We start from the raw sequence: 55974 nt of genomic DNA on the forward strand, positions 1-55974 counted from the left end.
GCTCGGCACCGAGCGGATCCGACCGTACGTGACCAGCGCCGGCGACACCTCGGCGGACACGGTGACGGTGGACATCGCCGGCACGACCGACCTGTTCGACGCCGGCGTCGCGCACTCGATCTCGCTGACCTTCGCCGACGCCGACTACCAGCGGATGCTGGAGACCTACTGGAAGGAGGGGGAGAAGGAGTACGTCGAGGCGGACCTGACCGTCGACGGCACCACCCTGCCCAGCGTCGGCATCCGGCTCAAGGGCAACTCGACCCTGCAGAGCCTCACCTGGAAGGGCGAGTCCAGGCCGCGCGGCACCGGCGCCGGCCCGGCCGGCGGGATGCCCAACGGCGGCGGGCGCCCCACCGACGCCGGCCAGCGGCAGGGCGGTCAGCAAACCGGCCAGACGGGTCAGCAGGGCGACCAACAGACGGGCCAGCAGGGCGACCAGACCGGCCAGCAGACAGGCCAGCGGCAGGCCGGTGGCGGGTTCCCCGGCGGCGGGATGACCCGCACCAGCCTGAAGGCCGAGGAGCCCGAGACGCTGCCCTGGCTGATCAGCTTCGACGAGTTCGTCGACGGCCGCCGCTACCAGGGGCACCGCGAGGTGGCCGTCCGGGTGGCCGGCATGGGCGGTGGCTCCACGGTGCTCAACGAGGCGCTGTCGCTGTCCCTGCTCGACAGCACCGGCGAGGCCGCCCAGCGGTACGCGTACTCGTCGTTCACGGTCAACGACCGGCCCACCACGGCCCGGCTCCTGGTCGAGCACCCGGACGAGAACTTCGCCGACCAGATGGGCGGCACCGGCGTGCTCTACAAGTCCCTGGCCAGCAGCAGCTTCACCGACCAGGGCGACGACCAGACCGACTACACCGACGACTTCAAGCAGATCACGATGAAGGGCAGCCAGGACCTCCAGCCCGTGATCAACCTGATCAGGTGGGTGAACTCGGCCAGCGACGAGGAGTTCGACGCGCAGCTCGCCGACCGGGTCGACGTGGACTCGTTCGCCCGCTACGTCGCGCTGCAGAACCTGCTGCTCAACTTCGACGACATGTCCGGGCCGGGGAAGAACTACTACCTCTGGTACGACCTGGAGACGAAGAAGTTCAGCGTGATCAGTTGGGACCACAACCTGACCTTCAGCGGCAACGCCTCCCAGGGCCCGCACGACAGCGGCGGCTTCGGCATGCGGGGCGGCGGGCAGGCCCCGGGCGGGACGCAGCCCCAGGACGGCGCACAGCTCCCCGAGGGCATGCAGCTCCCCGAGGGCGCGCAACTGCCGGAGGGCAGGCAGCCGCCGGGCGGCGGGGCCACGGAACAGGAGGGCGGCGAGGCCGGTCCGGTGCGCATGGGCGGCATGATGACCGGCCACAAGCTCAAGGAGCGGTTCCTGGCCAGCGACGCGTTCAAGGAGGTCTACGAGGACGCGTACCGCGAGCTGTACCAGCAGGTCTACGCCAGCGGCCGGGCGACCGGGGCGCTCGACGCGATCACCGGCGTGCTGAAGACCGTCGACGGGGTCGACGCGGCGGCGGTGGACTCCGACGCCGAGCGGCTGCGCACCCTCGTCCAGCAGCGCACCGAGAGCCTCAAGAACAACGAGGTGATCACCCGGAGCTGAGCCCGGGGGAGCCGGGAGAGCGGGGAGCCGGAGGATCGGGGGAGCCGGCACGGCGGGCCCGTCGCACCGGCTCCCCACCCGGCCGCCGGAACGGAGAAGGTAGGGCCTGCCGGATGGCTCCCGCCCGCGCCGCCCGGCAGGCTGGGAGCATGGTGGCCGACACGGGCCGGGCAGCGCCCCGGCGGACGTACCCGAAGCACGCCCGGCACTGGGTGACCAGCCTGGCGGCCGCCGGCGTGGCCGTGGCGGCGACCACCTCGGTCGCCCAGACGGCCGGCCGGTTCCACTGGTGGGCGGGCTTCGTGCTGATCCCCGGCGCGCTGATCGGCGCGGCCGGCGGGGCGCTGCTGGCGCGCGGCGGCGGCCGGGCCTTCGCCGGGTACGTCGTCGGCTGCGTCGGCCTGCTGGTCTTCACGGTCGGGGCGCTGCTGATGACCGGCACGATGGGCGGGGGCTGGCCCGTCCTGATCATGCTGCCCTGCCTCGTGGTCGCCGGCACCTACCTGTGGCGGCCCACCGACCCGCTGGCGCGCGGGCTGCACCGCACGGTCGCCCTGCTCGCCGTGGCCGGCGCGGGGGTCGGCGTCGCCCTCATGCTGATCCGGCACCGCCTGGTCGACCCGGGGGAGACCCACTGGTGGGGCGGCTTCGTGCTGGCCGCCGGCCTGCTCGTCGGCGGGAACGCCGTCGAGGTGGCCCGGCACCGGATGCCGTACCGGCTCCAGGCGGTCACCCTGCTGCTCGGGCCGGCCGTGGTCGCCGCCCTGCTCGGCGTGCGCATGCTGCGCGGCTGGTGACCCGCCCGTCGCCCCGCCGCCGGTGTTAAGAGGGGGCCCCTGCTATGCAGAATGCGTTAACAAGGGGCCCCTCCTTACTAGCCCCTCCTCACACGGCGCAGGCGATCACCAGTTCCGGGGTGCGGCCCGGCAGCAGGTCCAGCCGGCCGATCCGCCCCGCCGCCCGCACGTCGTCGGCGACCAGCGTCAGCCGGTCGAGCAGGTCGGCCGGGCCGAGCGCCTCGGCCAGCGGCACCTCCGCCTTCATCGACAGCTTCCGCTCCGACTTGGCGCGACGCACCTGGCCCAGCGCGTCGGACGCCAGCCGCAGCAGCCCCGCGTCGGCCGTGCCCCCGATCGCCCGGTCCACCTCGTAGGTGGTGGGCCACGGCGCGCGGTGCACCGAACCGTAGCGCCACCACGACCACACCTCCTCGGTGACGAACGGCAGCACCGGGGCGAACAGCCGCAGCTGCACCGACAGGGCGGTGGCCAGCGCCGCCCGCGCCGAGTCGGCCCCCGGCCCGGTGCCGTAGGCGCGTTCCTTCACCAGCTCGATGTAGTCGTCGCAGAACCGCCAGAAGAACGACTCGGTCGCCTGCAGGGCGGCCGTGTGGTCGTACGCGTCGAAGGCCGACGTGGCGGCGGCGACCACGCCGGACAGCTCGGCGAGCATCGCGGTGTCCAGCGGCTGTGTCGCCGGGGCGCGCAGGGCGTCCGCCGCGCCCAGCCCCAGGGCGAACCGCGACGCGTTGAGCAGCTTGGTGGCCAGCCGCCGGCCCACCCGGATCTGCGCCGGGTCGAACGCCAGGTCCATCCCCGGCCGGCCGCTGGCCGCCCAGTAGCGGACCGCGTCGGAGCCGTACTGCTCCAGCAGCGCCATCGGGGTGACCACGTTCCCCTTGGACTTGGCCATCTTCTTGCGGTCCGGGTCGAGGATCCAGCCGGACAGCACCGCGTCCCGCCAGGGCAGCACCCCGTGTTCGAGATGGGCGCGGGCCACCGTGGCGAACAGCCAGGTGCGGATGATCTCCTGCCCCTGTGGGCGCAGGTCCATCGGGAAGACCCGCCCGAACAGGTCCGGGTCGGTCTCCCAGCCGCCCACGATCTGCGGGGTCAGCGACGACGTGGCCCAGGTGTCCAGCACGTCCGGGTCGCCGACGAAGCCGCCCGGCAGTCCGCGCAGCGACTCGTCGTGGCCGGGCGGCGGCTCGCCGGACGGGTCGACCGGCAGCGCCGACTCGTCCGGTGTGAGAGGGTGGGCGAAGTCCGGCTCGCCAGTGTCGTCGAGCCGGTACCAGACCGGCACCGGCACCCCGAAGAAGCGCTGCCGGCTGACCAGCCAGTCACCGGTCAGCCCGCCCACCCAGTGCTCGTAGCGGCTGCGCATGTGCCCCGGCACCCAGCGCAGCTCCCCGCCCCGGGCCAGCAGCTCCGCGCGCAGGCCGGCGTCGCGGCCCCCGTTGCGCAGATACCACTGCCGGGTCGAGACGATCTCCAGCGGCCGGTCGCCCTTCTCGTAGAACTTCACCGGGTGCACCACCGGGCGCGGCTCGCCCACCAGGTCCCCCGCGTCGGCGAGCAGCCCCACCACGGCCCGCCGGGCCCCGGCCACGGTCTGCCCGGCCAGCGCCGCGTACCGCCCCGCCGGCACCCCGGCCGGCGGCTCCGGCAGCAGCCGGCCGTCGCGGCCGATCACCACCCGCGTGTCGAGCTGAAGCTCCCGCCACCAGGTCACGTCGGTCAGATCGCCGAACGTGCACACCATCGCGACGCCCGTGCCCTTGGCGGGGTCCGCCAGCGGGTGCGCGCGCACCGGCACCGCCACCCCGAACATGGGGGTACGCACGACCGCGCCCACCAGGTCGGCGTAGCGCTCGTCGTCGGGGTGGCAGACCAGCGCCACGCACGCCGGCAGCAGCTCCGGCCGGGTGGTGTCGATCAGCACCTCCCGCCCGCCGGGCCCGGCGAACCGCAGCCGGTGGTACGCCCCCGGCCGTTCCCGGTCCTCCAGCTCCGCCTGCGCCACGGCGGTGGCGAAGCCGACGTCCCACAGCGTCGGGGCCTCCGCCTGGTACGCCTCGCCCCGGGCCAGGTTGCGCAGGAACGCCCGCTGCGACGCGACCCGGGCCGCCCGCCCGATCGTCGTGTACGTCAGCGACCAGTCCACGCTCAGCCCGAGCCGCCGCCACAGCGCCTCGAACGCCTGCTCGTCGACGACGGTCAGCGTCCCGCACAGCTCCACGAAGTTGCGCCGGGAGATCGGGGTCGGGTTCTTCCGGGCGGCGTCGTCCACGGGCGCGGCGGGCGGCTGCCACTGCGGGTCGTACGGCAGCGTCGGGTCGCAGCGCACCCCGTAGACGTTCTGCACCCGGCGCTCGGTGGGCAGGCCGTTGTCGTCCCAGCCCATCGGGTAGAAGACCGTCCGGCCGCGCATCCGCTGGAACCGGGCCACCGTGTCGGTGTGCGTGTAGGAGAAGACGTGCCCCATGTGCAGCTCGCCCGATACGGTCGGCGGCGGGGTGTCGATGGAGTACACGTCGGCCCGCGTCTTCGTGCGGTCGAACGCGTACGTGCCGTCGTCCTGCCAGCGGCGCGCCCAGGTGTCCTCGATCCCGTCGAGCGTGGGACGCTCGGGGACACCGGCGCGGGCCGACCTGCCCGGTTCAGTCATCGGTCGATGGTAGGCACCGTGGACCGCACCGACCACGGCTTATCGCCGGCCCTGGGTCAGACCAGGGAGTCGCGCCACTGGCGGCGCAGCGCCGCGTACCGGCCGCCGGTGGCGGTGAGCCGCTCGGGCGGGCCGTCCTCCACGACCCGGCCCCCGTCGAGGACGAGCACCCGGTCGGCCGTCTCGACGGTGGAGAGCCGGTGCGCGATCACCAGCGCCGTGCGGTCCCGCAGCACGGTGGCGAGCGCCCGCTGCACCAGCCGTTCCGTGGGCACGTCGAGCGACGACGTCGCCTCGTCGAGGATCAGCACGCGGGGGTCGGCGAGGAACGCGCGGGCGAACGCCACGAGCTGCCGCTGCCCGGCGGAGAGCCGGCCGCCCCGGCGGCGCACCTCGGTGGCGTACCCGTCGGGGAGGGCGGCGATGAAGTCGTGCGCGCCGATGGCGCGGGCCGCCGCCTGCACCGCCGCGTCGTCCGCGCCCGGCCGGCCGAACCGGATGTTCTCCGCCACCGAGCCGCTGAACAGGTGGTTTTCCTGGGTCACCAGCACCACCGCCCGGCGCAGCTCGGCGTCGGCCAGGTCCCGCAGGTCGACCCCGTCCAGGGCGACCGTGCCGGCGTCCGGGTCGTGGAACCGGGCCAGCAGCTTGGCGATGGTGGACTTGCCCGCCCCGGTGGCCCCGACCAGCGCGACGGTCTGCCCGGCCGGCACGGTCAGGTCCAGGCCCGACAGGATGGGGGCGCCGGCCCGGTAGCCGAAGGAGACCGACCGGAACTCCACCGCGCCGCGCGCGTCGCCGCCGGGCAGCGGTGCCGGGCGCGCCGGCTCGGCGACCCCCGGCCGTTCGTCGAGCACCCCGGCGAGCTTCTCCAGCGCCGCCGTCGCCGACTGGAGCGAGTTGTAGAACTGGCTCAGCTCCTGCATCGGCTCGAAGAAGCGGCGCAGGTAGAGCAGGAAGGCGGCGAGCACCCCCACCTCCATCGCGCCGCCGAGCACCCGGGCCCCGCCGTAGCCGAGCACCACCGCCACGGTCACGTTCCCGATCACCTTGATCCCCGGGGAGTACGTGGCGATCAGCCGGAACGCGCGCAGGCTGGCCTGCCGGTAGTCGTCGTTGACGGTCGCGAAGATCCGCTGGTTGCGCGGCTCCCGCCGGTACGCCTGCACCGCCCGGATGCCGCGCAGCGACTCGACGAAGTGGACGATGACCAGCGACACGGCCTCCCTGGTCCGCCGGTACGCGCCGGCCGAGGCGCGGGCGAACCAGCGGGACAGCAGGAACAGGAACGGGAACGCCAGCAGCGTCACCGCCGCCAGCGGCAGGTCCAGCCAGAGCAGGATGCCGGCCACCGACAGGATCGACAGCCCGGCGAGGACCAGGCTGTCGACGCCCCCGTCGAGCAGCTCGGCGATGGAGTCCAGGTCGCTGGTGAGCCGGGAGATCATCCGGCCGGACGTGTAGCGCTCGTGGAAGCCGACGGACAACCGCAGGAAGTGGCCGTACACCCGCTGGCGCAGCTCCAGCAGCACGGCCTGGCCGATCCGGGCGGAGAGGGTGAGGAAGCCGCGCCGGGCCGCGTACTCGACGACCGTGGCGGCGGCGAACGCGCCGGCGATCGCGACCAGGGGCCCGCTGTCCCCGGCCCGCAGCGGCCCGATGGCCCGGTCGATGCCGAGCATCACCAGGTACGGCCCGGACATGGCGGCGGCGTTCTGGGCCAGCAGCAGCCCCACGGCCAGCCCCAGCCGTCCCCGGTGCGGGCGCAGCAGGTCGCGCAGCAGCGCCCGGCTGCGCACCCGCAGCCGCGCGATGGCCTCGGGGGTGGCCTCCTCGGCCCGGCTCCGGTCGGCCTCCGGGTCGGTGGCCCGCCCCCGCCACCGCTGGAGGTCCAGGTGCGCCGCCGCCTCGTGCCGCTCGGCGTCGTCGGCCGTGCCCCCGGCGGCATTGGCGTCGGCGTCGGCGGTCGTGGTCACGAGCGCACCAGCCCGCGGCCGTCCGGCCCGGCCAGCGCCGCTCCCGCCCGCGGCCCCGCGTCTGCCGGTGGGGCCGGGTCGGCGGAGAGGACCGCCCGGTACGCCGGCACCGTGGCCAGCAGCCGCGAGTGGGTGCCGACCGCCGTGATCCGCCCCCGTTCCAGCAGCGCCACCCGGTCGGCCAGCGCGACCGTCGACGGCCGGTGCACCACGAGCAGGGCGGTGGTGTCCCGCAGCACCCGCCGCAGCGCCGCCTCGACCAGCGCCTCGGTGTGCACGTCGAGGGCGGACAGCGGGTCGTCCAGCACCAGCAGCGCCGGCCGGCCGAGGACGGCCCGGGCCAGCGCCAGCCGCTGCCGCTGCCCGCCGGAGAGGGTGAGCCCCTGCTCGCCGACCCGGGTGGCCAACCCCCACGGCAGCTCGTACGCGAAGTCCGCCTGGGCCAGCGCCAGCGCCGCGCGGACCTCGTCGGCGTCGGCGTCGGGGCGGCCCAGGGTGAGGTTCTCCCAGACCGACATGGAGAACAGCGTCGGCTCCTCGAAGGCCACCCCGACCAGCCGGCGCAGCGAGGCCAGCCGCAGGTCCCGCACGTCGTGGCCGTCGAGGGTGATCCGGCCGGCGGACACGTCGTGCAGCCGGGGCACCAGCGAGAGCAGGGTGCTCTTGCCGACCCCGGTGGCGCCCACCAGGGCCAGCGTCTCGCCCGGCTCCACGGTCAGGTCGATGCCGCGCAGCACCGGCGCGGGCGTGCCGGGGTAGCGGAACGACACGCCCTCGAACGCCAGCCGGCCCCGGACGCCCGCCCGGGCCAGGCCGACGGCGTGCGGGGCGTCCACGATCGCCGGCTCGGTGTCCAGCACCTCCTGGATGCGGTCGGCGGCCGTCGCGGCCTCCTGACCGTTGGCGATGATCCAGCCCAGCGACTGCACCGGCCAGATCAGCATCAGCTGCAGGCTGACGAACGCGACCAGCTCGCCGATGGTCAGCGCGCCCCGGGCGGCGGCGACCGCCCCGGCGACCAGCACCACGCCGAGGGTCAGGTTGGGCACCAGGTCGAACAGCGCGGAGGTGCGGGCCAGCAGCCGGCTCTTGGCCACGCCGGTGTCGTGCAGCGCCCGCGCGCCGTCGGCGAACCGGGCGGCCAGCTCCGGCCCCCGGCCGTACGCCTTCATCGTGCGCAGGCCCTGCGCGGTCTCCTCGACGAGGGTGGCCACGTCGCCCTGCTGGTCCTGCATCCGCCGCGAGGCCGCGTGGTAATACCGGCCGAACCGGCGGCTGATCAGGAACAGCGGCACGGCGCTGGCCGCCACCAGCAGCCCCAGCGTCGGGTGCAGCCGGACCAGCAGCACCACCACGGCGACGTACGTGACCAGGTTGAGCACCAGGAACAGCAGCCCGAAGGAGAGGAACCGGCGGATCACCGACAGGTCGCTGGTGACCCGCGACAGCAGTTGCCCGGTCTGCCACCGGTCGTGGAAGCCGGCCGGCAGCCGTTGCAGGTGGGCGTAGATGTCGGCCCGGATCGTCGCCTCCATGCCCACCGAGGACGAGGTCTGGGCCCACCGGCGGATGAAGATCAGCAGGGCCTCGGCCAGGCCGAGGAGCAGGGCCAGCGCGCCGAGCCGGACCAGGCCGCCCGGGTCGTGCCGGGCGACCGGGCCGTCGACCACCCGCTGCACCACCAGCGGCACGGCCAGGCTCGCCCCGGTGGCCGCCAGCGCCGCCACGAGCAGCCAGCAGAACGCGACGGCGTGCGGGCGGAGGTAGTGGCGCAGCCGCCACAGGTTGCGCAGCGGGCGAGCGGCGTCGCCACGGTGGGTCGGTACGCCGTCGCTCTCCGCAGGCACTAACCGACGGTAACGCCTCAGTGGATGATTGATGCTGTCAACTTTCGGCAGTTCTCTTTGTCCGCAACGGTTTCCGCCGCCGGCCGGGCCTCGTGGGCGAGCAGCCAGCGCTTCACGTCCAGCCCCCAGCGGTAGCCGCCGAGGCTCCCGTCGGTGCGCAGCACCCGGTGGCACGGGACGAACAGGGCGGCGGCGTTGCGGGCGCAGGCCGCCGCCGCGGCGCGCACCGCCGCCGGCCGCCCGGCCAGCCCGGCGTACGCCGTGTAGGTGACGGGGCGGCCGGGCCCGACCTCGCGCAGCACCCGCCACGCGTGCGCCTGGAACGCCCCGCCGGTGTGCTGCTGCACGGGCACCGCGTCGATGGCGGTCAGCTCGCCGTCGAGATACGCGGCGACGGCGGCGGTCACCGGCCCGAGGTCGGCGCGCCGCCGCACCGGGCCGCGCAACCCGGGGTGCACGAGCGGCAGCAGCGACTCCGGCTCGGCGGTGAACCCGGCCGCCCGGACCGCCCCGTCGGGGCCCGTCACGATGCTCAGCGGGCCGGCGGGGGTGCCGACGACCGCGCCGTCGAGGGTGGTGGTCATGCTGCTCTCCAGAGTCGGATCACCGCGTACGAGCGCCAGGGGCGCCAGCGCCCGGCGTACGCGTCGAGGGTCGATGGGTCGTGGGGCAGGCCGAGCGCGGCGGCACCGCGCCGGACGGCCAGGTCGGTGGTGAGGCCGACGTCCGGGTCGCCGAGGGCGCGCATGGCCACGTAACCGGCCGTCCAGGCGCCGATCCCGGGGAGCGCCAGGAGCCGCCGTGCGGCCTCCTCCCGGTCCCCGCCCGGGTCGAGGTCGAGCGAGCCGTCGGCGACGGCCCGCGCGGCGGCCCGGATCGTCTCCCGCCGCGCCGCCGGCATCCGGAACGCCTCGTCCGGCAGCGCCAGCAGCTCCTCCGCGCCGGGAAAGCCCCGCAGCCCGCCGTCGGTGGCGGCGGCGGGCAGCAGCCGGGTGAGGGTGGTGCGGGCCGAGGCCAGGGAGACCTGCTGGGTGGCGACGGCGCGGACGAGCATCTCCAGGCCGTCGACGGCCCGGGGCAGGCGTACGCCCGGTTCCGCCGCCACCGCCGCGGCCAGCGCGGGATCGGCGGCGAGGGTGCCGTCGACGGCCGCCGGGTCGGCGTCGAGGTCGAACAGCCGGCGGCAGCGGGCCACCGCCGGGGCCAGGTCGCGCAGGTCGGCCAGCCGCAGCGTCGCCGAGACGTGCCCGTCCGCCGGGGTCAGCGCCACCTCCGCCGCGCCGTGCGGCAGCCGCAACCCCCGGTGGTACGTCCCGTCGCGCACCTCCTCCACGCCGGGCAGCGCCCGCAGCGCCAGGAAGTCCAGCAGCGCCGCCGCGTGCAGCGGCGGCCGGTACGCCAGCCGCAGCGTGATCGTGCCCGCCCCGCCCGGCGCCGGCCGGCCGCCCCGGGCGACCCGCAGCTGCGACGGCGCGGCGGCGTAGACCTCCCGCACCGTGTCGTTGAACTGCCGGACGCTGCCGAACCCGGCCGCGAACGCGATCTCGGCCATGCCCAGCCCGGTCGTCTCGATCAGGATGCGGGCGGTCTGGGCGCGCTGGGCCCGGGCGAGCGCCAGGGGCCCGGCCCCCAGCTCGGCGCGGAGCATCCGGTGCAGGTGCCGCTCGGTGTAACCGAGCCGGGTGGCCAGCCCGGGCACCCCGTCCCGGTCGACCACCCCGTCGGCGATGAGCCGCATGGCCCGGCCCACCACGTCCGCCCGGACGTCCCACTCGGGGGAGCCCGGGGCGGCGTCGGGGCGGCACCGGCGGCAGGCCCGCAGCCCGGCCGACTGGGCGGCGGCGGCTGACGGGAAGAACCGGACGTTGCGCCGCTTCGGCGTCGTCGCCGGGCAGGACGGCCGGCAGTAGATCCCGGTCGACGTCACGCCCGTGTAGAACCAGCCGTCGAACCGCTGGTCGCGGCTGTCGACGGCCCGGTAGCAGCGCTCGAACTCCAACTCCACGCCACCGATACTGCCCCGCCCTCCCCGCGCCCGGCTCGCGGAAATCGGACCTGGTTGCAAGGAGGGGCCCCTTGTTAACGCCTTCTGTAGAGGAAGGGCCCCCTGTTAACAACGGTGCTCCAGGTCAGCCCGGCCGCGTGCGCCCGGGCGGGCGGATCCGGGCGGGAAAGTGTCGGTCGTGGCCGGTACCGTCCCGCCACCAACTCAAGAAGGGGTGCGGCGATGGCGAGCGTGGCCGGGCGAGGGGTGCGCTGATGCGGTCGGGGCGGGCGCGGCTCGACCGCACGGTGGTCCAGGGCTTCTACGACCGGATGCGGGCGGTCGCCCCGGCGGCGTACGGGGCGATCGAGCGGGACCGGGCGGGTGACCCGGGGCGGGCGTTCCCGGACACGGCCTGCGGTCGGCTCGTCGCCTCGCTCGACGCCGCCGGCCTGCGTGCGCTCGGCATGTGGGCGCACCACTGGTGCATGCGCTTCTACGACGACGACACCCGGGTGGGGCTGCGCCTGGTGCGGGAGATCGCCGGTCGCACCGGGCTGGGCTGGACGGTCGACGAGGTGCGCTGGATGCTCGGGGAGTCGGAGGCGGCCGGCCCGTCCGCCGCGCACCGGTTCACGCTGCCGGGCGCGGCGGCCGGGGAGCTGCCGCCGACGGTCCGCCGGGAGTTCGCCACCGACGTGTTCTCCGGTGCCGGCAGCCGCGAGTTCGGATAGCCGGCGGCCGGCGGCGCGCCGGCGGACGGAGTCGTCCCGGGGCCCGGGTGGCCGGCGGGCGGCGACGTGTCTGCGGAGAGCGTCGTCGGGGGACGCCGGCGGCCGGCGGCGCGTCCTCCGGGCCGGGCGCCCGGCAGCGCCGGGAGCTGACCGACGACGGTCGCGGCGATCGCCAGGGCGAAGCCCGCGAGCTGCGTCGCGCTCAACGCCTGGCCCAGCACCAGCCAGCCGAGCGCGGCGGCGGTCAGCGGGCTCAGCGCGCCGAGCACGGAGACCTGGGTCAGGGGCAGCCGCGCCGCGCCGCGGAACCACAGGGCGTACGCGGCGGCGGTGCCGACCAGCCCGAGCCAGGCGTACCCGAGCAGGGCCGGGCCGTCGACGGACGGCGGCGGTCCCTCGACCGCGACCGCGAGCGGCGCGATCAGCAGGCCCCCGGCGGTGAGCTGCCAGCTCGTCGCCGCGAGGGTGCCGACGCCGGGCGGGCGGCCCCAGCGGCGGGTCAGCACCAGCCCGGCCGCCATCGCGGCGGTGCCGATGAGCCCCGCGGCCACGCCCAGCGGGTCGGTGCCGGCGTCGGGGCGGAGCACGACCAGCGTCACGCCCAGCGGCGCGGCGAGCGCGGCGAGCAGGGCCGGCGGCCGGGGGCGCTCGCCGAGGGCGCCCACGGCCAGCGCGGCGACCAGCAGCGGCTGCGCCGCGCCGAGCACGGCGGCGGTGCCGCCGGGCAGCCGGTACGCGGCGTAGAAGAGCAGCGGAAAGAACGCGCCGATGTTGAGCGCGCCGAGCGCGGCGGCCCGCCACCACCACGCGCCGTGGGGGCGGCGTCGGGTCACGGCGAGCAGCAGCAGGCCGGCCGGGAGGGCCCGCACCACCGCCGACCAGAGCGGCCGGTCGGGCGGCAGCAGCTCGGAGGTGACCAGGTAGGTGGTGCCCCAGGCGGCGGGCGCGGCGGCGGTGGCCAGCAGGTCGGCGGTGCGGCGGGGCATGGGAGACCAATCATTAGTAGCTAAGTAGCTTGGATGTAAGCTAATCACCTCCGAGTCAACAGCGCCAGTGCGAGGTGGGGCACAATGCCGGGGTGACCGAGCGGGACGACGTCGACGCCATCGTCGAGCAGTGGCGGCGCGAGCGCGCCGGGATGCGGCCCGAGCCGATGGCCGTCTTCGGCCGGATCTTCCGCCTGGCCCGGCTGGTCGGCGACGAGCAGGAGCGGGCGTACGCGGCCTGGGGCATCAGCCGGGGCGAGTTCGACGTGCTGGCCGCCCTGCGCCGGGCCGGCGCCCCGTACACGCTCGCCCCCAAGGCCCTGGCCGCCGGGCTGATGCTCACCTCGGGCGGGATGACCGGCCGCCTCGACCGCCTGGAGCGCGCCGGCCTCGTCCGCCGCGCCCCCGACCCGGCCGACCGGCGGGGTCTCCAGGTGACCCTCACCGACACCGGCCGGCAGGTGGCCGAGGAGGCCGCCGACGCCGGGCTGGCCACCCAGCGGCGGCTGCTCGACGCCCTGCCGCAGCGGGACCAGGAGCGGCTCGCGGAGCTGCTGCGCGACCTGCTCGCCGCTGCCGCCCCCACAGCCGCCCCGGACGTCACCAACCGTCGCCCCCGCACCCGCCCCTGACCCCACCCGCCCTGACCCCACCCGCCCTGAGGCCGCGCCGCGCGCCCGACGCGCGTCGCGACGGCCCGCCGAGGAGAGGACCGACCGCCGTGCCCGCCAGCGAACCCACCATCGTCGCCACCAGCATGGGCTTCCTCAGCCGCCGGCGCGGGCCCTACGACCTGCGCCCCGGGCCGGTCTTCGAGCTGGCCGCCGAGCTGGCCGAGGCCGGTCCCGCACCCCGGCTGTGCTACCTCGGCCAGGCCGTCGGCGACCGGGACTCCTCGATCGCCGCCGTCCACGCGGCGTTCGCCGGCACCCGGTTCCGCGCGTCGCACCTGGCGCTGTTCCCGATGCCGAACGTCGACGACGTCCGGGCGCACCTGCTCGCCCAGGACGTGCTCTGGGTCGGCGGCGGCAGCGTCGCCAACCTGTGCGCGGTGTGGCGCGTGCACGGCCTCGACGAGATCCTGCACGAGTGCTGGCAGGCCGGGGTGGTGCTGGCCGGGGTCTCCGCCGGCTCGATCTGCTGGCACCTCGGCGGTGCCACCGACAGCTTCGGCCCCCGGCTGCGCGGCTTCACCGACGGCCTGGGCTGGCTGCCGTACGGCAACGGGGTGCACTACGACAGCGAGGAGCAGCGGCGACCCCTGATGCACGCGCTGGTCGCCGACGGCACGCTGCCGACGAGCCACTGCACCGACGACGGCGTCGGGCTCGTCTACCGGGGCACCCGCCTGGTCGAGGCGGTCGCCGACCGGCCGGGCGTCGCCGCGTACGAGGTCGCGCGCGCCGCCGACGGGGAGGTCCGGGAGACCCGGATCGAGCCGCGGCTGCTGCCCGACCGAGGTGAGCCGACCGGAGGCGGCCGGTGACCCGGTGAGGCGAGCTGACGGGAGGCGGCGGGGGTCGGCCGCGTAGACTGGCCGGCCGTGAGCCTCACCATCGGGATCGTCGGCCTGCCCAACGTCGGCAAGAGCACCCTGTTCAACGCGCTGACCAAGAACGACGTGCTCGCGGCGAACTACCCGTTCGCCACGATCGAGCCCAACGTCGGCGTCGTCGGGCTGCCGGACGAGCGGCTGACCAAGCTGGCCGAGATCTTCTCCTCGCAGAAGGTCCTGCCCGCGCCGGTGTCGTTCGTCGACATCGCTGGCCTGGTCCGGGGCGCGTCGAAGGGGCAGGGCCGGGGCAACGCGTTCCTCGCGAACATCCGGGACGCGTCGGCGATCTGCCAGGTGGTGCGGGCCTTCTCCGACCCCAACGTGGTGCACGTCGACGGCAAGGTCTCCCCGGCCGACGACATCGAGACGATCAACACCGAGCTGATCCTGGCCGACCTCCAGACCCTGGAGAAGGCGCTGCCCCGGCTGGAGAAGGAGGCCAAGCTCCGCAAGGACCGGGCCGCCGCCGTGACCGCCGCGAAGCAGGCCGTCGAGGTCCTCGACGGCGGCACCACCCTGTACGCCGGTGCCGCCGCCGCGAAGATCGACCTGGAGCACCTGCGCGAGCTGCACCTGCTCACCACCAAGCCGTTCCTCTACGTCTTCAACGTCGACGAGGCCGAGCTGGCCAACGCCGAGTTCCTCGACGAGCTGCGCGCCCTGGTCGCGCCGGCCGAGGCGGTCTTCATGGACGCCAAGATCGAGTCCGAGCTGGTGGACCTGCCCGAGGAGGAGGCCCGCGAGCTGCTGGAGTCCATCGGGCAGTCCGAGCCGGGGCTCGACCAGCTCGTCCGGGTCGGCTTCCGCACGCTCGGGCTCCAGACGTACCTCACGGCCGGGCCCAAGGAGGCGCGGGCCTGGACGGTCCCGGTCGGCGCGACCGCCCCGGAGGCCGCGGGGGTCATCCACTCCGACTTCCAGCGCGGCTTCATCAAGGCCGAGGTGGTCTCCTACGACGACCTGGTCGCGGCCGGCTCGATGGCGGCGGCGAAGGCGGCGGGCAAGGTCCGCATCGAGGGCAAGGAGTACGTCATGCAGGACGGCGACGTCGTGGAGTTCCGCTTCAACGTCTGAGGCCGGTCAGGTCATGCGAGCGGCTCGGATCGGTTCCGCTCAGCGGTGGTAACACCGTGGTATGGTCGGTGAATGGCGAGGACGAAGAAGGTCACCATCACGCTGCCGGCAGAGCTGCTGGAGAGCATGAAGACCCACACCGACAACGTCTCCGGCTACCTCACCGAGCTGGCCGAGCGGGCCGAGCGGCGCCGACTTCTCCGGGAGGAGTTGGACCGTTACCAAGGCGAGCTCGGGGCGTTCACTGACGAGGAGATGGCCGAGGCTCGGGCGCTGTTGCACGGGACCGAGGAGATCGGGCGTGCGGCGTGAGCCTTGAGTCGCTGGTGCTCGACTCGCAGGGCTTCTCAAGGTGGATCGACCAGGATCGAAAGGTAATGCGCCTGTTCGAGCAGGCGGAGCGTGATGGGGTCGACCTCGCCATGTCGGCGGCCACGATCATCGAGGTCTCCCACTCCGGTCTGGACATCGCGCGGCTGAACTGGTTGCTGTCCCGAATCCGAGTGGAGGCGGTGACGAAGGAGAGTGCCCGTCGCAGTGCCGGGCTGCTGAAGGCGGCAGGGCTACATGGGCACAAGTACGCCATCGACGCCATGGTCGCCGAGGTGGCGCTACGGCTACCCGCACCGGTGGCGGTCCTGACCTCCGATGTCGACGACATGGTCAAGCTGTGCGGGCGGCGGGTGCGGACCATAGCGCTGTAGGTGGGGTTCTCCGACGGTCGCGACGGTGCGTCAAGCTGTTGATCGGCGACGCAACCCGGTGAAGTGCCGCTTCAACGTCTGAGGCCGCCCGCTGACGGGTTCGCCGGCCGGCGACGGTCCACCCGGCCGACCACCGACGAACGGAGCACCATGGCCAAGCTGCTGTACTCGGCGACGGCGTCGCTCGACGGCTACATCGCCGGCCCCGGCGGCGACATGTCCTGGCTGACCGAGCACCTGACCGGCGAGAACCCGACGGCGGAGCGCCTGCTGGCCGGGGTCGGCGCGATCCTCGCGGGAAACGGCACCTTCGGCGGCGGCGACCCCAACCGGGGCACCGACAAGGAGGGCGCGTTCGGCGGGCAGTACCACGGCCCGGTGTTCGTTCTCACCCACCGGCCGCCGGCCGAGCCGCACCCGGGGATCACGTTCGTCGGCGACCTGCCCGGCGCCGTCGCGCAGGCCAGGGAGGCCGCCGGCGACAAGTACGTCAACGTCCTCGGCGCGGACGTCGCCCGGCAGTGCGTCCGGGCCGGGTTGCTCGACGAGGTCCTGATCTTCTTCGCTCCGGTGCTGCTCGGCGCCGGGGTGCGCATCTTCGACGACCCGGGCGGGCCTGCCGTTCGACTGACGCCGATTCCCGGCGAGACGGCCCACTGGTACCGCGTCACGTACTGAACGTTGCCGCTGCTTGATCGACAGGGTGCCCCGGGGCAGGACATGATGTCCTGATGCGAACTCGGCTCCTCTTCGTCCGGCACGGCGAGTCGGTGCACAAGGTCGAGGATGTCGTGGGCGGCCCCGGTGGCTGCCGGGGACTGACCGACTCTGGCCATCAGCAGGCGCGCCGGCTGGCCGACCGACTGCGCGACGAACTCGCCGTCGCCGGTCCGGTGGCGGTCTACTCGTCGGTGCTGCGCCGGACGGTGGAGACCGCGTGGCCCATCGCCGAGGCGCTGGGCGTCAGCCCGGTGCCCGACTGCGGGCTCTGCGCCTGGCACACCCCGCCGTACGCCGACGGGCTGCCCACCGCCCAGTTCCAGACCGAACACGCCGTGGAGGGCGGCGGGGTGTTCCGGCCGTTCGAGGAGGGCAACGAGAGCTGGGCCGAGCTGGTCGTCCGCGTCAGCCGCGCGATCATGGACATCGCGCACCGGCACTGGGGTGGCACGGCCGTGCTGGTCGGGCACACCGAGACGGTCGAGGCGTCCTTCCACGCGCTCGCCGCCCAGCCGCTGTTCCGGGCGTTCGACATGGAGGTGGCGCCGGCCTCGATCACCGAGTGGACCACCGACGGCGATCCCACCGGCTGGCCGCCGCCCCGCTGGACCCTGCGGCGCTTCAGCGACGTCTCCTGAGCCCTCGGGGTGTCGGTCCTGACGTGCACACTGTGCGGATGACGGAACGACTGGCACCCGTGCTGCGGGTCGCGGACGCGGAGGCCACCGCCGGCTGGTATGCCCGGCTCGGCTTCCGCAAGCAGTGGGAGCACCGGTTCGCGCCGGAGCTGCCGAGATACGTGAGCATCGCGCGGGGCGGCATCGAGGTGCACCTGTCGGAGCACGCGGGGGACGCCCGGCCGGGCACCTCGCTCTACCTGTACGTCGACGACGTCGACGCGGTCGCGGCGGCCTGCGGCGGCGTCGAGGTCGCGGAGCGGGACTGGGGCCGCGAGTTCCAGCTCACCGACCCCGACGGCAACCGCATCCGGGTCGGCACCGTCCCCGCCTGATCCGGCCCGCATTCCTGGACGGTTGTCGTCACCAGCCGACTGTCATCAGCCGACGCCAACCGTTCAAGGTCGGGAAACGCCGGGGTGCCGGGGGCGGGGCAGCGCGGGCCGGACCGGCGTGATGGGGTGTCGCGTGTGGAGTTGAGCGTCGACGCCGCCGGCACTCGGTTGCCGGCCACGCTGAGCCTGCCGACCGGCCCGGTGCGGGGCGGGCTGGTCGTGCTGCACGCCGCCGAGGCGGGGCAGCGGTCGCACTTCTGCTACGAACACCTGGCCCGGCTGCTGCCCGGCGCGGGGGTCGCGGTGCTGCGCTTCGACCGCCGGCCCCGCGTCGACGGCCACGACGTGCCCCTGGCCGACCAGGCCGCCGACGCGATCGCGGCGGTCGACGTGCTGCGCCGCCACGTCGGCGACGTGCCGGTCGGGCTGTGGGGGCTGAGCCAGGGCGCCTGGGCCGCCCCGCTGGCCGCCGGGCTCCGGCCCGACCTGGTCGCCTTCCTCGTGCTCGTCTCCGGCAGCGGGGTCAGCCCCGCCGTCCAGATGCGCTACGGCACCGCCGAGCAGCTGCGCCGCAACGGGTACGGCGACGACGACCTGGCCGAGCTGGGCCGGGTGCGGGCCGCGACGGAGGCGTACCTGCGGGGCGACCTCGACCGCGCGAGGGCGCAGGCGGCCGTGGACGCTGTCGCCGCCCGCCCCTGGTTTCCGCTGGTCTACCTGCCGCGCGCGCTGCCCGACCAGCCGGGCACCTGGCGCGACATGGACTTCGACCCGGTCCCGGTGTTCTCCCGGGTGGGCTGCCCCGTGCTGCTGTTCTACGGTACGACCGACGCGTGGATCCCCATCGACGACAGCGTCGCCGCCTGGCGGCGCGCCACCGCCGGGGCGGCCGATCCGCCCACCGTCTGCCGGCTGGACGGCTGCGACCACTACCCGACCCTCGGCGAGGGCACGAGCCTCGACAGCATCAGCCCGCAGTACACGGCCGCCCTGCTGAGCTGGCTGGACGCCCGGCTGCCCGCCGGCTAGCGAGTCCGGCTCAGGCGCTGCGCAGGGCGTCGTCGACGCCGGTCTCGCGGCGGCCGAGGTGCGCGGGGTCGCGGCCGGAGAGCAGGTCGACGGCGGCCTTCACGCAGGCCCCGTACTCCCGGGTGGAGCTGATCTGCCACGTCCTGGCGTACGCGCGGGCGGTCTCGTCGCCCACCCCGCTGGCGTCGACGCCGAGCCGCCGGCACACCGCCACGGCGCGGGGCAGGTGGAAGGACTGCGTCACCACCGTGGCCCGCTCCACCCCGAAGATCCGCTTCGCGCGGGCGCACGAGTCGTACGTGTCGAAGCCCGCGTGGTCCAGCACGATCTTCTCGGCCGGCACCCCGTTGTCGAGCAGCCAGCGCCGCATCGCGGTCGGCTCGTCGTAGTCGGCGTTCATGTTGTCGCCGGAGACCAGGACGGCGCGGACCTTCCCGGCGACGAACAGCCGCCGGGCGATCTCCAGTCGGGCGGTGAGGAACGGCGACGGCGTCCCGTCCGGGTGCACCTTCGTGCCGAGCACCAGCGCGACGGGGGCCTCCGGGACGTCCGCCTCGGCGAAGACGTGCCCCTGCGCGCCGTCGCGGATCCACGTCACGCTGGCCACGGTGCCGCCCGTCAGCAGCGCCACCCCGACGACGCCCGCGACGGCGGCGCGGCGCAGCCAACGCCAGCGCCGGCGCGTGCCGCCGGCCGTTCGCAGCCTGCCGATCATGGTGGACAGTCGACGCCGCATACCGCCGAGTATTCCTGATCAACTCAACTTTGATCGACCTCATGTCGCCGACATGGCGGCATCAACCGGCCCCCGACCGGACCATGTCCCCGACATGGTGTGGATCAAGGGCAGTCAGGCCGGGCGGGTCAGCTCGACCTCGTCGCCGGGCGGGACCTGCACGCCGCCGTCCGGGCCGCGCCCCTCGACGTACGTGTCGATGCAGCCCTGGCAGGTGCGCACGCAGCGGTTCCGGGCGGCCCGGTTCGGGCGACGCGGCCTGGACCCGGGGGAGGTGCGGGCGTTCCTGGACCGGCTGGCCACCGAGCTGACCGCCCAGCACGAGGCGCTGCGGGCGGCCCGGCTGGAGGCGGCGCGGCTCGGCGGCGAGGTGCGCCGCCTGCGGGCCGAGCGCGCCCGCCGACCCAACGCGGGCCGACGCTGATGGCGGCCCGGGGGCGGTACGTCATCCACCTGCCTGTGCTCGCCGTCGACCTGGCCGGAGCGGTGCGTCTCGCCCGGGTGGTGGCCCGCTGGGCTGGCGTGCTCTCCTGCGCCGACCCGGGGGAGACCACGGTGTCGGCGGAGGACGAGCAGGGCGTACGGCATCGGGTCTTCTGCGACCTGCGGCTGCCCGGCGGCCGGCGCTGCCTGCTCCGCGCCGACCACGACGGCCCCTGCGCCCGCCGTCCCACCCGCTGATGTCGCCACCCCCGCAGATCATGGAAGATTTCGGCCCCTCCAGGGACCCTTTCCTTCCAAGATCCGCGCCTGGCGGCCCGCGGGCGCCGGAGGCGGGCGGGGGACGGTGCGGGGGCGGAGGGGCAGGCGGGGTGCGGGGGTCAGGGGGAGCCCTGCGACTGGCCGTTGCGCCACACGTCGCCCTGGCGGCCGTGCCGCTCGGCGGCGTAGCGCTGCTGGGTGCCGGCCGCCTCGCGGGCCGCCGCCGAGTCCTCCGGCGACGACTGCCGCCGCCGGTCGCGCCAGGCGACCACCAGGAACGCGCCCACGATCAGCGCCAGGGTCGAGCCGAGGACAATCACCAGCGTCGTCATGTCCTCACGGTAGGCCACCGGGTCGAGCCCGGGGCAGGGGTCGGAGTCGGGCAGATCCTGGTGAGTTCCGGCCCCTCCGGGGGGCGGTTCCGCACCAAGATCGCCGCGCCCCGCTCCGCCTCAGGCCCGGTCAGGAGATGTAGTGCAGGATCACGTTGTGCACGTGGTGGCTCTTCTGCGCGCCCCGGAACTCGACCTCGTACGTGTGCGTGCCGACGTGGATGGCGATCGAGCCGGTGGAGAAGAACTCCCCGCCCCACGACTTGTTGCTCACCACGCTCACGCTGGTGATCTTCGAGTACGGGATGCTGGTGATCGCGTACCGCTTGCCGACGAAGGAGCGGTCCTGGATGATCACCCGCCGGTCGGTGAGGCCGATGAACCCGGTGCCGGTGCCGACGGCGTCGTAGACGGCGATGATCTGCTCACCCGTGAGCAGGCCGCTCTGGATCTGCTGGAACTGCTCCTTGCGGTCGTATGTCGCATTCGCCATGACCCCACGGTAAGCGGACGTGCCAAGTCAGCCCGGGGCCGAGAGCCTGCGGGCCACCACGACCAGCTCCCCGTCACCCGCGCCGACCGGTTGCCGGGCCCAGCCGCCGTACACCCGCTCGACGGCGAAGCCGGCGGCCTCCACGGACGCGCGCAGCTCCGCCTCGCCCCGGAAGCGCAGCCTCGACGAGCTGCGCCGCGCGTCGCCACCGGGGAACGCGTAGTGGTGGGTGAAGTCGACGACCCCGGCGTGCACGGCGGTGACCTCCGTCCAGGCCCGCACCTCGCGGCCGTCGGGCAGGCGGACGACCCGCCGCGAGTCGACCGGGTTCCAGCGTTTCCAGGCCCGGGCCGCCGGGTCGCGGGAGTCGAAGGCCAGCCGGCCGCCGGGCCCGAGCGCCCGCGCCAGGTCGGCGAGGGTACGCGCCCACTCGTCGTCGGTCACGAAGACCTGCGCCACGTGGCTGGTCAGGACGGCCACGTCGAACGCCGCGCGGGGCAGCGAGGCGGAGGTGCCCTCGACCCAGGTGACCCGGTCCGCGCCGGGTCGGCGGCGGGCCGCCGCGAGGGCCGGGCCGGCCGGGTCGACGCCGGTGACGGGGTGCCCGGCGGCGGCCAGGGCGACGGTGAGGCGGCCGGTGCCGCAGCCGAGGTCGCGCACGCGCGCGGGAGGCGTGCCGGCCGACGCCGGATCGGTCACCGGGGAACCGGTCATCAGGGACGCGGTCACCAGGGAGAGGAAGAAGTCGTCGTCGGGCCCCCACGGGCACTCGGCGTCGTAGACGGGCACGAGCTGCGGGTCGCGGAACTCCCCGTCGCGCACGGCAGCCGGACCAGGAGTCGGCGGGGAAGGTGGATCAGGAGCCGGTGACGGTGCGGTACGCGTCCTCGATGCGGGCGGCCAGCAGGACCTCGCCCTCGCTCAGCGGCGCGCCGTCGCCGTGCCCGACCCGGATCTGCGTCCGGTCGTCGCGGCGGCTGATCTCGGGGCGCAGGTGCAGGGCGTCGGCGACCACCTTGACCCGTTCGGTCAGCGCGGCGTGCTGGGTGTCGTCGATCACCAGCGTGCGCCGGATCTGCTCGCCCTCGCGGGTCCACCCGGTCAGCAGGGTGAGTGCGTCGCTCAGGTAGTCGTGCTTCGCCCGGCTCCTGAACAGCACCCGCATCACCGCACCTCCCAGGCGTCGTTGCCGGCTTGTGGCCAAATCGTCGCCGTCCCGTGTCTAAGTCGGTAACCCCAGTCTGTCGTCCGACCGAGGGTGTGTCCACGCCCACACTTCCCACTTCTACTGGCCTAGCGGACGGCCACGGTACCCAAACCGCCGATTGATCTGGCACGCTGGGAGCCCGTGCGGACCGAACGGGCTAACGAAAGCGGACAGACCGAGCGACGGGATCCGAAGGTGGTCGTCGGCGCGGCGATCATCGCGGACGGGCGGGTGCTCGCCTGCGCCCGGTCGGCCCCGCCCGAGGTGGCCGGCATGTGGGAGTTCCCCGGCGGCAAGGTCGAGCCGGGCGAGAGCGAGACCGCCGCGCTGGTCCGCGAGTGCGCCGAGGAGCTGGCCGTACGCGTGGAGGTCGGCGACCGGGTCGGCCGCAACGTGCGGATGGCCCACGGCCGTTCGGTGCTGAAGGTGTACGCGGCCCGCCTGCTGCACGGCGACCGGCCGAAGGCCCTGGAGCACTCGGCGCTGCGTTGGCTCTCCGCGGCCGAGCTGGACACCGTGACCTGGCTGCCCGCCGACGCCCCCATCGTCGCCGCCCTGCGCCCCCTGCTCGCCGCCGACTGAGCCGCCGCCCGAGTCGCCGACTGGACCGCAGGCGCAGCAGCCCGCGGAAACGCCGACGGGGGCCGGCGGCCTGTGCCGCCAACCCCCGCCGTCGCTGTCGTCGTCAGTGCTTGTCCTGCTCCGGGTGGGCGAAGTTGAGGTGCTCCGGAGGCAGCGGGAACTGCACGTCGTCGCCGAACGGCGACGGCGCGGCGGCCCGGTCGAAGGTGAGCTCCGTCAGCGGCAGCTTGCCGTTGTCGTCCACGGCCGGGGCCGTCGGCTTCGGCACCTCGCGGTGCCAGTTGACGCCGGCCTGGGCCTGAGCCTCGGCGGCCGGGTCGTGGGAGCCACCCGCGTGCGAGTGGACCCCGCCGGCGGCGGCGTGGGAGTGCACGGCGCCGCTGTGCGAGGCGCTGGTCACGCTGGTCTGAGGCACCTGACCCCTCCGGAAGATCTTGCTACCGAGCCATACCAGGGGATCGTACCTGCGGTCGACCACGCGCTCCTTCATGGGGATGATCGCGTTGTCAGTGATCTTGATGTGCTCGGGGCAGACCTCGGTGCAGCACTTGGTGATGTTGCAGAAGCCGAGGCCCTGCTCCGCCTGCGCGTACTCCTTGCGGTCGGTCTTCGCGTCGAGCGGGTGCATGTCCAGCTCGGCGGCCCGGATGAAGAACCGGGGACCCGAGAACGCCTGCTTGTTCTCCTCGTGGTCGCGGACCACGTGGCAGACGTTCTGGCACAGGAAGCACTCGATGCACTTGCGGAACTCCTGCGAGCGCTCGACGTCGACCTGCTGCATCCGGTACTCGCCCGGGGCCACCCCGGCCGGCGGCGCGAACGCCGGGGTCTCCCGCGCCTTCTCGTAGTTGAACGAGACGTCGGTGACCAGGTCCCGGATGATCGGGAACGTGCGCAGCGGCGTGACCGTGACGGTCTCCGCCTCCTCGAAGGTCGACATCCGGGTCATGCAGCCCAGCTTGGGCATCCCGTTGATCTCCATCGAGCAGGAGCCGCACTTGCCGGCCTTGCAGTTCCACCGGCAGGCCAGGTCCGGCGCGTCGGTGGCCTGCAGCCGGTGGATGACGTCGAGGACCACCTCGCCCTCGTTGACCTCGACCTGGTAGTCCTGCAGGTCGCCGCCGCTCTCGTCGCCCCGCCAGATCCTGAAGTGACGCTTGGTTCCCATTACTTGCCCGCCTCCTCAGCGAGGGCGTCGAAGTCCGCGAGCTCCTCGTCGGTCAGGTACTTGGCCAGTTCGGCCCGGTCGAACAGGCCGACCAGCTCGGCGCGCATCTTCGGCAGCGGCTTGTGGGTCAGCCGCACCGTGTCGCCGTCCAGGGCGCAGACCAGGTTGACCCGGCGCCACTTCGGGTCCATCGCCGGGAAGTCCTCCCGGGTGTGGCCGCCGCGCGACTCCTGCCGCTCCAGCGCCGCCTTCGCGGTGCACTCCGACACCACCAGCATGTTGCGCAGGTCCAGCGCGAGGTGCCAGCCCGGGTTGTAGCGCCGCCCACCGGCCGCGCTGACCTTCGCCACCCGCTCGCGCAGCTCGGCCAGCCTGACCAGCGCGTCGGCCAGCTCGCCCTCCCGGCGGATGATCCCGACCAGATCCCCCATGACCGCCTGGAGGTCCTGCTGGAGGTGGTACGGGTTCTCCCCGGTGTCGCGCTGCAACGGCGCGAGCGCCGTCTCCACGGCGGCCTCGACCGCGCCGATCGACACCTTCGGGCGCGAGGTCAACTGATCGGCGTACGACGCCGCGTGACCGCCCGCCCGCTTGCCGAAGACCAGCAGGTCCGACAGCGAGTTGCCGCCGAGTCGGTTGGAGCCGTGCATGCCGCCCGACACCTCACCGGCGGCGAACAGCCCGCGCACCGTGCCGTACGCCGCGCCCGAGTCCGGGTCCACCTCGACGCCGCCCATCACGTAGTGACAGGTCGGCCCGACCTCCATCGGCTCCTTGGTGATGTCGACGTCGGCCAGCTCCTTGAACTGGTGGTACATCGACGGCAGGCGCCGGCGGATCTCCTCGGCCGGCAGCCGGGACGCGATGTCGAGGTAGACGCCGCCGGCCGGCGTGCCCCGGCCGGCCTTGACCTCGCTGTTGATCGCGCGGGCCACCTCGTCGCGGGGCAGCAGCTCCGGCGGACGCCGGTTGTTGTCCGGGTCCTTGTACCAGCGGTCCGCCTCGGCCTCGTTGTCCGCGTACTGCTTGCGGAACACGTCCGGGACGTAGTCGAACATGAACCGCTTGCCGTCGGAGTTCTTCAGGATGCCGCCGTCGCCGCGCACCGACTCGGTGACCAGGATGCCCTTCACCGAGGGCGGCCACACCATGCCGGTCGGGTGGAACTGGAGGAACTCCATGTTGATCAGCGTCGCCCCGGCGCGCAGGGCCAGCGCGTGCCCGTCGCCCGTGTACTCCCAGGAGTTCGACGTGACCTTGTACGACCGGCCGACGCCGCCGGTGGCCAGCACCACGGCCGGGGCCTCGAACAGGATGAACTCGCCGGACTCCCGGTAGTAGCCGAACGCCCCGGCGACCTTCTCGCCGTCGAGCAGCAGCTCGGTGATCGTCGTCTCGGCGAACACCTTGATCCGGGCGTCGTACGAGCCGAACTCGGCCTTGTCCTCCTGCTGCAGGGAGACGATCTTCTGCTGGAGGGTGCGGATCAGCTCCAGGCCCGTCCGGTCGCCGACGTGCGCCAGCCGGGGGTACTCGTGGCCACCGAAGTTGCGCTGCGAGATCTTCCCGTCCTTGGTGCGGTCGAACAGCGCACCGTACGTCTCCAGCTCCCAGATGCGCTGCGGCGACTCCTTCGCGTGCAGCTCGGCCATCCGGAAGTTGTTGAGGAACTTGCCGCCGCGCATGGTGTCGCGGAAGTGCACCTGCCAGTTGTCCCGGCTGTTCACGTTGCCCATGGCGGCGGCCGCGCCGCCCTCGGCCATCACGGTGTGCGCCTTGCCGAACAGCGACTTCGAGATGATCGCCGTCTTCTTGCCCGCGAGCCGGGCCTCGATCGCCGCGCGCAGGCCGGCGCCGCCGGCCCCGATCACGACGACGTCGTAGTGGTGTCGTTCGATGCGATTCGTGGTCGTCATGTCAGGCCCTCTAGTTGATGAACCGCAGGTCGTTGAACCAGTTGGCCGAGACCGCCATGACGTAGAAGTCGGTCAGCGCCAGGGTGCCGAGGGTGATCCAGGCGAGCTGCATGTGCCGGACGTTCAGCCAGGACACGCCGGTCCAGGCCTTGTATCGCACCGGGTGCTTGGAGAAGTGCTTGAGCCGCCCGCCGATGATGTGCCGGCAGGAGTGGCAGGAGATCGTGTACGCCCACAGCATGACCACGTTGACCAGCAGGACGATGTTGCCCAGCCCGAAGCCGAAGCCCTCCGGCGAGTGGAAGGCCAGCACCGCGTCCCAGGTGTTGATCAGCGAGATGATCGCGGCGGCGTAGAAGAAGTAGCGGTGCAGGTTCTGGCCCAGCAGCGGGAACCGGGTCTCGCCCGAGTAGCTGTCGTGCTTGTCCGGCACGGCGCAGGCCGGCGGCGACAGCCAGAACGACCGGTAGTACGCCTTGCGGTAGTAGTAGCAGGTGAGCCGGAACAGCAGCAGGAACGGCAGCGTCAGCGCCGCGTCCGGGATGATCCACCAACCGGGCAGGAAACGGCCGAAGTGGGCGGCCCCCTCGACGCACCGCTCGGTGACGCAGGGGGAGTAGAACGGGGTCAGGTAGTGGTATTCGTCGACCCAGTAGAAGTCGTGCATGAAGACCCGGACCGTCGCGTACGCCACCCAGGCGCTGAGCCCGATGACGGTGATCAGCGGAGCGAACCACCACCGGTCCGTCCGCAACGTCTTCGCCGCTATGGCGGCGCGCGCTCGCGCTCCCCGCGGCCTCGTTGCCGTTGAAGTCATTCGGTCGTCTCCCTGACGGGGCCCTCACGGGCGGCAGTTGTTCCGGTCGGCACGCGGACCGGCGACCCCGTACCCGCTGCCACCTCACCGCGCACACCAACGACCACACCGGCCGTACCGGCGCAGCTAGTTGACACACGTTACGCCGATCTCCGTGGGCCGTCCGCGCAAGGGAGTGTCCCGTGTGTCCGGCCTGCGGAAAAGTCTCCGCAACACGATCGATGTCGGATGTTAAGAACCTCACTCTCCGGCCGCCGCCAGAACCGGCGAGGATCATCCGCCCGGGTCAGCCGGATGCGCCCCCGGTGAAGTTCCAGGCCGCCAGGCGCAGCGCCGGCGCGTCCCACCAGACGCCGTCGACGCGGTCCGGCTGCCGGACCGCCCGGCGGCCGATCCCGAGCACGGCCCCCGGCCCCAGCGCCCGGGGGTAGGACTCGGTGAACCGGAAGTTCTGCACCGCCCGCACCGGCACCCCGCCCTCCACGAGCCAGACCCCGTTGCGGGTCAACCCCGTGATCACCAGGCTCTTCGTGTCCAGCACCCGGGTGTACCACAGGTCGCTGACCAGCAGGCCGCGTTCCATCCCGGCGACCAGGTCGGCCGTGGAGTCGTCGACCAGCGGCCCCGCCGGTGCGGGCGACCCGTGCTGAGCCCCGTCGCCGTGCCCTGCCCCGGCGGCGTGCTGAGCCCGGTAGCCGCCGGCCGGCGCGTGCGCCGGAGCACCGGCGTCGCCCGCCGGGGCGGGGCCCGACAGCCGCAGGTTGACCGGCATCGGGCCGAAGGTGGCCGCGTCCGGCGATGCGTGCCCGGTGGAACCCACCCCGGCCGCCGCGCCGCTGCGCCGGTCGTGCGCCACCGCGACGGTGGTGCCGGCGTCGACAAGCGTCAGGGCCCGCCGGCCCGTGCCCTCCACGTCGAACGGCAGCCCCGACCCGGCGAGCGGGTCGTCGACCAGCGTGACCGCCGGGTCGAACTGGGCCACGCCCGGCTCGGCGAAGGACTGCCGCTCGGCGTGCCGCTTGCCGTTGAAGCCCCACAGGGCGAAGTTGTGCAGCAGATCGGCGACGGCGGCCGGCTCCAGCACCACCTCGTAGCGGCCCGGAGGCAGCTCGACCGGGTCCACGGCCGCCCGTGCCTTCGCGGCGGCCCGGGCCCCCAGCGCCGCCCCGTCGAGGTCGGCCAGCCGGTCGACGTGCAGCCGGGCCACCCCGTCCGCGCCGCCGGTGCGGGCGATGCCGTCCATCGCGGCCTCGGCGGCGACGCCCTGCGCCGAGTGCCCGGTGGAGTTGGCGAACGCCGCCGCCCGGTAGCCGGTGCGGCAGTAGCCGGCGGCCTCCAGCCCACCCACGGCGTCGACGAACGCGCGCACCCGCTCGGCCCGCTCGCCCGGCTCGGCGAAGGCCGTGGCCTCGTCCCAGGCCGGGGCGGCGGGCACCGGCGAGCGCGGGGTCAGCCCCGGCCAGGCCGGATCCGGCGGGCAGAGGCGGGCCGCCGCGAGGGCCCGCTCGACCAGGGCGGCCAGCCCGTCCGGGGTGACCACGCTGCCGCCGCCGGCCGCCGTGCGCCCCTCGGCGTGCACGCGCAGCCGCACGGAGACGCCCGACTCGGCGACGTTCTGGTGCACGAAGGAGTTGGCGAACCGGGTCAGCGCCAGGTCGGCGCGGGTGACCACCACCTCCGCCTCGGCCCGCGGCCCGGCCAGCCGGCGGACCAGGTCGACCACCTGGTCGGCGAGCCCCAGCACCTCACCCGAAGCGTCCAGCCTCATGCGACCACCTCGCTGCGCTCGGCGGCCGCATGAGACCTCACCGCACTGAGCCTGATGATTCGCTCGCTCATGCGCGCACCCCCACTCGGACGTTGCGGAACCGGGCCGGCGCGGCCGGGTGACCCGTGTGGCCGACCTGGCCGGGCTGGCCCTTGCCGCAGTTGGGCGTGCCCCAGGCCACGGTCTCGGCGGAGAGCATGTCCATCGAGCGCCAGAACAGCGGGCCGATGCCCGTGTAGGTCGGGTTGCGCAGCATCCGCCCTCGCCGGCCCCGCTTCACCTCCCAGCCGATCTCGCAGCCGAACTGGAAGTTGAGCCGCTTGTCGTCGATCGACCAGGAGCGGTTGATGTCCATCAGCACCCCGTCGTCGGTGGCGGCGACGATTTCGTCGAGGGTGTGCGGGCCGGGCTCCAGCCCGACGTTCGTCATCCGCACCATCGGCAGCCGGGCCCAGCCGTCGGCGCGTACGCTGCCGCCGTAGTCCAGGCCGGCGACGGCGGCCGAGTCGCGGCCGGCGAGCACCCCCACCCACCGGCCCTCGCGCACCGCGTCCCGCCGCACCGCCGGGGAGCCCTCGTCGTCGAAGCCGAAGCTGCCCAGCGCGCCGGGGATGGTCGGGTCGATGGTGACGTTCATCAGCTCGGAGCCGTAGCGCAGCGAGCCGAGCTGCGCCAGGTCCAGCCAGGAGGTGCCGGCGAACGCGGCCTCCCAGCCGAGGATGCGGTCCAGCTCGATGGCGTGCCCGACGGACTCGTGGATCTGCAGCGCGAGCTGCTCGCCGCCGAGGATCAGGTCGGTCTCGCCCGCCGGGCACTCGGGCGCGGTGAGCAGCGCGCGGCTCTCCTCGGCGACCCGGGCGGCGTGCGCGGCCAGGTCGAGCCGGGTGACCAGCTCCCAGCCGGTCGTGCCGTACTGGCCGCGGTAGCTCGGATAGGACCGGCGCTGGGTCTCGCCGTCGCCGATCGAGGTGGCCGAGATGCCGCCGCCGCACTCGCGGATGCGCTGGTCGATGCGGTGCCCCTCGCTGGAGACGAACCACTTCGTGGTGTCCCACACCTGGTAGAGGCCCTCGGCCAGGTCGGCGCCGTGCTCCCGCATGGTCGCGGTCGCGCCGACCAGCAGGTCGCCCTTGTCGGACAGGGCCACCCCGAGCGGGTCCACCTCGCACGCCGAGGACCAGCTCGCGACGACCGGCTCGGCCGGCACCAGGTCGACCGGTGGGCCGGGGACCCGGGCGCTCGCGGCGGCGATCAGCGCGGCCCGCCGACCGGCGTCGCGGGCGGCGGCGTCCGACAGCTCCGGTACGGCGTGGAAGCCCCAGCCCGACCCGACCAGCGCCCGGACGCCCAGCCCGAGGCTCTCGTCCTGGGTCAGCTCCTCGACGTCGCCGTTGCGGGCCGACATCGACTCGTAGCGGCGGTGCATCACCCGGGCGTCGGCGTACCGCGCGCCCGCGTCCAGGGCGGCCTGCACGGCGGCGGACGCCGCATCGAATCCGGTCACGACGACGCCCCGCTGCGCTGCGCGCCGCCCGGGGACACCGGGCCAGATGGATGGTTCGCTCGCTGGCGCTCGCTCATGCGCCCGACCCTAGGGGACGGGGCCGACATCCGTCAGGGGACGAGATCCTCGGGTCGGATCTTCGCCCGGACGGGCTCGACCAACTCCAGCACCTCGCCCACGGTGGCGACCGACTGCTCGATGTAGTGCCCGCCCTGCCGGCGGTAGAGGTGCAGCGTCCCGCTCTGCTGCTCGATCAGCAGGTACCACGGGATGCCGGCGGCGGCGTAGTAGTGCATTTTGAGCACCTTGTCGGTGGCCGCGTTGCTCGGCGAGATGATCTCGCAGACCAGCCGCACGTCGCTCGCCTCGATGTTGGGCTCGTCGAAGTCGATCTCACCGGTGATCACGAGGTCGGGGATGGGGATGCGACCGGGCTTCAACCGGACGTTCACGGCTTCCAGGACGCGTAGCCCGGCGTCGCGGGCCGGCGTCCGTAAGGCGGCGCGTAGCTCGCCGGAGATGTTCTGGTGCCGTGGGGTGGGGGCTGGGGTCGCGTGGAGGCTCCCGTCGAAGAGTTCGACCCGTTGCGACGTCTCGCCGAGGGCGAGGTACTCCTCCTCGGTCCACGGTCCGTCGTGGTCGAACACCGCCGCGGTCATGGTCACCCCACCTCGATCGATCGGGCACGGATCCTCTCCCGGCCACCCCCATCATGGTCGCACCCGACGTGCGACCTGTGCGGCTTCGCCGGTCTCGCGATCAGGGGTGTCGGAGGCAGTTGCCGAGTCGTTACGCTCAGCACCGCTGACAGCCCTCGATCTGTAGCTTATTTTCAGCCTCAGTGATCTGTTGTAGTTTCTCTTCGTCACTGGGGGAGGTGGTCGTGGGCGAGCCAGCACCGGCGTCCGACCCGTACCTGCGGGTCGACGACCTGCGGGTGCGCTTCGACACCGCCGACGGCACCGTCCGCGCGGTCGACGGGGTCTCCTTCGCCGTCGAGCGGGGCCGCACCCTCGCCGTCGTCGGCGAGTCCGGCTCCGGCAAGAGCGTCACCTCGCTGGCGATCCTCGGCCTGCACGACCCGAGACGCACCACCGTCACCGGCGGGATCTCCGTCGGCGGCCGGCAGCTCGTCGGCCTGCCCGAGGAGGACGTCCGCCGGCTGCGCGGCCGGGACGTCGCGATGATCTTCCAGGACCCGCTGTCGGCGCTGCACCCCTACTACACGGTGGGCCGGCAGATCGCCGAGGCGTACCGGGTGCACCACCCGCGGGCCGGGCGGCGGGAGGCCCGGCGGCGGGCCGTCGACATGCTCGGCCGGGTCGGCATCCCCCAGCCGGCGAGGCGCTACGACCAGTACCCGCACGAGTTCTCCGGCGGCATGCGGCAGCGGGCGATGATCGCCATGGCCCTGGTCAACGATCCGGCCCTGCTGATCGCCGACGAGCCGACCACCGCCCTCGACGTCACCGTGCAGGCGCAGATCCTCGACCTGCTCGCCGACCTCCAGGCCGAGTTCCGCTCGGCGATCATCCTGATCACCCACGACCTCGGCGTGGTCGGCCAGGTCGCCGACGAGGTGCTGGTCATGTACGCCGGCCGGGCCGTCGAGCACGGCAGCGCCGAGCAGGTGCTGCGCCGGCCCCGGCACCCGTACACCTGGGGTCTGCTCTCCAGCGTGCCGTCGCTGCACGGCGACGCCGACGCGGACCTGGTGCCCATCCCCGGCAACCCACCCAGCCTGATCGACCTGCCGCCCGGCTGCGCCTTCCACCCCCGCTGCCGGTACGCCGACCGCACCGGCGGCCGCTCGCACGCCGAGGTCCCGGCGCTGGCCCCGGCCGGCGAGCCCGGCCACCTGGCGGCCTGCCACCTGCCGGCCGACGAGCGCGCCCGGCTGCACGCCGAGGGCGTCGTGCGGACGGGGGCGGCCCGATGAGCGAGCCACTGCTGCGGGTCAGCGGGCTGACCAAGCACTTCCCGGTGCGCACCGGGTTCCGCGCCACCGGCCTGGTGCGGGCCGTCGACGGCCTCGACTTCGCGGTGCGCCCCGCCGAGACGCTGGGCCTGGTCGGGGAGTCCGGCTGCGGCAAGAGCACCACCGGCCGGATGCTGGTGCGGCTGCTGGAGCCGACCGCCGGGCGCATCGAGTTCGCCGGCCGCGACATCACCCACGCCGGGCGGCGGGAGCTGCGCCCGCTGCGCCAGGACCTCCAGATCATCTTCCAGGACCCGTACGCGTCGCTGAACCCCCGACACACCGTGGGCCGGATCGTGGCCATGCCGCTGCAGGTCAACGGGATCGACCCGCCCGGCGGGGTGCGCCGCCGGGTGCAGGAGCTGCTGGAGCTGGTCGGGCTCAACCCCGAGCACTACAACCGCTACCCGCACGAGTTCTCCGGCGGGCAGCGCCAGCGCGTCGGCATCGCCCGGGCCCTCGCGCTGCGGCCGAAGCTGATCATCGCCGACGAGCCCGTCTCCGCCCTCGACGTGTCGATCCAGGCGCAGGTCGTCAACCTGCTGCGCGACCTGCAACGCGACCTCGGCCTGGCGTTCGTGTTCATCGCCCACGACCTCGCGGTGGTGCGGCACTTCTGCCAGCGGGTCGCCGTCATGTACCTGGGGCGGATCGTGGAGATCGGCGACCGGGCGGACATCTACGAGCGGCCCCGGCACCCGTACACCCGGGCCCTGCTGTCGGCGATCCCGGACGCGACGCGGCTCGGCCCCGGCGGGCGGATCCGGCTCACCGGCGACGTGCCGACACCGCTGAACCCGCCGTCGGGCTGCCGGTTCCGCACCCGCTGCCCCAAGGCCCGCGACATCTGCGCCACCGAGGAGCCCGCCCTGGTTCCCCGCGACGGCAGCGGGCAGTCGGTCGCCTGCCACTTCCCGGAGCCGGACGGGGCCGGCGACTTCCCTGGGCACGACGGGGCCGGCGACTTCCCGGAGCCGGACGGGCGCGACGCGGCCGGCGCGAGCGGTGCGGAGGTGACGGCGTGAGCCTGTCCCCGGTCGAGGGCGTGGCCCTCGCGGAGATCGAATCCACCGGCGACGGCCCCGGGGGCTCCCGCGTCGTCGGCCGCTCGCCCGGCCAGCTCGCCTGGGCCCGGCTGCGCCGGGACCGCACGGCGCTGGTCAGCGCCGCCATGCTGGTCTTCTTCCTGCTCGTCGCGCTGGCCGTGCCGCTGATCGAGGCGTTGTACGGCATCGGCCCCCGCGAGCAGTTCCAGAGCCGGCTCGACGGCTTCGGCATGCCGCTGGGCTATGCCGGCGGCGTCACCGGGGAACACTGGTTCGGGCTGGAGCCGGGCCTGGGGCGGGACATCTTCATCCGGATGGTGCACGGGCTGCGCACGTCGCTGTTCATCGCGATCGCCGCCGCCGTGATCACCGCCGCGATCGGCGTCGTGCTCGGCACCCTCGCCGGCTACCTCGGCGGCTGGCTCGACGCGGTGGTCAACTGGATCACCGACCTGACCCTGGCCATGCCGTTCCTGATCATCGCGCTGGCGCTGACCCCGACGATCGCGCTGCGCTTCTACGGCCAGCGCGAGGAGGTGCCGCCCGCGTTCCAGATCGGCGTGCTGATCGCCATCTTCGCCCTGTTCGGCTGGACCAGCACCGCCCGGCTGGTGCGCGGGCAGGTCATCGCGCTGCGCGAGCGGGAGTTCGTGGAGGCCGCCCGGGCCAGCGGCGCCGGGCTGGGGCACATGCTGTTCCGCCAGCTCCTGCCGAACCTCTGGGCACCGATCCTGGTGTCGTTCTCGCTGGCCGTGCCGTCGTACATCACCAGCGAGGCGGCGCTGTCGTTCATCGGGGTCGGGCTCACCGACGCCACGCCGAGCTTCGGCCGGATGATCTACCGCAGCCTCGACTACCTCCAGACCGACCCCGCGTACGTCTTCTTCCCCGGCGTCACGATCTTCGCGCTGGTCTTCGCCTTCAACCTCTTCGGGGACGCGCTGCGCGACGCGCTCGACCCGAAGTCGTCCCGGTAGGAGGGCTGCACGATGGCGCGGTTCCTGGTCAAGCGGCTGCTCTCGGCGACGCTCACCCTGTTCGCGGTGAGCGTGCTCAGCTTCCTGATGTTCTTCGCCCTGCCCCGCGACCCGGTCAGCGGCATGTGCCCCAAGAACTGCAACCCGGAGCGCCTGGAGCGGGTCCGCCAGGAGTTGGGCCTGCGCGACCCGCTGGTCAGCCAGTACGCCGGCTACATGAAGGGCATCGTCACCGGGCGGGACCTCGGCAGCGCCCAGGGCGGCCGGTGCGACGCGCCCTGCCTGGGCTGGTCGTACGTCACCAACGAGGCCGTCAGCGACACCATCGCCCGGGTGCTGCCGGTGACCCTGAGCATCGTGATCCCGGCGGCGGTGCTGTGGCTGCTGCTCGGCGTCGGCCTCGGCATGGTCTCGGCGCTGCGCCGGGGCACCTGGCTGGACCGGCTGGCCATCGGCTTCTCGCTGACCGGCGCGTCGTTGCAGCTCTACTTCGTCGGGGCGGTGCTGCTGCTGGTCTTCGTCTACCACCTGCGGCTGCTGCCGGTGCCGAGCTACACGCCGCTGCTCGACAACCCGCTCAAGTGGGCCAGCGGCCTCGTGCTGGCGTGGGTCTCGCTGGCGTTCCTCTTCTCCGCCATCTACGCGCGGCTGTCGCGGGCGCAGATGCTGGAGACGCTGTCGGAGGACTTCGTCCGCACGGCCCGCGCCAAGGGCCTGACCAAACCAAGGGTGTACGGGCGGCACGCGCTGCGCGCGGCCATCACCCCGGTGGTGACCATCGCGGGGCTGGACGTGGGCGGGGCGCTGGGCGGCACCGTCATCACGGAGACCACGTTCGGCATCCAGGGGCTGGGGCGTACGGCCGTCGACGCCGTCCGCGCCGGTGACCTGCCCACCATCATGGCGACCGTGCTCATCGCCGCGGTGTTCGTGGTGCTGGCCAACGTCGTGGTGGACCTGCTCTACGCGGCGATCGACCCTCGGGTGCGGCTGCGCTGATCGTTTCGACCGGATTTATCGACAGAGGAGGTAGGAGATGCGACCACGCGCAGCGGCCGGCGTCGGCGGCGCCATCGCACTGGTGGTGGCGCTGGGGGCGTGCTCGGAGAACACGGGCGAGGGCACCAGGGTCGACACCGGCCGGCAGCAGACCGGCGTCATCGCCACCGACCCGAAGGACTCGCAGGGCCCGGCGGCCGAGGTGAGCGGGGCGCGCAAGGGCGGCACGTTCACCATCATCCGGGAGACCCCGATCTCCCACCTGGACCCGCAGCGGACGTACTCGTTCGCGGGCCTGATGGCCAACCCGCTCTTCGCCCGCTACCTGACGACCTGGAAGGACGACGGCAAGGGCGGGCTCGTGCTCGTCGGCGACCTGGCCGAGACCCCGGGCACCAACGTCAACAACGACTGCAAGGTCTGGCAGTTCACGATCAAGCAGGGCGTGAAGTTCGAGGACGGTAGCCCGATCACGTCGAAGGAGATCGCGTACGGCATCGCCCGCTCCTTCGACCCGGACCTCGCCGGCGGCCCCACCTACCTGCAGGAGTGGCTGGCCGACACCCCGCAGTTCGACACGAGGTGGGACTTCAAGAAGAACAAGGGCGCGCTCCCGCCCGGCCTGACCACCCCGGACGAGCGGACCCTGCGCTTCGAGTTCGCCAAGCCCCGCTGCGACCTGCCGTTCGCCGTGTCGCTGCCGACCACCGCGCCGCTGCGGCCCGACAAGGACACCGGGGTCAACCTGGACCAGCGGCCGTTCTCGTCCGGGCCGTACAAGATCGCCAACAACCAGGTCGGCGTGCAGCTCACCCTCGACCGCAACCCGAACTGGGACCCGGCCACCGACCCGGTGCGCCACCAGTACCCGGACCAGTTCGTGTGGAGCTTCGGCCCGACCGCCGACGCCGCCAACAACCGGGTGATCGCCGACAACGGCCCCGACCAGAGCGCGCTCGCCTTCAACTCGGTGCCGCCCTCGCTGGTCGCCCGGGTGGCCCAGGACGCGGCGCTGAAGTCGCGCACCATCCTCTCGCCGACGCCGAGCGCCAACCAGCTCGTCATCAACAACCAGCGGGTGACCGACCTGAAGGTCCGCCAGGCGCTGAACTACGCCATCGACCGGGAGGGCCTGGTCAAGGCGCTCGGCGGGCAGACCGTCGCCCAGCCGCTGACCACCCTGATGCCGCCGGCCACGATCGGCTTCCAGGCGTACGAGGCGTACCCGGCCGGGGCGAACGGCGACGTCGACAAGGCCAAGGAGCTGCTCGGCGGGCAGACGCCGGAGCTGGTCCTCGGCGTGGCCGACAACACCGACGAGCAGGTGCAGGCGACCCAGCTCAAGGGCAACCTGGAGCGGGCCGGCTTCAAGATCACCGTGCGGAACATCCCGGACGACGCCAAGCTCGACGAGGTCAAGAAGAAGAACAACCCCTGGGACCTGTACATCGGCAACTGGGCGGCGGACTGGCCCAGCGGCGCGTCGATCCTGCCGGTGCTCTACGACGGTCGCACCATCAAGGCCGAGGGCAACAGCAACCAGTCGTACTTCAACGACCCGGCGATCAACGCCGAGTTCGACCGGATCCTCGCCCTGGAGCCCGCCAAGCAGGGCCCGGAGTGGGCCAAGCTCGACCAGCGGATCATGAAGGAGCACGCGCCGGTGGTGCCGCTCTACGTCGACGTGGCGTACAACGTGCACGGCTCCAAGGCCGGCGGGGTCTTCATCTCCAGCGTCTTCGGCTACCCGTCCTTCGTCAACGCGTACGTGAAGGGCTAACCCCCACCCCCCGCTGCCCCACCCGCCCCGCCCCGCCTTGGTGATCAAGAGGTTTGCGTCATCGTCGAGATCAAACTTGACGCTTTCCTCTTGATCGCTGAGGGCGGGGCGGGGCGCGGCTGGTGGGTGGGGTAGGGGATCATGTCGCCTTCGACTCAGAGAAGTCCTGGTGTTCAGCATGATGGTGCGTGGCTCAGTCGCGGTGGTGGCCGTCTGCTTGGCGACCGCGTGCGGTCCTTCGACGGCTCACCCAACGGATCGGTCAGCGGGCGAGACGATCCCCGCCACGGCGCGGGCAACAGGCTCCGCCCCAGCCACGAAGCCCGCCTCCCCGGCCGTGCCGGCGACCGGCGGACCCGGCTACTCCGCGACCCTGTCCGCGCGCCTGCTGACCACGGACTCGCTGCCGCCCGGGTTCACCGTGCAGATCGCGACGGTCATGGCGCGGGATGCAGGGAATGCGGGGGATCGGCGCGCAGACAGCGGCTGCTCGGACCACATGATCCCGCTGCTGTCGGCATCGCGGCTGACGGGGACTCCGTCTGCGATGGCAGCAGCCACCCTGAGCCGTGACGGAAATCCCGACAACTCCTGGCTCTGGGTGGGAACCGAGATCATCCGGACGTACGCCGACGACGGGGCACGACGGGCGATGACCGACCTGCGTACCTTCGTCGGCCGTTGCCCCACCGTCGCGTCTGGTCCGGGCGGCGGCAGCTACCGCTTCGCACTGGCACCAGGGCCAGGGCTGGGCGATGACAGCCTGCGGGTCAGCAGCTCGACATCCGGTGCCGACACGCTGACCTTCGACAGCATTCTCGTCCGGACCGGCACCGCTCTGATCGTCGTGAAAGAGCAGGGCAACAACCCTGGCGACGACAAGCTCCTGGCCCAGGTCGCCGAGGCCGCGCTCCGCAGATACCAGGCGACCGGGTCCTGACCACGGCGTCGTTAACAAGGGGCCCCTGCTATACAGAAAGCGTTAACAAGGTGCCCTTCCTTACCCCAGGTGGGTGCGGAGGAAGTCGAGTTCCAGGCGGAGCAGGCGTTCCGACAGGCCGCCGGCCGCCAGGTGGGTGGCCCCGGGTAGCGGCAGCACCGAGTGCGGGCGGCCCGCCGCCAGCAGCGCCGCCGACAGCCGCAGCGTGTGCGCGGCCACCACGTTGTCGTCGACCAGGCCGTGCACCAGCAGCAGCGGCCGGGCCGGCTCACCCGACACCGGCGGCTCGGCCGCCAGCTCCAGCAGCGAGTGGTGCGCGTACACGTCCATGCCGTCCTCCGGCAGGCCCAGGTAGCGCTCGCTGTACGCCGTGTCGTACAGCGTCCAGTCGGTGACCGGGGCGCCGGCGATCCCGCAGCGGAACAGCTCCGGGTGGCGCAGCACCGCCAGCCCGGCCAGCCAACCCCCGAACGACCAGCCCCGGATGCCGACCCGCTCCAGGTCCAGGTCGGGATGCTTGTCGGCGAGCGCGGTCAGCGCGTCGACCTGGTCGGTCAGCACCACGTCGGCGAGCCGGCGGTGCACCGCCTTCTCGAACGACGGGGCCACCCCCGGGGTGCCCCGGTTGTCGACCGTCACCACCGCGAAGCCCGAGTCGGCCCACCACTGCCGCTCCAGCCAGGCCGCCCGCGCGGCCACCACCTCCTGGTGCCCCGGCCCGCCGTAGACGTCCAGCAGCACCGGCAGCCGGGTGCCCTTGACGTGCTGGGTGGGGTAGACCACCGCGCTGGGCAGCCGCCGGTCGGTCACCCGCACCATCGTCGGCCGGGGCGCGTACGGCGGGGCGGCGGCCAGCGAGCGGAGCTGGGCGACCTCCCGGTCGCCGCGCCACACCGCCCAGGTGGTGCCCGGCTGGTCCAGCGACGCGGTGCCGACCACCAGCGTGTCCCCGCCCACGGCGGCCGTGTGCCAGCCGGGGGTGCCGCTCATCCGGCGGGCGTCCACCCCGCCGCCGATCAGGGTGCGCACCCGGTAGAGGTGCCGCTGGCTGGGCTCGCCCTCGCTCGCCTCCACCAGCAGGTCGGCCGGGCCGTTGCCGGCGGGCAGCCGGCCCACCACCTGGCGCACGTACAGCGACGGCGGGGTGAGCAGGGTGCCGTCGGCGAACAGGCAGCGGGCGTCGTACCCGTCGTGGGCCAGCTCGCCGCCGACCAGCACCCGCCCGTCGGGCAGGTGGGCCGGGGTGCCGGGGATCGGCTCGACCCAGCGCGGGTCGGCCAGCTCGGCGTGCACCTGCGTCTCGCCGGTGCGCGGGTCGACGGCGAGCACCAGGCCGTGCTGCTGCGACCGGCGCAGCACCGTGAGCAGCGGGTTGCCGTCGGCCCAGTCGACCGAGGCGAGGTACGGGTAGGTCTCCCGGTCCCAGTGCACGTCGACCCAGCCGTCGTCGAGGTCGAGCAGGTGGAGACTCACCTCCGCGTTGGGCCCGCCCGCCTGCGGGTACGCCACGGTCGTCGGCGGGCTGGCCGGGTCGGCCGGGTCGTGCAGGTGCCAGCGGGGCAGGCGGGACTCGTCTACGCGGGCGGCCAGCACGCCGCGCCCGTCGGGCGCCCACCAGTAGCCCCGGAACCGGTGGAACTCCTCGGCGGCGACGTGCTCGGGAAGCCCCCAGGTGACCCCGCCGTCCTCGCCGGCCAGCAGGCTGTCGGTGCCGTCGGGGGCCACCACCCGCAGCTCGCCCCGGCGGACCCCGTCGGCGGCGTCGGTGACGTACGCCAGCCGCTCGCCGGTGGGGTCGGGGCGCGGGTCGAGCGCCGGGCCGACGGTGGCCACCTCGACCACGTCGCCGTGCACCAGGTCGGCCCGGAACAGCCGCCCGGCCAGCGCGAACACCGCGATCCGGCCGGCCGCGTCCAGCGCGTACGAGCCGATGCCGGCGGCGCTGAGCCGCCGCCGCTCGCGCAGCGCCCGCTCGCCGGGGGTGAGCGCGGCCGGGTCGCCGCCCGCGCCGAGCAGGGCCGTCGGGTCGGCGACCAGCCGTTCCTCGCCGGTGGCCGTGTCGAGCAGCCAGAGCGCGTCGGCGGGATCCTCCGGGCCGGCCGAGCGCAGGAAGATCACCCGGGAGCCGTCGCCGGCCACGGTGACGGCGCGCGGCGCCCCGTGGCCGAACCGGCGGGTACGAGCGGCCAGCTCCGGAAAGTCCACACGTCGGATCGTAGAGCCGCCCCGGGGGTGATGTGGCGGACCTGGCGGGACGCGTCGGGGCCGGCGCGGGCGAACCGCCGGTTAGAGTGACCGTCGTGACGACGCTGCCCGACCGCCGCCTCCTGCTGGTCCACGCGCACCCCGACGACGAGTCCATCGGCACCGGTTCGACGATGGCCCACTACGCCGCCGCCGGTGCCCACGTCACGCTGGTGACCTGCACGCTCGGCGAGGAGGGCGAGATCCACGTGCCGGAGCTGGCGCAGCTCGCCGCCGCCGAGGCCGACCAGCTCGGCGGGTTCCGCATCGGGGAGCTGACCGCCGCCTGCGCCGCGCTCGGCGTCACCGACCACCGGTTCCTCGGCGGCGCGGGCCGCTACCGCGACTCCGGGATGATGGGGATGGCCACCAACGAGCACCCCCGGGCGTTCTGGCAGGCCGACCTCGACACGGCCGCCGGGTTCGTCGTGGAGGTCATGCGGGAGGTACGCCCGCAGGTCATGATCACGTACGACCCGAACGGCTTCTACGGCCACCCCGACCACATCCAGGCGCACCGGGTGGCGATGCGGGCGCACGAGCTGGCCGCCACCGAGGGGTTCGCGCCGGCCAAGGTCTACTGGACGGCCATGCCGCGCAGCGTGCTGGAGGCCGGCCTGAGCCACTTCACCGAGGCGGCGGACAACCCGTTCGAGGGCATCGGCAGCATCGACGACCTGCCCTTCGGCACCCCGGACGAGCAGATCGCCGCCCGGATCGACGCCACCGACCAGCACGCCGCGAAGGAGGCGGCGATGCGGGCGCACGCCACCCAGATCCCGGCCAACTCCTGGCTCTACTCGATCGCCGGCAACTTCGGGGCCGAGTTCATGGGCGTGGAGTACTTCACGCTGGCGGTGGGGGAGAAGGGGCCGGGCAGCGGCCCGTACGGCTGGGAGGACGACCTGTTCGCGGGGCTCGACCTCGACGGGGACGGCGCGGGGCGGACCCCGGTCGCGGCGGCCGGCGTCCGGTGACCCTGCCCGCCGCGCCGATGTCGGTCCTCCCGCCGCAGGCCCCCGTCCCGTCCCCGCCGGGGCGGTCGTGGCGGCTGCTCGACCTCGCCCTGCGGGTCGCCGGTGGCGTGGTGGCCGTGGTGGGCGCGGTGGCGACGGGCCTGCTGGAGCTGATCCTGTCCACCGTCCGGGTCTCCGGGACGCTGGTCGGCGCGTCGGTGCCGGTGGTGGTCCTCGCCAACGTGGCGTTGAGCTGGTTCGCCCACGCGGCGGTGGGCCGCCGCTGGGCGGTGGTGCTGCCCGCCACGCCGTGGTTCGTGCTGATGGGCGCGGCGGCGATCCGGACCAGCGAGGGCGACCTGCTGCTGGCCGGGGACAACTGGGTGGGGCTGGCGATGATCGTGGCGGGCGCGATGACGTTCGCGGTGATGGGGTTCCGGCAGGTGCTCGCACCGCCACCGGCCCGTCGCGACGGGTGATGACGACGCACAGGTTGCGGTGGTAGATATTCCTGCCAGGAGGCCCGCCGTCGGGGCGGGCGGTGCGGCGGGAGGCGTGCGATGAGGGATCGGTGGCGGGCGGTCGGGCTGCTCGCGGTGGCGTTGTTCGCGGTCAACGTGGTCGCCCGGGTGGTCATCCGGCTCGGTTTCGACGGCGACGACACCGCCGCCGACCGGGTGTCGCTGGCGATGTTCCTGGTGATCGGGCTGATCCTCGCCGGGCTGGCGTTCCGCTGGGGGCAGGACCGCCCGCTGGGCCGCTGGGCGGCCGACGTGGCCGCCGGCGTCGGGGTCGCGCTGTTGCTGACCGTCCTGGTCGGGCCGCTGCTGGTCGGGCAGAACCCGTTCGGCGGTGGGGCGGGCACCTTCTTCGCCCAGATCTGGCTCTATCTCGCGGCGACCGCCGCCGGTGTCCTCGTCGGCTACCTGACGGTCACCGCGCTCGGCCGCGACCACCGCTCCCGGATGCTCAAGCGCTACGCCGAGATCAAGACCGCCAAGCCGCGCCGCCCCGTGCGCCGCTGACCGTCTGCCCGTCGAGGGTCAGGGCGCGACGCGGGTGAGGTAGGTGTGGTGCGTGGTGAAGCCCAGGCGTCGGTAGAGGGTCACCGCCGGGGTGTTGCGCTGCTCCACCTGGAGGAACGCGCCGGAGGCGCCCAGGGCGGCGCCCCAGTCGGCCAGGGCGCGGACGACGTGGGTGGCCAGGCCCTGGCGGCGGGCGTGCGGCAGCGCCTCGATCAGGCTCAGCCCGAGCCAGCGGCCGTCGCCGGTGACCGTGCCCCGGCCGACGGCGAGTAGCACGCCGTCGGCGTACACGTGGGCGAAGCGGACCTGGCCCACGGCGGTGAGCACGTGGCGGGCGGCGTCCGGGAGGCCGCCCTTGCGCCCGGCGGCGACGGCGAGCCAGTCGTCGGACGGCGCGGCGGCCAGCTCCACCGGCGGCAGGCCGGCGCGGCCCGGTGCGGCGGGCGGGGTGCCGGCCCCCGGCTCGACCTCGCCGTGCCGGCCCGGCGGCGCGTCGACCTGGTCCGGCGGCGTGTCGGGGCGGCCGGGCGGTGGGCCGGCGCGCAGCGGGGCGAGGGGCGCGGTCTGCACCAGCGTCAGCGGCCGGGAGGTCCAGCCCCGCGCGTCCAGCTCGGCGCCGACCGGGGCGGCGAGCGGCAGCGGCGTGTTGACCAGGGCGGGCTGCCCGAGGTCGGCATACCAGCGCTCGACGGCGTCCAGCGCGGCCGGCAGCGGCCGGTCCGGGTCGCCGACCGGCAGCGCCGAGTTCGCCCGGCCGGTCCAGCCCTCCGCGCTGCGCAGCAGCCAGTCGCCGAGCCGGCCCCGGGTGGGCGCCGGCCACGCCTCGTCGGAGGCCAGCTCCAGCGCCACGACGGCGGCGGCGGTCGGCCGCCGTGCCGGCGGCACCCGCTTGGCCCGGTGCACCTCGGCCACCGGCACCCGCAGCCGGCCCTGGTCGGTGGCCAGGGTGACGTGGGTCTCGGTCAGCTCGACCAGCTCGCCGAGGGCATCGGAGAAAAGCGGGCGACCCTCGCGAACCCCCACAATCCGGCGGACCACGATCCGGTGTCCCACATCCTGCTGTCGGAGCACGATCGACCCCCTCCCCGGCGAGATACTAGGCTCTAACCGTCGCGGTGATCGCGGCGTGTCTTGCGGAGGAGAAGACCGGTGACCTACATCATCGCCGAGCCCTGCGTGGATGTGCTCGACAAGGCATGCATCGAGGAATGCCCGGTCGACTGCATCTACGAGGGCAACCGGATGCTCTACATCCACCCCGACGAGTGCGTCGACTGCGGTGCCTGTGAGCCGGTCTGCCCGGTCGAGGCGATCTTCTACGAGGACGACGTCCCGGAGCAGTGGAAGGACTACACCGGGGCGAACTACGAGTTCTTCGAGGACCTGGGCTCGCCCGGTGGCGCCTCGAAGATCGGCAAGGTGGAGAAGGACGCGACGTTCGTCGCGGGCCAGCCGCCGCGCGGAGAGGGCCACTGAACCGGCCCGCGCCGGTCTCGTCGCGGCTGCCCGAGTTCACCTGGGACACCCTGGACGCCGCGGCCGCCCTGGCCGCGGCGCACCCGGACGGCCCGATCAACCTGTCGATGGGCACTCCGGTCGACCCGGTGCCCCCGGTGATCCGGCAGGCCCTGGCCGACGCGTCCGACGCACCCGGATACCCGCTGACCGCCGGCACCCCCGCCCTGCGGGACGCCGTCGCGACGTGGGTGGCCCGGTCCTGCGGCGCGGGCGTCGACGGCCTCGGCGTGCTGCCCACCATCGGCTCCAAGGAGCTGGTGGCGTGGCTGCCCACCCTGCTCGGCCTCGGGCCCGGTGACGTCGTCGTGGTGCCGTCGATCTGCTACCCGACGTACGAGGACGGGGCGCGGATCGCCGGGGCCACCACCGTGCGCACCGACTCGCTGACCGCGCTCGGCCCCGACCCCCGGGTCCGCCTGGTCTGGGTCAACTCGCCCGGCAACCCGACCGGCCGGGTGCTGCCCGCCAACCACCTGCGCAAGGTGGTCGACTGGGCGCGGGAGCGGGGGGCCGTCGTGGCCAGCGACGAGTGTTACCTGCCGCTGGGCTGGTCGGCCGCCGCCGAGCCGGTCTCGGTGCTCGCGCCCGAGGTCAGCGGCGGGTCGTACGACGGGCTGCTGGCGGTGCACTCGCTGTCCAAGCGCTCCAACCTGGCCGGCTACCGCGCGGGCTTCGTCGCCGGGGATCCCGCCCTGGTGGCGGAGCTGCTGAAGGTGCGCAAGCACGCCGGCATGATCGTGCCGGCCCCGGTGCAGGCGGCGATGATCGCCGCGCTGGGCGACCAGGAGCACGCCGACGCCCAGCGGGAGCGCTACCGGGCCCGGCGAGAGCGGCTGCTGGCCGCGTTCACCGGGGCCGGGTTCACCGTCGAGCACTCCGAGGCCGGGCTCTACCTGTGGCTGACCCGGGGCGAGGACTGCTGGGCGACCGTCGACTGGCTGGCCCGCCGGGGCATCCTGGTCGCGGCCGGCGTGTTCTACGGGCCGGGCGGCGCGCAGCACGTCCGGGCGGCGCTGACCGAGTCCGACGAGCACGTCGCGGCGGTCGCCGCCCGCCTCGCCCAGCCCTGACGGCGCGTGATGGTGGACAGTCTCCGGGCCGCGGTGGTGGGCACCGGGCTCATCGGCGGCTCGATCCTGCTCCGGCTGCGGGAGCGGGGCGTCGACGTCGCCGGCTGGGACCCGGACGCCGCCACCCGGGCGGAGGGCCGCGCGCGGGGGATCGACTTCCCCGACGCGCTCGCCGACGCCGTCCGCGACCGGGACGTGGTGTTCCTCTGCGGCCCGCTGTCCAGCCTGCCGGAGACCCTGCGCACCGTCGGCAGGCTGACCGGCACCGACTGCGTGCTCACCGACGTCGGCAGCACCAAGGGCGGGATCGCCGCGTACGCGGCGGGGCACGGGCTGACCGGCCGGTTCGTGCCGGGTCACCCGATGGCGGGGACGGAGCGCGCCGGGCTGACCGCCGCCAGCCCCGCCCTCTTCGACGGGGCGGCCTGGGTGCTCTGCCCCACGACGGCGGGCCTCGACCGGTTCCGGACGCTGGCCGCCCTGCTCGTGGACGTGTTCGGTGCGCGGATCGTACCGCTGGATCCGGACGCCCACGACGCGGCGGCGGCCCTCGCCTCGCACCTGCCGCACCTGCTGGCCGGCGCCCTGGCCGCGACGGTGGCGGAGGCCGACCTGCGCGACGCCGCGCTGGGGCTGGCAGCCGGCAGCTTCCGCGACGGCACCCGCGTCGTCGGCACCCCGGCCGCCCGCACGGTGGACATGCTGCTGAACAACCGCGACCAGGTGCTCGCCCAGCTCGACCGGGTGCGCGGTCTCCTCGACCGGTATGCAGCCGCGCTGCGCGGCGGCGACGCGGCGGCCCTGGTCGACCTCCAGCAGCGGGCGCGCGGGCTTCGGCTGGCGCTGCTCGACCGGGAACTGCCCGCCGCCGCCCCCCGCACCTTCCCGCGCACCCTCCCGCCCGACGACGCGGAGCCCGACGACGCGGCGCGTGGCGCGGCGGCCGACGGCGAGCTGGCGTACCTGCTGTCGCTCGGTGCGGCCGGCGGCTACCTGACCGGCTGCGCGGTCACGGACGCCACGGTCACCTACGCCGCCCACCTGCCCCGCGGGTGTTAAGAAGGGGCCCCTGCCCTACAGAATGCGTTAACAGGGTGCCCTTCCTTTAGGGTGAAAGCATGGTGGACGGACCGGTCGTGGCGGTGCGCGGCGAGGCGTACCGGGAGGTTCCGCCCGAGCTGGCGCGGTTCACGGTGACCGCGACGGCCCGGGACCGCAGCCGGGAGGCCGTGCTGAGCCGGCTCGCCGAGCGGGCCGCCGCCGTGCGGGTGCTGCTCGACGCCGCCGAGCCGGCCGTGGACCGCCGGGAGACCGGCGACCTGCGGGTGTGGCCGCAGACGCGCCGCTCCGGCGAGCGGGTGGTGGCCTGGCACGGCAGCGTCGGCACCACCGTCACCGTCACCGACTTCACCGCGCTGGGCGAGCTGATGCTGCGGCTGGCCGACCAGGACCAGGTCGAGATCGCCGGCCCGTGGTGGTCGCTGCGGCCCGACAGCCCCGCCCACCGCGACGCCCGGCACGCCGCGATCGCCGACGCGCTGGCCCGCGCCCGGGAGTACGCGGATGCGCTCGGCGCCCGGGTGACCGCCCTGCTGGAGTTGGCCGACACCGGGGCGGCCCCGCAGCCGATGTTCGCCCGCGCCGCGTTCGCCGGTGGCGGCGGCGGGGAGTCCGGCGGCCCGCCAGAGCTGGACCTGGACCCGCAGCCGCAGTCCGTGCACGCGGCGGTGGAGGCCCGGTTCACGATCTCCGAGCCGGTGCTGGGCTGATGCCGACCGCCGACGTGCTGGCCGCCGAGGAGCTGGTGGCGCGGGCCCGCGCCCTGGCCGACGCCGGCCCCCGCCAGCTGCTGGGCATCGCGGGCGCGCCCGGGGCGGGCAAGTCGACGCTGGCCGAGCGGGTCGTCGCCGAGCTGGGCGGGGTGGCCCGGCTGGTGCCGATGGACGGGTTCCACCTGGCCCAGGCGGAGCTGCGCCGGCTCGGCCGGGACGCGCGCAAGGGCGCGGTGGACACGTTCGACGTGGTCGGGTACGTGTCGCTGCTGCGCCGGCTGCACCGGCTGGAGCCGACCTCGGTGTGGGCGCCGGAGTTCCGCCGGGACCTGGAGGAGCCGGTCGCCGGGGCGATCGAGGTGCCGCCGGAGGTCCGGCTGGTGGTGACCGAGGGCAACTACCTGCTGCTGCCGGACTACCCGTGGGACGAGGTGCGGTCGCTGCTGCACGAGGCGTGGTTCCTGGACCTGGACGCCGACGTGCGGCACCGCCGGCTGACCGCCCGGCACGAGGCGTACGGGCGGTCGCCGGAGCAGGCGCGGGCCTGGGCGCTGGGCAGCGACGAGACCAACGCGGCCCTGGTGGCCGGCACCGCCGGCCGGGCCGACCTGGTGGTCCGGCTGGCCGACCCGCCGCCGGCCTGACCGGGGCGGCGGCACCGACCGCGCCCCGGCGGGCGGTCCGGCCGACGCCGCGCCAGCCGTCGCCCCGGGTGAACGGAACCTGCCCGGGCAGGTCAGCCGACGCCCTGCCGGGGCGAGGGGACGCCGCGCCGCAGCAGCCAGGTCACCCGGGCCCGCTCGCGGCGGAACTCGGCGGCGTCCGGGTAGGCGCTGTGGTTGCGGATCGGCGGGTCGGCGACCTCCCCGCCGGTGGGGTGCAGCGCGTCCGGGTCGTGGACAGGCAGGTTCCGTTCGCCGGCCGTGACCGGCCAGCCCAGCGGGTCGGTGTCCCGCCAGAAGTTGGTCCAGCCGGGCCGCCCGGACGGCCCGCGCAGCGCGTCGGCCAGCGCCGGCAGCCGGTCCGGCCCGAAGTACGCGGGAAAGATCCGCCCGTACAGCCGGGTCAGCTGGCAGCCGTAGGAGAAGAACCAGATCCGCCGTCGCCACCGGACGGGCAGTTGGAGGAGCACCGCCGCGCAGATCACCGCGCCCTGGCTGTGCCCGGAGAGGATGATCCCGTCGACCCGGCGGGGGTCGTGCTCGCCGAGCGCGAGCAGGCCGGCGGTGCGGGTCTGGAGTTCCGGCACGGCCCGTTCGGCGTAGCTGGGCGGGGCGAGGGGGTGCGCGGCCCGGGGCCAGAAGGTGCCGATGTCCCAGAGCACGCCGACCGAGCGGCGCACGGTGTCGTTGCGGTAGACCATGAGCCCCACGGCGGCGATGGCCACCGGCAGCCAGCCGAGCAGGGTGTCGCCGGCGTCGGCCACGGCCTTGACCACCGTCGGCCAGCCGGTCACGGCGGTCACGTCCGGCGGGACGTGGGAGAGGGCGGCGGCGGAGCCGAGGGTGGCCAGGGCGGCGCCGACCGCCGCGTACCAGCCGATGAGGCGCAGGGCGTGCTCGCCCACCAGCCGGTGCAGCGCCCGGTACGCGCTCACGTCGCGGCAGCGCCGCCGGTCGTGCGCGGAGAGGGTGTTGTCGGCGGGCACCAGCGCGACGTACTCCTGCCGGCGGAGCCGGTGGAACAGCAGGCCGGCGCGAAGCGCGACGCCGGCCAGGGCGAGCACGGCGACGGCGAAGGCGAGGCCGGCCCACATCACCGGCAGCGGCGGGACGACCCCGGTCCGGCCGCCCGCCGGGTTGCCGTCGGTGAGCCGGTCGGTGACCCAGTAGAGCACCCCGGAGCAGTACGCGATGCCGAGCAGCCAGCCGAACCCGGCGATCACGGCCGGCCCGCGCCCGCCCCAGGCAAGGTCGGCGTGCGGCTGCCCGGGTCGGGGCGGCGCGGCGGGGCCGGTGCGGGGCAGCAGCAGGCCGCCGCCGGCCAGCGCGATCGCGGGGACGGTGAGCATCCAGTCGTCCAGCCGTTGCGGGGCCGGCGGGGTGGCGGGCAGCCAGCCGGCGATCCAGGCGACGCCGAGCGGCAGGAGCAGCGCCGCGGCGATCGGCGCGGCGAGCGCCCGCCGGCCGGACCGGGCCACCGCGCCGATGGCGGCGAGCAGGAGCACCTGCCCGGTGCCGTACCAGGCGATGATCCAGTCGTAGCCGGGCAGCGAGCGGTCGACGAGGCAGCCGGCCTGCGCCGGGTCGCGGATGCACCCGGCGGGTGGGCGCAGTTGCGCCAGCGGGGTGCCGGCCGGGCCGTCGGGCAGCAGCAGGAGCAGCACCGTGCCGGTCACCCCGGCGCAGGTCAGCACGATGACCGCCGCGCTCCACGGGCCGAGGGGGGTGTCCCCGGCGCGGCGGCTCAGCCAGGGGCGGCCCAGGGCCACCACGGCGATCAGCACCACCGCGCCGAGCAGCGCCACGGTGGGCCAGGCGACGGCGGCCCGTACGCCCAGCGGCGGGTCCATGGCGAGCACCGCGCCGAGCGGCACGGCCACCGCGACCACCGCGCCGACGCAGAGGTGCAGCACCCCGGCGCGGCGCAGCTGCCCCTCCCCGCACCAGAAGGTGGGGTCCTGCAACGGGTTGGCGCTGGCGGCCTGCTCCTGTGGGGGGCCGTCGTCGGGAGGCGTCGCGCCGGCGGGGTCGCGGGGCGGGGCCGGGTCGTGGGAGGGTTCGGCGGCCGGGCGGGCGGCCGGCGCGGCGGGCATCTCCGCCTCGTACTGGTAGGTGCGCCAGGCGAGCAGGCCGAGCAGCGCCAGCAGGCCGAGGGGGATCACGAGGCCGACGACGAGGGAGTGCGCGCCCTGCCGCCACCAGCCGTGGGCGAGGAACTCCCACACGCCCGGGACGCGGCGCAGGCACTCCTCGTCGACGCACTGCCAGGCGACGAGGTCCACGCCGATGCCGGTGGCGGCGAGGACGAGCGTCCCGGTGAGGCTGAGGCAGAACAGCCGGACGAGCCAGGCGGTGATCCCGGACCGGCTGCCCCAGCGTTCCTCGTCCGGGTCGGGCGGGATGCCGGGCCGGGCGTGCAGCGCCACGTTGGCCAGGGTGAAGGGCAGCAGCAGCGTCCAGAGGGCCCGCTCGACGTCCCGCGCGGTCCGCGCGCCGGAGGTCAACTGCCCCCAGCTGTACGCCTCGACGACCACCGAGTCGTCCGGCCCGACGTCGGTGGAGCGGTAGAAGCCGGTGACCTCGTCGCCGGCGACGAGCCAGGGGCGGGGGCCGTCGTCGCCGGGTTGTGGGTCCAGGCCGAGCACCTGGTCCGGGGGAGTGTTGGACACCCCGTGTACGCGTAGTTCGAGCACCCGACCGGCCATCGGTACCTCCTAGTGATGGCTCCACTACCCAGAGTGCACCTCCCGGGCTCGCTTCTGCCACCCCTGGGGCGAGATGTTTTCGCAGGTAAGCGCCGTGTTGGCCGGATCTTCGGTCGCTCAGCCGATGGGGCGTACCACCCGGGCGGGGTTGCCCACGGCGACGACGTTCGCCGGCAGGTCGCGGTTCACCACGGCCCCGGCGCCGACGACCGTGTTGTCGCCGATGGTGACCCCGGCGAGCACGATCACCCCGCCGCCGAGCCAGACGTTGTCGCCGAGGGTGATCGGCTGTGCCGCCTCCCACTTCTGCCGCCGGGGCTCCGGGTCGACGGGGTGGGTGGCCGTCAGGAGCTGCACGTTCGGTCCGATCTGGACGTCCGCGCCGATGGTGATCGGGGCGACGTCGAGGAAGACCCCGTTGAAGTTGACGAACCCGCGCGGCCCGAGGTGGATGTTCCAGCCGTAGTCGCAGTGGAACGGCGGGCGGACCGAGGTGCCCTCGCCGACCGAGCCGAGCAGTTCGCGCAGCGCGGCCAGCCGGGCCTCGGGGTCGGTGGCGGAGGTGCGGTTGAACGCCTCGTTGCGGCGCGCGGCGAGGTCCAGGTCGGCCAGGAGTTCGGGCCCCTCGGCGCGGTAGAGCTCGCCGGCCAGCATGCGGTCCTTCATGGAGGTCATCGGACGATGATGCCCCGCCGGGTCTCGACTCTGTGCGAAGTTCGTCACGTTTATGTCTTCACCTATGCATACCGAGTATGCAATTCTTCTCCTGTCAATGCGACCCCGTCATTGATGACGCCTCATGAGGAGGATCGAGTTGCATCGAAAGGGAAGAAAACCGGCCAGCCTGGCGCTGGCCCTGGGCCTGGTGCTCGCCGCGCCCCTGACCGGCCCGGCCGCCGCCGCCCCGGCCACGGCCCCCGCAGCCGGGTCACCGGCGACGCCCGCCGCGACCGGCGGCACCGGTCCGGCGGGGCCCGTCACCGGCCGACCGGCCACCGTCACCCTGGTCACCGGCGACCGGGTGACCGTCACCGGCTCCGGCACGGTGAGCATCCGCCCCGGGGCGGGGCGCGACAAGCTGCGCTTCCTGGTCCGGCGCGACCGGGGCCACGTCACCGTGCAGCCACAGGACGCCCTGCCCCTGCTGCGCTCCGGCCGGGTGGACCCCCGGCTGTTCGACGTGACCGAGCTGATCGCCGCCGGCTACGACGACGCCCGCCGCGACAGCCTGCCGCTGCTGGTGTCGTACCGACCGGGTGACGCCCGCCGGGCCGTCGCCGGCATCGCCGGCACCCGGGTGACCCGCGACCTGCCGGCCATCCGGGGCGCGGCCGTGACGGCCGAGAAGGCCCGGGCCGGCGCGGTCTGGGGCGCGGTGACCACCGGCCGGGCGGCGGCCCGTGTCGACACGGCGGGGGGTGTCGACCGGCTCTGGCTGGACGGCAGGCGCCGGGTCACCCTCGACCACAGCGTGCCGCAGATCGGCGCCCCCACCGCGTGGGCGGCCGGTCTCACCGGCAGGGGCGTCACCGTCGCCGTGCTGGACACCGGCGTCGACGCCGAGCACCCCGACCTCGCCGGCCGGCTCGCCGAGTCGCGCAACTTCAGCGAGGTCGCCGAGCCGGGCGACACGATCGGCCACGGCACCCACGTCGCCTCCACCATCGCCGGCAGCGGCGCGGCCTCCGGCGGGAAGTACCGGGGCGTCGCGCCGGACGCCACGCTGGTCTCCGGCAAGGTGTGCGAGGACAACGGCTGCTCCGACTCGGCGATCCTCGCCGGCATGCAGTGGGCCGCCGTCGACAAGCGGGCCACCGTGGTCAACATGAGCCTCAGCGGCTGGGACACCCCGGAGGTCGACCCGCTGGAAGAGGCGGTGCAGACCCTCACCGCGCAGACCGGCACCCTGTTCGTCCTCGCCGCCGGCAACTACGGCACGGACGCCTCCGTCGGCTCCCCGGCCAGCGCGGACGCCGCCCTCGCCGTCGGCGCGGTCGACCGGGACGACGAGCTGGCCGACTTCTCCAGCCGCGGCCCCCGCACCGGCGACGACGCCCTCAAGCCGGACATCACCGCCCCCGGCGTGGACATCGTCGCGGCCCGCGCCGCCGGCACCACGCTCGGCGAGCCGGTCGGCGACCAGTACGTGGCGGCCTCCGGCACGTCCATGGCCACCCCGCACGTCGCCGGCTCGGTGGCGCTGCTCGCCCAGCGGCACCCCGACTGGAAGGCCGGCGCGCTGAAGGCCACCCTGATGGCCGCCGCGAAGCCGCACCCCGAGCAGACCGCATACCAGCAGGGCGCGGGCCGGGTCGACGTGGCCCGCGCCATCGGGCAGCAGGTCACCAGCGACCCGGCGAGCGTGTCGTTCGGCCGGGCGCAGTGGCCGCACGGCGACGACCCGGTGCTCGACCGCACGGTCACCTGGCACAACTCCGGGACCGCCCCGGTCACCCTCGACCTCACGATCGAGGCCACCGGGCCGGACGGCAAGCCGACCCCCGCCGGTCTGTTCCGCCTCGGCGCGTCCCGCGTCACCGTGCCGGCCGGCGGCACGGCCGGGGTGCAGGTCAGCGCCGACACCCGGGTCGACGCCCCGGACGGCTACCACACCGGCCGGGTCGTCGCCCGCTCCGGCGACACCGTGGCGGTCACCCCGATCGCCGTGCACCGCGAGGTGGAGAGCTACGACGTCACCGTCAGCCACCTCGGGGTCGACGGCAAGCCCACCACCGACTACGGCACCAGCCTGATGAACCTGGACGGCTTCACCTTCCCCATCGACATCTACGGCGGCGTCTCGACGACGACCGTGCGCGTGCCGAAGGGCCGCTACGGGCTGGCCAGCTACCTGTTCGCCACCGACGAGGCGGGGGAGCCCACCGGGGCCACCCTGCTCGCCCGGCCCGAACTCGTCGTCGACGGGCCGGTCAAGCTCACCCTCGACGCCCGCGCCGGCAAGCCGGTGCTGGCCACGGTGCCGCAGCGCGGTGCGACGGCGGAACTGGTCGACGTGAGCGCGATCTTCTACGGGGCCGACGACAGCATCTACTCGTTCAGCCTGTGGAGCTCCGGCTTCGACGGGCTGACCAGCGCGCAGCTCGGCCCGGCGAGCACGCCGGACCGCTTCGTCGCCACCATCGGCAGCCAGTGGGTCGACGCGGACGCCGAGAGCAGCCCGTACCTCTACGCGCTGCTGGAGGCGTTCCCGGGTCGGCTGCCGACCGGCTTCGTCAAGCACTACCGCGCCAAGGACCTCGCCACCGTCGTGCACACCTTCCGGGACGCGTACCCGGGGATGGAGGCGGAACGGATCGTCTACGGCGAGCCGGAGTACAACACCGGCGCGTCGGCGCTGGTCGTGTCCACGGCGGTGCCCGGCAAGCGGGTCGAGCACTACAGCACCAACGCCGTGAGCTGGAGCACCGAGCTGGACTTCGGCACCCCGACCGAGGACGGCTGGCTGGACGTGAAGGCGCTGCTGATGTCGCCGCTGACGAAGTACCGCGCCGGCAGCACCGGGCACGAGACGTGGGGCGCGGCCCCGTTCGCGCCGTCGTTCCCGGCGCGGCGCTGGGGGACCGAGGGGATCACCCGCCAGGGCGACCTCATCGTGGTCGACCTGGCCGTGCACAGCGACGCGGCCGGGCACGTCGGCGGGTCCCTCAACGAGACCCAGTGGACCCGGCTCTACCGCAACGGGAAGCTGGTCGGCGAGAGCGGATATCCCGGCTACGGCGAGTTCGAGGTGCCGCCGGGCGCGGCGAACTACCGGGTGGAGACCCTGGCCACGCGCGACATCGCCGACCTGAGCACCGAGGTGACCGCCGCGTGGACGTTCCGTTCGAAGCACGTCGCCGGTGACGAGTTCGTGCCGCAGCCGGCGGCGGCGGTGCGCTTCGCCCCGGCGCTGGCCGCCGACAACAGCGCCCCGGCCGGCCGCACCTTCACCGTGCCGGTGCGGGTCGAACCGCAGGAGGGCGCGCCGACGGCGAAGGTGGCCTCGCTGACCGTCGACGCCTCCTACGACGGCGGCAAGACCTGGCGCAAGGCGGAACTGCGCCGCCAGGGCGCCGGCTGGGTGGCGACGCTGCACCACCCGGCGGGCACCGGCTACGCGTCGCTGCGCGCCACCGCGAAGGACACCGCCGGCAACACGGTGACCACGCGGATCATCCAGGCGTACCGGCTGAAGTGAGCCGGCGTCCGGGCCCGGCGGTCCTATCCCGCCGGGCCCGGACGTGCGTCCCTACCGTCGCCCGTCGGCGCGCAGGCCGCCGTCGCCCGCCCCGCGCGGGGCGTCAGTCGTTGGCGTGCAGGGCGGCGTTCAGCTCGATGCCCCGGCCCGTGCGCGGGCGGGCCTCCAGCGCGCCGGTGACCGAGTTGCGCCAGAACAGCAACCCGTCCACCCCGGACAGCTCGCGGGCCTTGACCACCCGGCCGTCCGGCAGCGTGATCTTCGAGGCCGCCGTGATGTAGCAGCCGGCCTCCACCACGCAGTCGTCGCCGAGCGAGATGCCGACGCCGGCGTTCGCGCCGACCAGGCTCCGCTCGCCGATGCGCACCCGGTCGGTGCCGCCGCCGGAGAGGGTGCCCATGATCGACGCGCCGCCGCCGATGTCGGAGCCGTCGCCGACCACCACGCCCTGCACGATCCGCCCCTCGACCATCGAGGTGCCCAGCGTGCCGGCGTTGAAGTTGACGAAGCCCTCGTGCATGACCGTGGTGCCGGCGGCCAGGTGCGCGCCGAGCCGCACCCGGTCCGCGTCGGCGATCCGCACCCCGGAGGGCACCACGTAGTCGGTCATCCGGGGGAACTTGTCCACCCCGTGGACGGCCAGGTGGCGGCCGGCGGCCCGCTCGATCACCCGCAGCTCGTCCACCCGCTCCGGCGGGCACGGCCCGGCCGACGTCCAGGCCACGTTCGCCAGCTTGCCGAAGATGCCGTCGAGGTTCAGCTCGTTGGGCCGCACCAGGCGGTGGGACAGCAGGTGCAACCTGAGGTACGCGTCGGCGGCGTCCTTGATCGGGTCGTCCAGCGAGCCGATCACGGTGACCACCTGGACCGTACGCAGCCCCGGCAGCGCCCGCTCGCCGACCGCCCCCGGCGGCAGGTCCAGCACGTCCGCCTCGTCCTCGCCCGGGACCAGCGGCAGCTCGCCGAGCCCCAGCTTGCCCGTCGGATACCAGGTGTCGAGCACCTGCTCGTCAGCGGTGATCGTGGCCAGGCCGATGCCCCACGCAGGCTGTGCAGTCGTCACGCCTGTGACGGTACCGTGCGAACCATGGAGAACCCGCTGACCCCCGAGGTCCTCGCCGATCCGGTGGCGTTGACCCGTGCACTGGTCGACATAGAGTCCGTCTCCCTCCACGAGAAGGCCATCGCCGACTGCGTCGAGGAGGTGCTGCGCGGGGTGCCGCACCTGACCACGTTCCGGCACGGCAACACCGTGATGGCACGCACCGACCTGGGGCGGGCCTCCCGGGTCGTGCTCGCCGGGCACCTGGACACCGTGCCGCTGAACAACAACTTCCCGTCGACCATGCGCGGCGACCTCATGTACGGCTGCGGCACCTCCGACATGAAGTCCGGCGTCGCGTACGCGCTGCACCTGGCGGTCACCCTGCCCGACCCGCGCTACGACGTGACGTACTTCTTCTACGAGGCCGAGGAGATCGAGTCCAAGTACAACGGGCTCTTCCTCGTCGCCGAGGCGCACCCGGAGTGGCTCCAGGCGGACTTCGCCGTGCTGCTGGAGCCGACGTACGGCATCGTCGAGGCCGGCTGCCAGGGGACCATGCGGTCGGTGGTGACCACCACCGGCGTACGGGCCCACTCGGCGCGCTCCTGGCACGGGGTGAACGCCATCCACGGCGCGGGCGAGGTGCTGCGCCGCCTCTCGACGTACGAGGCGCGGCGCGTCACCATCGACGGCTGCGACTACCGCGAGGGCATGAACGCGGTGCGGATCAGCGGCGGCGTCGCCGGCAACGTGGTGCCCGACCGGTGCGAGATCGAGGTCAACTACCGGTTCGCGCCCGACCGGACGCCGGCCGAGGCCGAGGCGCACCTGCGCGAGGTCTTCGACGGCTTCGAGCTGCGGGTGACCGACGTGGCCGCCGGGGCGGCACCCGGGCTGGAGGCGGCCCCGGCGAAGGAGTTCCTGGCCGCCGTCGGCGCCGCGCCGATCGGCAAGCTCGGCTGGACGGACGTGGCCCGGTTCGCCGCGATGGGCATCCCCGCGCTCAACTTCGGCCCGGGCGACCCCAACCTGGCCCACCACCCCGACGAGCACGTCGAGATCGGCAAGATCCGCGACGGCGCGGCGACCCTGCACCGCTGGCTCGCCCCGGCCTGAGCGCCCCGGGGCCGGCGCGGCCTGAGCGCACG

52 protein-coding genes and 1 pseudogene (1 of these 53 running past the window's edge) are annotated in these 55974 nt (G+C 74.2%); 31 read left to right on the forward strand and 22 right to left on the reverse strand.

From position 1 onward, the window contains the following. A protein-coding gene (locus tag LPA42_RS11435; RefSeq protein WP_077938379.1) for a CotH kinase family protein crosses the window boundary here: on the forward strand, positions 1-1615 show its 3' portion. It extends 128 nt beyond the left edge of the window; 1615 of the gene's 1743 nt are visible here — the last part of the coding sequence; its start codon lies beyond the left edge, outside the window; it ends in the stop codon at positions 1613-1615. A gap of 149 nt (positions 1616-1764) precedes the next feature. Beyond that, entirely contained in the window at positions 1765-2412 is a 648-nt protein-coding gene (locus tag LPA42_RS11440; RefSeq protein WP_228986541.1) for a hypothetical protein, read from the forward strand. A gap of 88 nt (positions 2413-2500) precedes the next feature. Here the strand turns inward: LPA42_RS11440 and valS are convergent, their stop codons facing one another. From valS to LPA42_RS11465, 5 genes are all read right to left on the reverse strand, one after another. Continuing rightward, a complete protein-coding gene (gene valS / locus LPA42_RS11445) occupies positions 2501-5065 on the reverse strand; it encodes a valine--tRNA ligase (protein ID WP_077938381.1) in 2565 nt (854 codons plus the stop codon). Positions 5066-5121: 56 nt separating this feature from the next. Next, entirely contained in the window at positions 5122-6960 is a 1839-nt protein-coding gene (locus LPA42_RS11450; RefSeq protein WP_077938387.1) for an ABC transporter ATP-binding protein, read from the reverse strand. A gap of 77 nt (positions 6961-7037) precedes the next feature. Beyond that, a complete protein-coding gene (locus tag LPA42_RS11455; protein ID WP_077938382.1) occupies positions 7038-8888 on the reverse strand; it encodes an ABC transporter ATP-binding protein in 1851 nt (616 codons plus the stop codon). A 17-nt stretch (positions 8889-8905) separates the two neighbouring features. After that, the gene (locus tag LPA42_RS11460) at positions 8906-9472 is read right to left on the reverse strand and encodes a methylated-DNA--[protein]-cysteine S-methyltransferase (protein ID WP_077938383.1); all 567 of its coding nucleotides are present in this window, start codon (positions 9470-9472) and stop codon (positions 8906-8908) included. Then, complete coding sequence (locus tag LPA42_RS11465) at positions 9469-10893, reverse strand: AlkA N-terminal domain-containing protein (RefSeq protein WP_077938384.1); 1425 nt, start codon at positions 10891-10893, stop codon at positions 9469-9471. The genes LPA42_RS11460 and LPA42_RS11465 overlap by 4 nt, the downstream gene beginning before the upstream one ends. A gap of 254 nt (positions 10894-11147) precedes the next feature. Between LPA42_RS11465 and LPA42_RS11470 the strand changes: the two genes are divergently transcribed. Next, positions 11148-11606 carry a hypothetical protein gene (locus tag LPA42_RS11470; RefSeq protein WP_228986542.1) on the forward strand — a complete coding sequence of 153 codons (459 nt, stop codon included), beginning with the start codon at positions 11148-11150 and terminating at the stop codon, positions 11604-11606. A 167-nt stretch (positions 11607-11773) separates the two neighbouring features. On the opposite strand, the pseudogene LPA42_RS11475 reads toward LPA42_RS11470, so the two are convergent. Next, positions 11774-12592, reverse strand: a pseudogene (locus LPA42_RS11475) (EamA family transporter); the annotation flags it as partial. A gap of 92 nt (positions 12593-12684) precedes the next feature. Here LPA42_RS11475 and LPA42_RS11480 point away from each other — a divergent pair. From LPA42_RS11480 to LPA42_RS11520, 9 genes are all read left to right on the forward strand, one after another. Continuing rightward, positions 12685-13224 (forward strand): MarR family winged helix-turn-helix transcriptional regulator, encoded by a 540-nt coding sequence (locus LPA42_RS11480; RefSeq protein ID WP_228986543.1) that lies wholly within the window; start codon positions 12685-12687, stop codon positions 13222-13224. A gap of 89 nt (positions 13225-13313) precedes the next feature. Continuing rightward, entirely contained in the window at positions 13314-14078 is a 765-nt protein-coding gene (locus LPA42_RS11485; RefSeq protein WP_077938389.1) for a peptidase E, read from the forward strand. Positions 14079-14135: 57 nt separating this feature from the next. After that, positions 14136-15221 (forward strand): redox-regulated ATPase YchF, encoded by a 1086-nt coding sequence (gene ychF, locus LPA42_RS11490; RefSeq protein ID WP_043965744.1) that lies wholly within the window; start codon positions 14136-14138, stop codon positions 15219-15221. 72 nt (positions 15222-15293) lie between these two features. Continuing rightward, positions 15294-15533: a hypothetical protein gene (locus LPA42_RS11495; RefSeq protein WP_077938390.1), complete on the forward strand. Its 240-nt coding sequence runs from the start codon at positions 15294-15296 to the stop codon at positions 15531-15533. Further along, positions 15530-15925: a PIN domain-containing protein gene (locus LPA42_RS11500; protein ID WP_077938391.1), complete on the forward strand. Its 396-nt coding sequence runs from the start codon at positions 15530-15532 to the stop codon at positions 15923-15925. Before LPA42_RS11495 ends, LPA42_RS11500 begins: the two co-directional genes overlap by 4 nt. 150 nt (positions 15926-16075) lie before the next feature. Continuing rightward, a complete protein-coding gene (locus tag LPA42_RS11505) occupies positions 16076-16603 on the forward strand; it encodes a dihydrofolate reductase family protein (RefSeq protein WP_077938392.1) in 528 nt (175 codons plus the stop codon). 53 nt (positions 16604-16656) lie between these two features. Next, positions 16657-17283 (forward strand): histidine phosphatase family protein, encoded by a 627-nt coding sequence (locus LPA42_RS11510; protein ID WP_043965748.1) that lies wholly within the window; start codon positions 16657-16659, stop codon positions 17281-17283. 38 nt (positions 17284-17321) lie between these two features. Continuing rightward, positions 17322-17657, forward strand: coding sequence for a glyoxalase superfamily protein (locus LPA42_RS11515; RefSeq protein ID WP_043965750.1), 336 nt, complete (start codon positions 17322-17324; stop codon positions 17655-17657). A 135-nt stretch (positions 17658-17792) separates the two neighbouring features. Further along, positions 17793-18686 (forward strand): S9 family peptidase, encoded by an 894-nt coding sequence (locus LPA42_RS11520; RefSeq protein WP_077938393.1) that lies wholly within the window; start codon positions 17793-17795, stop codon positions 18684-18686. A 10-nt stretch (positions 18687-18696) separates the two neighbouring features. Here LPA42_RS11520 and LPA42_RS11525 read toward each other — a convergent pair whose 3' ends face one another. After that, a complete protein-coding gene (locus LPA42_RS11525) occupies positions 18697-19422 on the reverse strand; it encodes a vancomycin high temperature exclusion protein (RefSeq protein ID WP_096761669.1) in 726 nt (241 codons plus the stop codon). 94 nt (positions 19423-19516) lie between these two features. Between LPA42_RS11525 and LPA42_RS11530 the strand changes: the two genes are divergently transcribed. Both LPA42_RS11530 and LPA42_RS11535 read left to right on the forward strand, forming a co-directional pair. Beyond that, complete coding sequence (locus tag LPA42_RS11530) at positions 19517-19846, forward strand: DivIVA domain-containing protein (RefSeq protein ID WP_077938395.1); 330 nt, start codon at positions 19517-19519, stop codon at positions 19844-19846. Beyond that, complete coding sequence (locus LPA42_RS11535) at positions 19846-20103, forward strand: hypothetical protein (RefSeq protein WP_091277103.1); 258 nt, start codon at positions 19846-19848, stop codon at positions 20101-20103. The genes LPA42_RS11530 and LPA42_RS11535 overlap by 1 nt, the downstream gene beginning before the upstream one ends. Positions 20104-20243: 140 nt before the next feature. Here LPA42_RS11535 and LPA42_RS11540 read toward each other — a convergent pair whose 3' ends face one another. From LPA42_RS11540 to LPA42_RS11555, 4 genes are all read right to left on the reverse strand, one after another. Next, positions 20244-20456 carry a hypothetical protein gene (locus LPA42_RS11540; RefSeq protein WP_141722172.1) on the reverse strand — a complete coding sequence of 71 codons (213 nt, stop codon included), beginning with the start codon at positions 20454-20456 and terminating at the stop codon, positions 20244-20246. 130 nt (positions 20457-20586) lie between these two features. Next, positions 20587-20949 (reverse strand): PH domain-containing protein, encoded by a 363-nt coding sequence (locus LPA42_RS11545; protein ID WP_043965760.1) that lies wholly within the window; start codon positions 20947-20949, stop codon positions 20587-20589. Positions 20950-20976: 27 nt separating this feature from the next. Then, entirely contained in the window at positions 20977-21771 is a 795-nt protein-coding gene (locus LPA42_RS11550; protein ID WP_077938397.1) for a bifunctional 2-polyprenyl-6-hydroxyphenol methylase/3-demethylubiquinol 3-O-methyltransferase UbiG, read from the reverse strand. 34 nt (positions 21772-21805) lie between these two features. Beyond that, on the reverse strand, positions 21806-22114 hold the full coding sequence (locus tag LPA42_RS11555; protein WP_043965764.1) for a 4a-hydroxytetrahydrobiopterin dehydratase: 309 nt from the start codon (positions 22112-22114) through the stop codon (positions 21806-21808). A gap of 183 nt (positions 22115-22297) precedes the next feature. Here LPA42_RS11555 and LPA42_RS11560 point away from each other — a divergent pair, with 183 nt between their 5' ends. Continuing rightward, positions 22298-22738 (forward strand): (deoxy)nucleoside triphosphate pyrophosphohydrolase, encoded by a 441-nt coding sequence (locus LPA42_RS11560; RefSeq protein ID WP_077938398.1) that lies wholly within the window; start codon positions 22298-22300, stop codon positions 22736-22738. 103 nt (positions 22739-22841) lie between these two features. On the opposite strand, the gene LPA42_RS11565 is transcribed toward LPA42_RS11560, so the two are convergent. The 6 genes from LPA42_RS11565 to LPA42_RS11590 form a co-directional block, all read right to left on the reverse strand. Next, complete coding sequence (locus tag LPA42_RS11565; protein WP_077938399.1) at positions 22842-23906, reverse strand: succinate dehydrogenase/fumarate reductase iron-sulfur subunit; 1065 nt, start codon at positions 23904-23906, stop codon at positions 22842-22844. Continuing rightward, entirely contained in the window at positions 23906-25822 is a 1917-nt protein-coding gene (locus tag LPA42_RS11570) for a fumarate reductase/succinate dehydrogenase flavoprotein subunit (RefSeq protein ID WP_077938400.1), read from the reverse strand. Before LPA42_RS11570 ends, LPA42_RS11565 begins: the two co-directional genes overlap by 1 nt. A 10-nt stretch (positions 25823-25832) precedes the next feature. Next, a complete protein-coding gene (locus tag LPA42_RS11575) occupies positions 25833-26639 on the reverse strand; it encodes a hypothetical protein (protein WP_077938401.1) in 807 nt (268 codons plus the stop codon). A 286-nt stretch (positions 26640-26925) separates the two neighbouring features. After that, positions 26926-28407 (reverse strand): TldD/PmbA family protein, encoded by a 1482-nt coding sequence (locus LPA42_RS11580; protein ID WP_077938402.1) that lies wholly within the window; start codon positions 28405-28407, stop codon positions 26926-26928. Positions 28408-28474: 67 nt separating this feature from the next. Beyond that, a complete protein-coding gene (locus tag LPA42_RS11585) occupies positions 28475-29911 on the reverse strand; it encodes a TldD/PmbA family protein (protein ID WP_074472625.1) in 1437 nt (478 codons plus the stop codon). Between the two features lie 110 nt (positions 29912-30021). Next, positions 30022-30570 carry a Uma2 family endonuclease gene (locus tag LPA42_RS11590; protein WP_077938403.1) on the reverse strand — a complete coding sequence of 183 codons (549 nt, stop codon included), beginning with the start codon at positions 30568-30570 and terminating at the stop codon, positions 30022-30024. Between the two features lie 224 nt (positions 30571-30794). On the opposite strand from LPA42_RS11590, the gene LPA42_RS11595 reads away from it, so the two are divergent. The 6 genes from LPA42_RS11595 (at position 30795) to LPA42_RS11620 (ending at position 37631) form a co-directional block, all read left to right on the forward strand. Beyond that, positions 30795-31850 carry an ABC transporter ATP-binding protein gene (locus tag LPA42_RS11595; protein WP_096761671.1) on the forward strand — a complete coding sequence of 352 codons (1056 nt, stop codon included), beginning with the start codon at positions 30795-30797 and terminating at the stop codon, positions 31848-31850. Next, on the forward strand, positions 31847-32914 hold the full coding sequence (locus LPA42_RS11600; RefSeq protein ID WP_077938404.1) for an ABC transporter ATP-binding protein: 1068 nt from the start codon (positions 31847-31849) through the stop codon (positions 32912-32914). Before LPA42_RS11595 ends, LPA42_RS11600 begins: the two co-directional genes overlap by 4 nt. Next, positions 32911-33912: an ABC transporter permease gene (locus LPA42_RS11605; protein WP_077938405.1), complete on the forward strand. Its 1002-nt coding sequence runs from the start codon at positions 32911-32913 to the stop codon at positions 33910-33912. Before LPA42_RS11600 ends, LPA42_RS11605 begins: the two co-directional genes overlap by 4 nt. A 12-nt stretch (positions 33913-33924) precedes the next feature. Continuing rightward, positions 33925-34911 (forward strand): ABC transporter permease, encoded by a 987-nt coding sequence (locus tag LPA42_RS11610; RefSeq protein WP_077938406.1) that lies wholly within the window; start codon positions 33925-33927, stop codon positions 34909-34911. Between the two features lie 37 nt (positions 34912-34948). Continuing rightward, positions 34949-36691: an ABC transporter substrate-binding protein gene (locus LPA42_RS11615; protein WP_077938407.1), complete on the forward strand. Its 1743-nt coding sequence runs from the start codon at positions 34949-34951 to the stop codon at positions 36689-36691. 169 nt (positions 36692-36860) lie between these two features. Continuing rightward, positions 36861-37631 carry a hypothetical protein gene (locus LPA42_RS11620; protein ID WP_144082694.1) on the forward strand — a complete coding sequence of 257 codons (771 nt, stop codon included), beginning with the start codon at positions 36861-36863 and terminating at the stop codon, positions 37629-37631. 60 nt (positions 37632-37691) lie between these two features. Here LPA42_RS11620 and LPA42_RS11625 read toward each other — a convergent pair whose 3' ends face one another. Continuing rightward, positions 37692-39836, reverse strand: coding sequence for a prolyl oligopeptidase family serine peptidase (locus tag LPA42_RS11625; protein ID WP_077938410.1), 2145 nt, complete (start codon positions 39834-39836; stop codon positions 37692-37694). A gap of 86 nt (positions 39837-39922) precedes the next feature. Here LPA42_RS11625 and mshB point away from each other — a divergent pair, with 86 nt between their 5' ends. The 3 genes from mshB to LPA42_RS11640 all read left to right on the forward strand — a co-directional run bounded on the left by mshB (position 39923) and on the right by LPA42_RS11640 (position 41856). Next, on the forward strand, positions 39923-40852 hold the full coding sequence (gene mshB / locus LPA42_RS11630) for an N-acetyl-1-D-myo-inositol-2-amino-2-deoxy-alpha-D-glucopyranoside deacetylase (RefSeq protein ID WP_096761672.1): 930 nt from the start codon (positions 39923-39925) through the stop codon (positions 40850-40852). A 17-nt stretch (positions 40853-40869) separates the two neighbouring features. Then, entirely contained in the window at positions 40870-41310 is a 441-nt protein-coding gene (locus LPA42_RS11635; protein WP_043966549.1) for a hypothetical protein, read from the forward strand. An 81-nt stretch (positions 41311-41391) separates the two neighbouring features. Further along, positions 41392-41856 carry a hypothetical protein gene (locus LPA42_RS11640; protein WP_077938412.1) on the forward strand — a complete coding sequence of 155 codons (465 nt, stop codon included), beginning with the start codon at positions 41392-41394 and terminating at the stop codon, positions 41854-41856. Between the two features lie 18 nt (positions 41857-41874). On the opposite strand, the gene LPA42_RS11645 is transcribed toward LPA42_RS11640, so the two are convergent. After that, a complete protein-coding gene (locus LPA42_RS11645) occupies positions 41875-42927 on the reverse strand; it encodes a GNAT family N-acetyltransferase (protein WP_077938413.1) in 1053 nt (350 codons plus the stop codon). 78 nt (positions 42928-43005) lie between these two features. Between LPA42_RS11645 and fdxA the strand changes: the two genes are divergently transcribed. The 5 genes from fdxA to LPA42_RS11670 are packed head-to-tail and all read left to right on the forward strand — an operon-like array spanning position 43006 to position 46860. Beyond that, positions 43006-43332: a ferredoxin gene (fdxA, locus tag LPA42_RS11650; protein WP_007072862.1), complete on the forward strand. Its 327-nt coding sequence runs from the start codon at positions 43006-43008 to the stop codon at positions 43330-43332. Beyond that, positions 43329-44444 (forward strand): succinyldiaminopimelate transaminase, encoded by a 1116-nt coding sequence (gene dapC / locus LPA42_RS11655; RefSeq protein WP_077938414.1) that lies wholly within the window; start codon positions 43329-43331, stop codon positions 44442-44444. Before fdxA ends, dapC begins: the two co-directional genes overlap by 4 nt. A gap of 9 nt (positions 44445-44453) precedes the next feature. Further along, positions 44454-45503 (forward strand): prephenate dehydrogenase/arogenate dehydrogenase family protein, encoded by a 1050-nt coding sequence (locus tag LPA42_RS11660; protein WP_228986544.1) that lies wholly within the window; start codon positions 44454-44456, stop codon positions 45501-45503. A gap of 59 nt (positions 45504-45562) precedes the next feature. Then, on the forward strand, positions 45563-46213 hold the full coding sequence (locus tag LPA42_RS11665) for an SIMPL domain-containing protein (protein ID WP_077938416.1): 651 nt from the start codon (positions 45563-45565) through the stop codon (positions 46211-46213). Next, positions 46213-46860, forward strand: a complete 648-nt coding sequence (locus LPA42_RS11670) for a nucleoside/nucleotide kinase family protein (RefSeq protein ID WP_077938417.1) — start codon at positions 46213-46215, stop codon at positions 46858-46860. The genes LPA42_RS11665 and LPA42_RS11670 overlap by 1 nt, the downstream gene beginning before the upstream one ends. 92 nt (positions 46861-46952) lie before the next feature. Here the strand turns inward: LPA42_RS11670 and LPA42_RS11675 are convergent, their stop codons facing one another. Beyond that, a complete protein-coding gene (locus tag LPA42_RS11675) occupies positions 46953-49583 on the reverse strand; it encodes a hypothetical protein (RefSeq protein ID WP_228986545.1) in 2631 nt (876 codons plus the stop codon). Between the two features lie 117 nt (positions 49584-49700). Next, positions 49701-50258, reverse strand: a complete 558-nt coding sequence (locus LPA42_RS11680) for a sugar O-acetyltransferase (RefSeq protein WP_077936740.1) — start codon at positions 50256-50258, stop codon at positions 49701-49703. A 190-nt stretch (positions 50259-50448) separates the two neighbouring features. Here LPA42_RS11680 and LPA42_RS11685 point away from each other — a divergent pair, with 190 nt between their 5' ends. After that, entirely contained in the window at positions 50449-53781 is a 3333-nt protein-coding gene (locus LPA42_RS11685; RefSeq protein WP_096761605.1) for a S8 family serine peptidase, read from the forward strand. A gap of 103 nt (positions 53782-53884) precedes the next feature. Here LPA42_RS11685 and dapD read toward each other — a convergent pair whose 3' ends face one another. Then, complete coding sequence (gene dapD / locus LPA42_RS11690) at positions 53885-54844, reverse strand: 2,3,4,5-tetrahydropyridine-2,6-dicarboxylate N-succinyltransferase (RefSeq protein WP_077936742.1); 960 nt, start codon at positions 54842-54844, stop codon at positions 53885-53887. A 24-nt stretch (positions 54845-54868) separates the two neighbouring features. Here dapD and dapE point away from each other — a divergent pair, with 24 nt between their 5' ends. Further along, positions 54869-55942, forward strand: coding sequence for a succinyl-diaminopimelate desuccinylase (gene dapE, locus LPA42_RS11695; RefSeq protein WP_077936743.1), 1074 nt, complete (start codon positions 54869-54871; stop codon positions 55940-55942). Positions 55943-55974 lie beyond the last annotated feature (32 nt).

Origin of the sequence: Micromonospora sp. DH13 (assembly GCF_020873825.1) — a bacterium.
Taxonomy (GTDB): domain Bacteria; phylum Actinomycetota; class Actinomycetes; order Mycobacteriales; family Micromonosporaceae; genus Micromonospora; species Micromonospora haikouensis.

Excerpts from the sequence above, each read along its gene's own strand:
- LPA42_RS11505 (WP_077938392.1), top strand. The coding sequence starts at position 16,076 with ATGGCCAAGCTGCTGTACTCGGCGACGGCGTCGCTCGACGGCTACATC.
- LPA42_RS11610 (WP_077938406.1), top strand. The coding sequence starts at position 33,925 with ATGGCGCGGTTCCTGGTCAAGCGGCTGCTCTCGGCGACGCTCACCCTG.
- LPA42_RS11525 (WP_096761669.1), bottom strand. The coding sequence starts at position 19,422 with ATGCGGCGTCGACTGTCCACCATGATCGGCAGGCTGCGAACGGCCGGC.
- LPA42_RS11570 (WP_077938400.1), bottom strand. The coding sequence starts at position 25,822 with ATGACGACCACGAATCGCATCGAACGACACCACTACGACGTCGTCGTG.
- valS (WP_077938381.1), bottom strand. The coding sequence starts at position 5,065 with ATGACTGAACCGGGCAGGTCGGCCCGCGCCGGTGTCCCCGAGCGTCCC.
- LPA42_RS11660 (WP_228986544.1), top strand. The coding sequence starts at position 44,454 with ATGGTGGACAGTCTCCGGGCCGCGGTGGTGGGCACCGGGCTCATCGGC.
- LPA42_RS11580 (WP_077938402.1), bottom strand. The coding sequence starts at position 28,407 with ATGAGGCTGGACGCTTCGGGTGAGGTGCTGGGGCTCGCCGACCAGGTG.
- LPA42_RS11510 (WP_043965748.1), top strand. The coding sequence starts at position 16,657 with ATGCGAACTCGGCTCCTCTTCGTCCGGCACGGCGAGTCGGTGCACAAG.
- LPA42_RS11470 (WP_228986542.1), top strand. The coding sequence starts at position 11,148 with ATGCGGTCGGGGCGGGCGCGGCTCGACCGCACGGTGGTCCAGGGCTTC.
- LPA42_RS11635 (WP_043966549.1), top strand. The coding sequence starts at position 40,870 with ATGTCGGTCCTCCCGCCGCAGGCCCCCGTCCCGTCCCCGCCGGGGCGG.
- LPA42_RS11600 (WP_077938404.1), top strand. The coding sequence starts at position 31,847 with ATGAGCGAGCCACTGCTGCGGGTCAGCGGGCTGACCAAGCACTTCCCG.
- LPA42_RS11640 (WP_077938412.1), top strand. The coding sequence starts at position 41,392 with ATGAGGGATCGGTGGCGGGCGGTCGGGCTGCTCGCGGTGGCGTTGTTC.
- LPA42_RS11555 (WP_043965764.1), bottom strand. The coding sequence starts at position 22,114 with ATGCGGGTGCTGTTCAGGAGCCGGGCGAAGCACGACTACCTGAGCGAC.
- LPA42_RS11680 (WP_077936740.1), bottom strand. The coding sequence starts at position 50,258 with ATGACCTCCATGAAGGACCGCATGCTGGCCGGCGAGCTCTACCGCGCC.
- LPA42_RS11495 (WP_077938390.1), top strand. The coding sequence starts at position 15,294 with ATGGCGAGGACGAAGAAGGTCACCATCACGCTGCCGGCAGAGCTGCTG.
- LPA42_RS11540 (WP_141722172.1), bottom strand. The coding sequence starts at position 20,456 with ATGACGACGCTGGTGATTGTCCTCGGCTCGACCCTGGCGCTGATCGTG.
- LPA42_RS11565 (WP_077938399.1), bottom strand. The coding sequence starts at position 23,906 with ATGGGAACCAAGCGTCACTTCAGGATCTGGCGGGGCGACGAGAGCGGC.
- LPA42_RS11665 (WP_077938416.1), top strand. The coding sequence starts at position 45,563 with ATGGTGGACGGACCGGTCGTGGCGGTGCGCGGCGAGGCGTACCGGGAG.
- LPA42_RS11440 (WP_228986541.1), top strand. The coding sequence starts at position 1,765 with ATGGTGGCCGACACGGGCCGGGCAGCGCCCCGGCGGACGTACCCGAAG.
- LPA42_RS11535 (WP_091277103.1), top strand. The coding sequence starts at position 19,846 with ATGGCGGCCCGGGGGCGGTACGTCATCCACCTGCCTGTGCTCGCCGTC.
- LPA42_RS11545 (WP_043965760.1), bottom strand. The coding sequence starts at position 20,949 with ATGGCGAATGCGACATACGACCGCAAGGAGCAGTTCCAGCAGATCCAG.
- LPA42_RS11515 (WP_043965750.1), top strand. The coding sequence starts at position 17,322 with ATGACGGAACGACTGGCACCCGTGCTGCGGGTCGCGGACGCGGAGGCC.
- LPA42_RS11460 (WP_077938383.1), bottom strand. The coding sequence starts at position 9,472 with ATGACCACCACCCTCGACGGCGCGGTCGTCGGCACCCCCGCCGGCCCG.
- LPA42_RS11590 (WP_077938403.1), bottom strand. The coding sequence starts at position 30,570 with ATGACCGCGGCGGTGTTCGACCACGACGGACCGTGGACCGAGGAGGAG.
- LPA42_RS11675 (WP_228986545.1), bottom strand. The coding sequence starts at position 49,583 with ATGGCCGGTCGGGTGCTCGAACTACGCGTACACGGGGTGTCCAACACT.
- LPA42_RS11670 (WP_077938417.1), top strand. The coding sequence starts at position 46,213 with ATGCCGACCGCCGACGTGCTGGCCGCCGAGGAGCTGGTGGCGCGGGCC.
- LPA42_RS11530 (WP_077938395.1), top strand. The coding sequence starts at position 19,517 with ATGGTGTGGATCAAGGGCAGTCAGGCCGGGCGGGTCAGCTCGACCTCG.
- LPA42_RS11575 (WP_077938401.1), bottom strand. The coding sequence starts at position 26,639 with ATGACTTCAACGGCAACGAGGCCGCGGGGAGCGCGAGCGCGCGCCGCC.
- LPA42_RS11615 (WP_077938407.1), top strand. The coding sequence starts at position 34,949 with ATGCGACCACGCGCAGCGGCCGGCGTCGGCGGCGCCATCGCACTGGTG.
- dapE (WP_077936743.1), top strand. The coding sequence starts at position 54,869 with ATGGAGAACCCGCTGACCCCCGAGGTCCTCGCCGATCCGGTGGCGTTG.